The organism is Methylobacterium aquaticum (assembly GCF_001043915.1).
Classification (GTDB): Bacteria; Pseudomonadota; Alphaproteobacteria; order Rhizobiales; family Beijerinckiaceae; genus Methylobacterium; species Methylobacterium aquaticum.
Genome location: NZ_LABX01000237.1, coordinates 1 through 46,324 on the forward strand (window position 1 = coordinate 1; position 46,324 = coordinate 46,324).

General features: G+C 69.7%; 41 protein-coding genes and 3 pseudogenes. 17 read left to right on the top strand and 27 right to left on the bottom strand.

Annotation, left to right across the window (positions count from 1 at the left end; all coding sequences use genetic code 11):
- Both VP06_RS38295 and VP06_RS26475 read right to left on the bottom strand, forming a co-directional pair.
- Window positions 1-251, bottom strand: a pseudogene (locus tag VP06_RS38295) (methanol oxidation system protein MoxJ); the annotation flags it as partial.
- A 70-nt stretch (window positions 252-321) separates the two neighbouring features.
- Window positions 322-2,196: a methanol/ethanol family PQQ-dependent dehydrogenase gene (locus tag VP06_RS26475; RefSeq protein WP_048466832.1), complete on the bottom strand. Its 1,875-nt coding sequence runs from the start codon at window positions 2,194-2,196 to the stop codon at window positions 322-324.
- Between the two features lie 725 nt (window positions 2,197-2,921).
- Between VP06_RS26475 and VP06_RS39080 the strand changes: the two genes are divergently transcribed.
- Together VP06_RS39080 and VP06_RS36700 are read left to right on the top strand one after the other, a co-directional pair.
- Entirely contained in the window at window positions 2,922-3,347 is a 426-nt protein-coding gene (locus VP06_RS39080; RefSeq protein ID WP_156295784.1) for a hypothetical protein, read from the top strand.
- Window positions 3,259-3,841, top strand: a pseudogene (locus VP06_RS36700) (IS5 family transposase); the annotation flags it as partial. The gene VP06_RS39080 and the pseudogene VP06_RS36700, both read left to right, overlap by 89 nt.
- 116 nt (window positions 3,842-3,957) lie before the next feature.
- On the opposite strand, the gene VP06_RS26480 reads toward VP06_RS36700, so the two are convergent.
- The 3 genes from VP06_RS26480 to VP06_RS26490 all read right to left on the bottom strand — a co-directional run bounded on the left by VP06_RS26480 (window position 3,958) and on the right by VP06_RS26490 (window position 5,441).
- Entirely contained in the window at window positions 3,958-4,221 is a 264-nt protein-coding gene (locus VP06_RS26480; RefSeq protein WP_245291324.1) for a hypothetical protein, read from the bottom strand.
- Entirely contained in the window at window positions 4,218-4,466 is a 249-nt protein-coding gene (locus VP06_RS26485) for a hypothetical protein (RefSeq protein ID WP_048466802.1), read from the bottom strand. The genes VP06_RS26480 and VP06_RS26485 overlap by 4 nt, the downstream gene beginning before the upstream one ends.
- 156 nt (window positions 4,467-4,622) lie before the next feature.
- Window positions 4,623-5,441, bottom strand: a complete 819-nt coding sequence (locus VP06_RS26490; protein WP_048466803.1) for a transglutaminase-like domain-containing protein — start codon at window positions 5,439-5,441, stop codon at window positions 4,623-4,625.
- A 346-nt stretch (window positions 5,442-5,787) separates the two neighbouring features.
- On the opposite strand from VP06_RS26490, the gene VP06_RS36705 reads away from it, so the two are divergent.
- The gene (locus tag VP06_RS36705; RefSeq protein ID WP_156295786.1) at window positions 5,788-6,120 is read left to right on the top strand and encodes a hypothetical protein; all 333 of its coding nucleotides are present in this window, start codon (window positions 5,788-5,790) and stop codon (window positions 6,118-6,120) included.
- Window positions 6,121-6,737: 617 nt separating this feature from the next.
- Here VP06_RS36705 and VP06_RS26495 read toward each other — a convergent pair.
- From VP06_RS26495 to VP06_RS36710, 3 genes are all read right to left on the bottom strand, one after another.
- Entirely contained in the window at window positions 6,738-7,070 is a 333-nt protein-coding gene (locus VP06_RS26495; RefSeq protein WP_048466804.1) for a hypothetical protein, read from the bottom strand.
- A 199-nt stretch (window positions 7,071-7,269) separates the two neighbouring features.
- Complete coding sequence (locus tag VP06_RS26500) at window positions 7,270-7,536, bottom strand: hypothetical protein (protein ID WP_053082046.1); 267 nt, start codon at window positions 7,534-7,536, stop codon at window positions 7,270-7,272.
- Window positions 7,537-7,538: 2 nt separating this feature from the next.
- A complete protein-coding gene (locus VP06_RS36710) occupies window positions 7,539-7,997 on the bottom strand; it encodes a hypothetical protein (protein WP_156295787.1) in 459 nt (152 codons plus the stop codon).
- 383 nt (window positions 7,998-8,380) lie between these two features.
- Between VP06_RS36710 and VP06_RS26505 the strand changes: the two genes are divergently transcribed.
- Entirely contained in the window at window positions 8,381-8,626 is a 246-nt protein-coding gene (locus VP06_RS26505; RefSeq protein WP_048466805.1) for a Hint domain-containing protein, read from the top strand.
- Window positions 8,627-8,703: 77 nt separating this feature from the next.
- On the opposite strand, the gene VP06_RS26510 is transcribed toward VP06_RS26505, so the two are convergent.
- On the bottom strand, window positions 8,704-9,888 hold the full coding sequence (locus tag VP06_RS26510) for a cupin domain-containing protein (protein WP_053082047.1): 1,185 nt from the start codon (window positions 9,886-9,888) through the stop codon (window positions 8,704-8,706).
- A gap of 154 nt (window positions 9,889-10,042) precedes the next feature.
- Between VP06_RS26510 and VP06_RS26515 the strand changes: the two genes are divergently transcribed.
- Window positions 10,043-10,465, top strand: coding sequence for an EamA family transporter (locus VP06_RS26515; protein ID WP_048466806.1), 423 nt, complete (start codon window positions 10,043-10,045; stop codon window positions 10,463-10,465).
- A gap of 26 nt (window positions 10,466-10,491) precedes the next feature.
- Here the strand turns inward: VP06_RS26515 and VP06_RS26520 are convergent, their stop codons facing one another.
- Window positions 10,492-11,646: a glycoside hydrolase family 183 protein gene (locus VP06_RS26520; protein ID WP_048466807.1), complete on the bottom strand. Its 1,155-nt coding sequence runs from the start codon at window positions 11,644-11,646 to the stop codon at window positions 10,492-10,494.
- Window positions 11,647-11,745: 99 nt separating this feature from the next.
- Between VP06_RS26520 and VP06_RS26525 the strand changes: the two genes are divergently transcribed.
- The 3 genes and pseudogenes from VP06_RS26525 (at window position 11,746) to der (ending at window position 14,824) form a co-directional block, all read left to right on the top strand.
- A complete protein-coding gene (locus VP06_RS26525; protein ID WP_048466808.1) occupies window positions 11,746-12,339 on the top strand; it encodes an NnrU family protein in 594 nt (197 codons plus the stop codon).
- A gap of 110 nt (window positions 12,340-12,449) precedes the next feature.
- Window positions 12,450-13,151 (top strand): annotated as a pseudogene (locus tag VP06_RS26530) (tetratricopeptide repeat protein); the annotation flags it as partial.
- Between the two features lie 326 nt (window positions 13,152-13,477).
- A complete protein-coding gene (der, locus tag VP06_RS26535) occupies window positions 13,478-14,824 on the top strand; it encodes a ribosome biogenesis GTPase Der (protein ID WP_048466809.1) in 1,347 nt (448 codons plus the stop codon).
- A 3-nt stretch (window positions 14,825-14,827) separates the two neighbouring features.
- Here the strand turns inward: der and VP06_RS37375 are convergent, their stop codons facing one another.
- Together VP06_RS37375 and VP06_RS26540 are read right to left on the bottom strand one after the other, a co-directional pair.
- The gene (locus VP06_RS37375; RefSeq protein ID WP_197093294.1) at window positions 14,828-14,998 is read right to left on the bottom strand and encodes a hypothetical protein; all 171 of its coding nucleotides are present in this window, start codon (window positions 14,996-14,998) and stop codon (window positions 14,828-14,830) included.
- A 209-nt stretch (window positions 14,999-15,207) separates the two neighbouring features.
- Window positions 15,208-16,089 carry a LysR family transcriptional regulator gene (locus VP06_RS26540; protein WP_048466810.1) on the bottom strand — a complete coding sequence of 294 codons (882 nt, stop codon included), beginning with the start codon at window positions 16,087-16,089 and terminating at the stop codon, window positions 15,208-15,210.
- Window positions 16,090-16,192: 103 nt separating this feature from the next.
- On the opposite strand from VP06_RS26540, the gene VP06_RS26545 reads away from it, so the two are divergent.
- Window positions 16,193-17,056, top strand: a complete 864-nt coding sequence (locus VP06_RS26545) for an SDR family oxidoreductase (protein ID WP_048466811.1) — start codon at window positions 16,193-16,195, stop codon at window positions 17,054-17,056.
- A 48-nt stretch (window positions 17,057-17,104) separates the two neighbouring features.
- On the opposite strand, the gene VP06_RS26550 is transcribed toward VP06_RS26545, so the two are convergent.
- The 4 genes from VP06_RS26550 to cdd form a co-directional block, all read right to left on the bottom strand.
- Window positions 17,105-19,063, bottom strand: coding sequence for a YgiQ family radical SAM protein (locus tag VP06_RS26550; protein WP_245291325.1), 1,959 nt, complete (start codon window positions 19,061-19,063; stop codon window positions 17,105-17,107).
- Window positions 19,064-19,266: 203 nt separating this feature from the next.
- Window positions 19,267-20,580 carry a thymidine phosphorylase gene (gene deoA, locus VP06_RS26555; RefSeq protein ID WP_048466813.1) on the bottom strand — a complete coding sequence of 438 codons (1,314 nt, stop codon included), beginning with the start codon at window positions 20,578-20,580 and terminating at the stop codon, window positions 19,267-19,269.
- A 120-nt stretch (window positions 20,581-20,700) separates the two neighbouring features.
- Entirely contained in the window at window positions 20,701-21,534 is an 834-nt protein-coding gene (locus tag VP06_RS26560) for a purine-nucleoside phosphorylase (RefSeq protein ID WP_048466814.1), read from the bottom strand.
- Window positions 21,535-21,557: 23 nt separating this feature from the next.
- Complete coding sequence (gene cdd / locus VP06_RS26565; RefSeq protein WP_048466837.1) at window positions 21,558-21,956, bottom strand: cytidine deaminase; 399 nt, start codon at window positions 21,954-21,956, stop codon at window positions 21,558-21,560.
- A 118-nt stretch (window positions 21,957-22,074) separates the two neighbouring features.
- Between cdd and VP06_RS26570 the strand changes: the two genes are divergently transcribed.
- Window positions 22,075-22,296 carry a DUF2093 domain-containing protein gene (locus VP06_RS26570; protein WP_048466815.1) on the top strand — a complete coding sequence of 74 codons (222 nt, stop codon included), beginning with the start codon at window positions 22,075-22,077 and terminating at the stop codon, window positions 22,294-22,296.
- Here the strand turns inward: VP06_RS26570 and lpxK are convergent.
- The 3 genes from lpxK to VP06_RS26585 are packed head-to-tail and all read right to left on the bottom strand — an operon-like array spanning window position 22,282 to window position 25,285.
- Entirely contained in the window at window positions 22,282-23,253 is a 972-nt protein-coding gene (lpxK, locus tag VP06_RS26575; RefSeq protein WP_048466838.1) for a tetraacyldisaccharide 4'-kinase, read from the bottom strand. The genes VP06_RS26570 and lpxK overlap by 15 nt on opposite strands.
- Window positions 23,253-24,557, bottom strand: coding sequence for a 3-deoxy-D-manno-octulosonic acid transferase (locus VP06_RS26580; protein WP_048466816.1), 1,305 nt, complete (start codon window positions 24,555-24,557; stop codon window positions 23,253-23,255). Before VP06_RS26580 ends, lpxK begins: the two co-directional genes overlap by 1 nt.
- Window positions 24,554-25,285: a lysophospholipid acyltransferase family protein gene (locus tag VP06_RS26585; protein ID WP_048466817.1), complete on the bottom strand. Its 732-nt coding sequence runs from the start codon at window positions 25,283-25,285 to the stop codon at window positions 24,554-24,556. Before VP06_RS26585 ends, VP06_RS26580 begins: the two co-directional genes overlap by 4 nt.
- A 384-nt stretch (window positions 25,286-25,669) precedes the next feature.
- Between VP06_RS26585 and VP06_RS26590 the strand changes: the two genes are divergently transcribed.
- The 6 genes from VP06_RS26590 to VP06_RS26615 all read left to right on the top strand — a co-directional run bounded on the left by VP06_RS26590 (window position 25,670) and on the right by VP06_RS26615 (window position 37,384).
- Complete coding sequence (locus tag VP06_RS26590; protein ID WP_048466818.1) at window positions 25,670-26,338, top strand: haloacid dehalogenase type II; 669 nt, start codon at window positions 25,670-25,672, stop codon at window positions 26,336-26,338.
- Window positions 26,339-26,480: 142 nt separating this feature from the next.
- On the top strand, window positions 26,481-27,941 hold the full coding sequence (locus VP06_RS26595; RefSeq protein ID WP_048466819.1) for an NAD-dependent succinate-semialdehyde dehydrogenase: 1,461 nt from the start codon (window positions 26,481-26,483) through the stop codon (window positions 27,939-27,941).
- A gap of 203 nt (window positions 27,942-28,144) precedes the next feature.
- On the top strand, window positions 28,145-29,011 hold the full coding sequence (locus VP06_RS26600) for a GNAT family N-acetyltransferase (RefSeq protein WP_048466820.1): 867 nt from the start codon (window positions 28,145-28,147) through the stop codon (window positions 29,009-29,011).
- A gap of 835 nt (window positions 29,012-29,846) precedes the next feature.
- Window positions 29,847-31,133 carry an efflux RND transporter periplasmic adaptor subunit gene (locus VP06_RS26605; RefSeq protein WP_053082048.1) on the top strand — a complete coding sequence of 429 codons (1,287 nt, stop codon included), beginning with the start codon at window positions 29,847-29,849 and terminating at the stop codon, window positions 31,131-31,133.
- A gap of 12 nt (window positions 31,134-31,145) precedes the next feature.
- Window positions 31,146-34,304 carry an efflux RND transporter permease subunit gene (locus VP06_RS26610; RefSeq protein WP_048466821.1) on the top strand — a complete coding sequence of 1,053 codons (3,159 nt, stop codon included), beginning with the start codon at window positions 31,146-31,148 and terminating at the stop codon, window positions 34,302-34,304.
- Complete coding sequence (locus VP06_RS26615; RefSeq protein WP_048466822.1) at window positions 34,301-37,384, top strand: efflux RND transporter permease subunit; 3,084 nt, start codon at window positions 34,301-34,303, stop codon at window positions 37,382-37,384. Before VP06_RS26610 ends, VP06_RS26615 begins: the two co-directional genes overlap by 4 nt.
- Window positions 37,385-37,430: 46 nt before the next feature.
- Here the strand turns inward: VP06_RS26615 and VP06_RS26620 are convergent, their stop codons facing one another.
- The 8 genes from VP06_RS26620 to urtA form a co-directional block, all read right to left on the bottom strand.
- Window positions 37,431-38,459, bottom strand: coding sequence for an aliphatic amidase (locus VP06_RS26620; RefSeq protein WP_048466823.1), 1,029 nt, complete (start codon window positions 38,457-38,459; stop codon window positions 37,431-37,433).
- An 80-nt stretch (window positions 38,460-38,539) separates the two neighbouring features.
- Window positions 38,540-38,851: an FmdB family zinc ribbon protein gene (locus VP06_RS26625; protein ID WP_048466824.1), complete on the bottom strand. Its 312-nt coding sequence runs from the start codon at window positions 38,849-38,851 to the stop codon at window positions 38,540-38,542.
- 1 nt (window position 38,852) lies between these two features.
- Window positions 38,853-40,082, bottom strand: coding sequence for a formamidase (gene fmdA / locus VP06_RS26630; RefSeq protein WP_048466825.1), 1,230 nt, complete (start codon window positions 40,080-40,082; stop codon window positions 38,853-38,855).
- Between the two features lie 91 nt (window positions 40,083-40,173).
- Window positions 40,174-40,929, bottom strand: a complete 756-nt coding sequence (urtE, locus tag VP06_RS26635; protein ID WP_048466826.1) for an urea ABC transporter ATP-binding subunit UrtE — start codon at window positions 40,927-40,929, stop codon at window positions 40,174-40,176.
- An 11-nt stretch (window positions 40,930-40,940) separates the two neighbouring features.
- On the bottom strand, window positions 40,941-41,714 hold the full coding sequence (urtD, locus tag VP06_RS26640) for an urea ABC transporter ATP-binding protein UrtD (protein ID WP_048466827.1): 774 nt from the start codon (window positions 41,712-41,714) through the stop codon (window positions 40,941-40,943).
- 11 nt (window positions 41,715-41,725) lie between these two features.
- Entirely contained in the window at window positions 41,726-42,874 is a 1,149-nt protein-coding gene (urtC, locus tag VP06_RS26645) for an urea ABC transporter permease subunit UrtC (protein WP_048466828.1), read from the bottom strand.
- Window positions 42,875-42,886: 12 nt separating this feature from the next.
- Window positions 42,887-43,813, bottom strand: coding sequence for an urea ABC transporter permease subunit UrtB (gene urtB / locus VP06_RS26650; RefSeq protein WP_048466829.1), 927 nt, complete (start codon window positions 43,811-43,813; stop codon window positions 42,887-42,889).
- A gap of 256 nt (window positions 43,814-44,069) precedes the next feature.
- A complete protein-coding gene (gene urtA, locus VP06_RS26655; RefSeq protein WP_048466830.1) occupies window positions 44,070-45,326 on the bottom strand; it encodes an urea ABC transporter substrate-binding protein in 1,257 nt (418 codons plus the stop codon).
- A 222-nt stretch (window positions 45,327-45,548) separates the two neighbouring features.
- Here urtA and VP06_RS26660 point away from each other — a divergent pair.
- Window positions 45,549-46,324, top strand: a 776-nt coding sequence (locus VP06_RS26660; protein WP_048466831.1) for a purine-cytosine permease family protein, incomplete at its 3' end; no start/stop codon positions are given.

A 46,324-nucleotide genomic window follows, 5' to 3' on the forward strand; every position in this document is an offset into this window, starting at 1 on the left:
CGCCCCATCGCCTCGGCGACCGCACTGGCGATGCGGTTTTCAAGGCCGGTGCCATCCTTCAGCGACAGCGGCGGCTGCGTCGCGGCGCAAACCCGCAGGACAGTGTCGTCGGCACGTGCCGGAGCCGGCGCGGCAGGAGCCTGGGTGGGTGGGGCCTGGGTGATCGTCTGCGCGAGAGCCGGGGTGGCGAAGCCGGCGGCGAGTGTCGCACAGAGGAGGGACCGGCGCAGATGTCCGAGCGATCTGACCATGATCGGATCCGTTGTCACGAGAGGCAGCGGGTCGCTCCTCCCCGTCGCGGGGAGGAGCGTAAGTCGAGGCTCAGTTCGCCGAGTACTCGCCGACATTCGGGTCGTCGTAGGGACCCTTGCCGTCGAGCGAGAACACCGTCACGCCGCCGCCCATCTGGGTGTAGTTGGCGAGCTTCTTGAAGGCGCCGACGGCACCGAGGCCGGCGGTCGGATCCTGCAAGTCGAAGACGAGGCCGACGCCGGGCCAGCCACCGACGCCGTAATAGATCGCCACGTATTGCGTGCCCTTGTGGCTGTAGGTGATCGGGTAGCCGATGGCGCCGGACGGCAGCTTCGACTTCCAGAGCAGCTCACCGGTGTCGGAGTTGCGCGCCTTGATGTAGCCGTCCAGCGTTCCGTAGAAGACCAGGTTGCCGGCCGTCGCCATGGTGCCGCCCCAGACCGCGAAGCGCTCCATCTTCTCCCATTTGAACTTCCCGGTGATGGCGTCGTAGGCCTTGATCTGGCCCAGACCCTCGGCGTTCTGCCGATCGCCCTTCGGACCCGGATACATGTTCAGCGTCGCACCGACGAAGAACTGGCCGGCCCGGTAGGGCAGCATGAAGGGCTCCCAATCCATGCAGATGTGGTTGATGCCCATGAAGAAGAGCTTGCGATTCGGATCGTAGGAATCGTGGCCCTGATTGTGATAGCCCATCGCCGAGGGACAGATGTCCTTGGCGAGGTGATCCATCCGGGTGCCGTATTCGGGATCGCGCACCGGCAGGCCGGACTTCAGGTCGACGGTCTTGAAGACGTTGACGGTGTCGTCGATCTTGTGCGCCGAGACGAGATCGCCGTTGGTGCGGTCGAGCGTGTAGACGATGCCGTTGCGGTCCGGGTGGGTCAGGAGCTTGCGCTCCTTGCCGGCGAGGTCCTTCTGGGTCGACAGCATCATCACGTTGACGCCGGCATAGTCCCACTCGTCGTGCGGCGTCTTCTGATAGCCGAACTTGGCTTCACCGGTATCGGCGTCGCGGCCGAAGATCGTCATCGTCCACTTGTTGTCACCCGGCCGCATCGTCTCGTTCCACGGCGCCGGGTTGCCGGTGCCGAAGTAGATCAGGTTGGTGCCCGGGTCGTAGGCGTACCAGCCCCAGTTGGTGCCGCCGCCGATCTTCCAGGCGTCGCCCTCCCAGGTCGAGGTGCCGAGGCCCTTCTGGCCGTAATGGGCGTTGTGGATGTTGAAGTCCTTGGCCAGCAGCAGGTCCGAATCCGGACCCGTCGCGTAGGCGCGCCACTTCTGCTCGCCGGTCTTGACGTCGTAGGCGGTGAGATAGCCGCGCACGCCGAGTTCGGCGCCCGACGAGCCGATGATGACCTTGTCCTTGACCACGTAGGGAGCAATGGTGAGCGTCGAGCCGACCTTGATGTCGGAATTCTCGATCTTCCACACCGTCTCGCCGGTCTGGGCGTTGAGCGCCGCGACGTGGCCGTCGAGCAGGGTCTTGAGGATCAGCGCCGGGGTCTTGCCGTCGCCCGGCCAGTAGGCGAGGCCGCGATTGACAAGGTCGCAGCAGGCCACGGAGCGCGCGGCCGGGTTCTGCTTCGGCTTGTCCTGCCACAGGATCTTGCCCGGATCGTCCAGCCCGAGCGCGAAGGTGTTGTTCGGGAACGACGTGTGGACGAACATCTTGCCGTCGACGACCAGAGGCGCACCCTCGTGGCCGTTGAGCAGACCGGTCGAGAACTGCCAGGAAACCTTGAGGTTCTTGACGTTCTTGTCGTTGATCTGCGTCAGCTTGCTATAGTTGTCGGAGTCGTAGTTCTTCCCCGGCATCACCCAGTTTTCGTCGCTCTTCGACAGCTCGTCGAGCTTGTCGTTGGCGAGTGCGGCGTGCGGCACCGCGAGCGGTGCCAGCGCCAGCAGCGCGGCCACCGAAACGGAATTCACAAACTTGCCCATGCAATCGATGCCCATGCTCTGCGTCTCCGGTCAGCGTTTCACGTCTCTGCGGCGCTCAGGCCGCGAGGCCAAACGTGTTCGCGCGATGAGGAACGGTAAGCTGGCGAAACCATCGTCAAGCTCTCTTAGCTTTGTCTTAGATAGATCTCGCTTCGCTTTCTTATAATGAACTTATTACATTCACTCACCGCAATGACGTTAGCATTCGATGCGCCTGATGTCTTGTACCTATCTCTTTTGCACTTTGGGATGTTTCGGCAATCGAGATGGATATTGTTCTTGTTGCAACCGCGAAGGCAAATATCTTATAAAATCGACATAAGATATTTATTATTCTATCAAGCCCATGATTTCATGACGAGCAGTCGCACCATCATGGTGATTTTTGCATCGCAGCAATGAGGCCCCTGCGACGCCTCGGCGCCACCGATTCACCAAACCGCGATTGCGCAGACTTGAGGGCTATTGACTTGTGAGGCAAACAGCGCGCGTATGACCGGCTGCCCGCTTGGCAGCCGCCCCTCGACCGCGCGTTCGGTCATGGCGGTCATGGCGGTAAAAGCCTTCAGGGTGATCGTGCGAGAGCAGGATCAGGCCGGGGTTCGGGCGTACTGGAACGCTATCGTGATGGCCCGCGGAACGGCCAGGCGGATGGCTCGAGGCGGGGATCGGGCCGCCCGGGAAGACGCGCTCGCACGAGCCCGGTCGAGGGGCGGATCAACCGCGTGACGACGTTGAAGCGGACGCTATGCAGCGACGCGGACGACATCCCGGTCTGGGGCCAATCGGCGGGGAGGCTGGCCAAGCCGGATTGCCTCCGTACCGAGGTAGACCAACCGCTGAAGATGCTGAGGCAGACGGCCGTTGACTCCGCTGGAATTTCCAATGCCAAGCGCGAGCAGCACCCGATCACGTTGCAATCGGGCAGTGATCTAGAGCGCTTCACGATCGCGCTGCAATCGCGAATTTTCTCTATCTCTTTGATATTGCCGCATTTTCTACGACAACCCGGTATCCACTTCGTCGGACAATACTCTAGAACGACTGTCCGAGCGAATACGGTCCGTCTACAACCGCTTCAGCAGGTGGTCGCGTTGCCGCTTCTGGATCCGCATGCTGGAGGCCCCGGCCGAGGCCGGATGGTCGGGTGAAGCTGCCGCTCTCGATGAGACCGACGTCAAAGCTCAACGCGCCGCCCAAGGCGGAAAAGGGCGGCTGCGCGAACAGGCGATCGGCCCCCCGCGGGCGGACTCAGCCACCAGGATTCCACGTCTTTGCCGATGCTGATCGGCCGCCCGGGCGTCGTCCCCCTCACTCCCGGCAACGCCAGCGACGTGAAGACCGCGCCCGCCGTGCTGGAAAAGGCGCCCGGCCGCGTCGCGCACCGCCTCACCGCCTCACCGCCGGCAAGGGCTACGATGCCGACTGGCTGCGCCAGCAGGGCATCAGCATGGTCATTCCCGGCACTCCCCGGCAAGCGCAAAAGATCCGCCTCGAGAGGCGGCGTAATCGCGACCGCTGGCGGATCGAAGAGGTCTTCTACCGCCTTCAAGGACTTCCGACGCATCGCCACGCGCGACGACAAGCTCGCCAGAAACTTTCCTCGGCGCTCGCACTGGCCGCCGTCATCGCCTTCTGGTGCTGATTGAGTCTCAGACTGCCTGGTGGTCGGCCCCTGCCGGTCTGCCCGTGACCTTGCCCCACACGTCACGCCCGCGACGGACGCCAGCGGAAGGGTGGGGTCACGAGATCGTATGGCGATCACATCCCGGGGCTTCCGCGGGTTCTCGCCTGTCGCCATGCCGCGATGGCGGCGCGGCGGACGTCGTAGGCCGTGCGCTGCTGCGTGCCCGGCTCACCCATGCCGAGAGGACCGTAGCCATGCAGCAGGACGCCATCGGGACCGTGGAGGCGCCGAAGTTCGGCCCGCCACACGCGATCGGCCAGGGCGAATTGATGTTCGGTCTCGATCAGGCGCTGCACATCCATCGCGAACCCCGATGCGGTCATTCGCGATGCGGTCATGGTGCCGCCAGCCGCTTCGTGTTTGCCGCTACACGCTCGCGGTAGCGGGCGATTACCGCCTCGGGCGACCCGCCGAACGAGAGCGTCACCATCGCCTCGCCAGCTGCCGAGACTTTCTCCGTCACCATGGATTGAGCCTCGGCCCACCCCTCGCGACCTCCCCAGGCCAGCCGGACCATTCGCAGTTCGACAACCTTCTGGGCTTCGATCGTCAGCATCATCGAGGACAACAACAGGTTGATCATGTCTCGCTCCGCACCGCGGCAGATGCGGCACGGGGTCAACCCGCCGCGATGAGGAATCGATCCGGTGCCGAAACGCAGCGCAGCCCTGCAGGCTGCCACCGTGACCAGGGGGGTCCCACGTGACCCCACGCGCCCGATCGAGAGGTCCGGATCATCTCACGCCGTGAGCGGTGTCGCCTCCTCGGTCGTCACCCGGAAGTTCACGAGGGTGTTCGGCCCGAAGGTGAGCGTCAGGGGCACATCGGCAGCGTCGCGTCCATAGGCGATCAGGATCCTGCCGATGCGCGGGCTGTTGTTGCGCGGATCGAAGGTGTGCCAGCGGCCACCCAGAAAGACCTCCATCCACGCCGCGAAATCGCCCGGAGCATGCGGCAGCGGCAGACCGATGTCGCTGACGTACCCGGTGCAGTAGCGAGCCGGAATGTTGAGGCAGCGGCAGAACGCGATCGCCAGATGGGCGTAGTCGCGACAGACGCCGCGCTGCTCCTCGAATGCCTCCAGCGCTGTGCGCGTGGGCCGGGAATGCTCGTAACCGAAGGTGATGCGATCGTGCACGTAGTCGCAGATCGCCTGCACCCGCGTCCATCCCGGCGGCATGGCTCCGAACAGGTCCCAGGCGGTCTGCGACAGGCGATCGGTCTCGCAGTACCGGCTCCCGAGCAGGTAGAGCAACGTCTCCACGGGCAGGCTGCGCACCTCCTCCTGGCGCGCACCCGTGTCGGTCATGTCCCCGTTGCCATGGTCGCGCACGACCGTGTCGGTCCGGAGCGTGAAACGCCCGGCCGGCGCGACGAGCCGGTTGCACCAGTTCCCGAACGTATCCCGATACCCTTCGAGGGGCACGGCCGGCACCGTCAACACAGTGTCCGGCCGCTCGAGATCGGAGAAACGCGACGCATGGACGTTGAGCATCGTGACGACCGGCGTGTCCTGCACGAAGTCGTAGGTCATTTCACAGCCGACATGGATGCGCATCGTGTGTCTCCAGGGGGACGGCAGAGTCGCGCTCTCCCTGAACGCGGGTCGGGTCGCGTCTCCGGTTCACGTGGCTGCACTCGCGCTATCCATGACATGGATGGGCATTCTGTACACCACGAACCACGAGTTTTTCCGTTCGCCGCGCCGGAACGCGGTGATCCAAGCGACAACCGGCCCCCGACAGGGCAGCGGCCGGTCGCTCCCTTCCGGTGCGGCATTCGCGTTCGTCACGGGCCTTTCGGCGTCGTGGTCCCGACGGGCAGAAACCCACGACAGCATCGGACTCCAGCCGGCACCTTTTCATTTCAAAATATGGTAGAGTGGTTTTTTAGAAGGCCACCCGATGAACCGTCAACATCATGCAGTCGTGTTTCTGGCCACGCTGATCTGCGCGACTTTTCTCTCCAGCACCTGGTCGAGCGCCGGAGCGCGCCCGGCAGGTGCCAGGACCGGCTCTGCGCAATCCGCCGATGACGTCGCTGCCAAGGTCAAATTGGATTCTCGGAAAATAGAAGAGGGCGCGAAAAAAAGAAGGGATGCCGATCGGAAGCGCGACGAGCGCATGAACAAGCTCGGCGCCTCGATTTGCACGGGCTGCGGCGGCCCCATTGTTCCATTCGACCCGACCGGAGGCACACCGGGCATCGGCGCCAGATCGAAAACGCCAAGACGCTGAATGGCAGATCGGGATTCGTCGCCATGCACACGGCCGGGAGCGACATGCGCGGAGACGCTACCGAGACGCCCTCTGCTTCGCCGGCTGCATCGGCACCGGTGATCCCAGGTCACCTGACAAGCTCGAGTGCCGAGCCCTGACTGCGATCGAGGGGCGGGACATTCCTGCCCGCCGATGCACCGGTTTGTGAGCCCGGGGCGCTCCAGTGCAGACACGCATTGGCAGGCCAACGCCTCGTGCGCTTAAACTCTCGTTTTATCGCAGATTTTTGCCGCCGAGCCGGTGACCGCTTCGGCGACATCTGCTTCGGCCGGGCGCCGTGGCGTAGGTCCGGTGTCGCAGCCCAGAGGCCGCGTGGCGGCCGCGCCCGAACCGGCTCGCACACCGCCTCTCGGCAGGCATCGGCCGCCTGTTGCCTCCAGCCGCACCGGGACGATCAGGCGCTCGGCAAGCCGTTCGAACCCGGGCGGGCTACCGTTTCACACCGGGCTTGCCGCTCGGCGCGACCTGGCCCTTCGTGCTCGGTGCAGCTGCGATGACTTTCGGCGTCTCCTTCTTCGGCTTCTTGATTTCACGGTTGCCACGGGTTCGATCGCTACTCATCTGGACTTCTCCGATCAGACGGTGGGAGTTTGCGAGTCGTGCGCCTCGGGCTTGGTCGGCCCCGACAGACGTGCGAAGTCGGACAGCACGGCGGCGACCATGCTCTGCAAGCGTGGATCATCGCAGGAGAGCGTCGCACTGAACCTCTCGAGCAGGTACCGCGCCTTGTCGGCGGCCTCCGGCCAGGTCGCGGCGTCGGCCGCGAAGAGATGGGCTTCGAGGTCGTGCTGGCGCGCGACGAGACCGGCATGTTGCGCTTTCACGCCCGCTCGCCTGCGGCGCACTGTCGTCGCCTTCTGAGCGGCCATGCCCCGCCGTTCGTCCAGCTCGATCGGACGGTCCGTCATTCGGCCAACTCTCCATTCTGCGCTGTTGCGTCGCTGGCTTTCATGGTCGACCTCCGCCGCCTGCCTGCGAAGGACGCCGACCCTGAGGCGCCATCTCGGACGGCGTCTGACGGAACCGGGGAGCGGGCCGTTGCCCCAACGCCTTGATGAGCAGGGCCCCAGAGCGATGAGCGCATCGTTCCGTGGGCGAACCCGTGGATCAGGGGACTGGAGTGGCCATGGCTGTCGGTACCGACGCCAAAGAGGTCTGGTTGCGGATGAAGCTCGTGCCGATCCCGCCGACCAAGCGCTCGATCAGCATCGTCGATTCACTGATCTGGACCGCCGCGCCTTTGATCATCTCGAGGTTGGCTCGGCCAGGCTCGTCGGCACTCCACCAGCGGCCGTTGTCGATAGCTTGAAGCAGGCGACCAATACGCCTGTAATCCTGCTCGATTTGCTCGATAATCTCAGCGCCCTGGGACACGACTATCTCCTGGAATGAAACGACAATGAAATGTGCTGCCAAAGTCGCAGCGTGCGATCATGGGATTTCTGGCCAACAGCATAAGACCGCTCATAATCGCGACGGTTACCTCGCGCGCGGGCGAGTTTCAGCCGGCCGACGATCCTGGCAAGGCGCCGCTCCTCACGTGCAATCTTCGACAAACTATCACGGGCGCGATCGCAAAATATATGCCTGCCTCTGATCGCGCTTGCTTCGGTCACGCTTGGCGATGCGTCCGGGCCTGATCCTTCAAAAGCGCGACGATGCAGTTCGGCCCAGGCATTCAGGTAGTGCAGGAACTTGATATGGTCGCGTTCCTCGAGAGCCTGTTCGATGCGCCAGCCGAGCAGACGCAGACGCAAGCCAACGATGACGAGACGCAGGGTCGACAGACCGTAAGCTTGGGAATGCTGTCGGCGAGAAGGAAGATCGGTGGGCATGGTGCCCTCCGCTGTAGTCCCGGCCCATCGCCACGACACTCATCGGTATATGGCTCGTGATGAGCGGATAGCAACTCAAATCAGAAGATAATCGAGAAAATTGCAGCGCGCTCGATGGAATTGTGAGCTACGGCAATTCCTCGCACCCACTGGGTGTTCGTCATCAAAGCTGAGCAATATGTCCATCGACAATCACACTTCCGCACGTCTCCAGTAAGCCCACGCCGCTGTCGACGAGGCAAGGCGCATTCGATCGCGGGCGGCGGGACGTCGCTCGCCGGCCCGGGCCAGGGGCGGTTCCTCGAAGCCAGCCTGACGGGGGTGAACATTCGGCGAAATCTGCTTAGGGCTTCAACGACGGCTCGGCCGGTGGCGGCGGCGGCATGGTGTTCCAGCTGGATTTCACCAGCAACGCCGCAAGAGGGCCCGTCACCGGTACGCGCCTGCGCACGAGCCGTGGCGAGGTGGCGGTCGCGGCGCTCCGCGTCGGTGACCGGGCGGTCACCGCCTCGGGAGACCTGAGGCCGGTCACCGGGATTGGCCGGCGTCATGCCGGACGCCGCGCACACCCCTCCTCGGCGCTCAGCTCCATGCGGGTGATGGCGATCGCCATCATGCCGCGTTCCTGAACCGACTCGGACGCAACGCCACCGCGCAACCCGACGCCCCCCCCTCACAGGTGATTGGGACCGCTGTGTGCTTTGCTCTACGCCCGCTTCAGCTTCGTGAGCGTCTCACCCGGCACACCCGAAAAATTGTTCGACAGGAGGTAGCGCGGGCTCGACTTGATCCAGGTGTCGAGGTCGATCTCCTCGAACTTGCCGTTGTCCCAGGTCTGGACGATCTCCAGGTCCTCGTCGCCGATGTTCTTGATCGCGTGGCCGAAGCCCATCGGGATGTAGGCGACGTCGCCGGGCTTGAACTCGGCCACCTTGCCGCGCCCGCCCGAGCCGAACAGGGCCACCTGGCCCTTGCCCCTCAGGTAATAGTGCCACTCGTTGGCGTTGACGTTCCAGTGCAGCTTGCGCATCTGCCCCGGCCGGATCGTCATCACGCCGCCCGACATCGTCTTCTGGATCGGCCACTCGTCGACCGTGGCGAGGCGGAAGGTGCCGCCTTCGAACTCACGGACCGCGCGCGGGTCCTTGAGCAGGCGGAACTTGTGGGTCGAGTCCTTCGGCCAGGGGGCGTCGAGGGCGTCCGCGGGCTGAAGCACCGGGCCGGCCTGGATGTAGGCTTCGCCCTTCGGGAAGACGTCGAAGGCATCCTTCGGCAGACCGAAATCGAGGGCCAGCATGTCCTTCGGGGTCACGTCGATCCAGTCGGTGATCGAGAACGTGCCGTGCTCCGAGAAGGCGCCGTTGTCGAAGGACAGGATGAAGTGGCAGGGCTTGTCGCCGATGGTCTGGATCGAATGGCCGTGGCCCTTCGGGAAGTACCAAAGGTCGCCGGGCTCGTAGTTGTTGATCTCGCTGGCGCCGCTCGGATCGAGCACCACGGTCTGGCAGCGGCCGTCGATGACATAGGCCCATTCGGCCGCGATGGCGTGCCAGTGCAACTCGCGCGAGGCGCCCGGCTCCAGGAACATGTGCACGCCCGCGATCCCCTTGCTGATGGGGAACTGGTGCACCGTCGCTTCCTTGGCCCAGCCGCCAGAGGTCACCTTCGGGCGGTTGCCGTCGAGGGAGAAGCGGAAGTCGGGCATCGCCCCGACATCCTGGGGATCGTGGTAGGCGACCTTGGCGCCCGGCGGCAGCGAGCCCGCCTGACGGCCGAAACCGCCGTCGCCCGGGTTGCCGTGATCGTGTTCGAGGGCCTTCGCGCCCGTCGCCATCAAGCCGCCGGCACCAAGCGCCGCCGTGCCCAGAAACAGCCGCCGTGTCTGGTCCATGATGCTTCCCCCTTGAGAGTGACGGACCGGCCTCGGCCGGCCGCTCGGGCCGTGGCGGAGGAAGCTGGGCGAAGCCGGTGCGCGCGTGAAACGCATTGTCGGCATCCGCGCATGGCCGGCATTCATGATGCTCCACGATGAAAGGGGGGAACGGATGTCCTGGCAGATCTGGGCGCTGGTCTCGGCGGTGTTCACCGCGATGACGGCGGTTCTGGCGCGGGCGGGCAGCGCCGGGGCGGAATCGGACGCCGCCGCCTTCATGCGTTCGGTGGTGATCCTGGTGGCGCTCGGGGCGCTCTGCCTCGCCACCGGCCAGTGGCAGGCCCTGCGGACGCTCACCGGGCGCAATCTCGGCCTGCTCAGCCTCTCGGGACTGGCCACTGCGGGATCCTGGGCCTGCTACTTCCGCGCCCTCAAGGTCGGCGGCGCGGCGCAGGTCGCCACCCTCAACAAGCTGTCGGTCGTCCTGGTGGCCCTGTTCGGGGCGACGCTGCTCGGCGAACGGCTGTCGGGGATGAACTGGCTCGGGGTCGGGCTCGTCGCCGTCGGCGCCTACCTGCTCACCTGGCGGGGGTGAGGCGGGCGCCCGCGCCGCCCGAACGCTCACGGCCAGACCTTGATCGTCACCGGCCGCCGCACGAGGTCGCGCTCCGAGGTGACCTCGCAGCCCTTGGTCTTGAGCGTGACGTAGAAGAGTGTCGCCGTGTCGCCCACCGTGTCGAAGTTGCGGCCGGGCGCGGCGGGATCGATGAGGGAAGGGTAGCTGACGAGCTCGCCGCCAGCCTTGCAGGGATCGTCGTAGAGGGTGGATCCGGCGATCAGCAGGCGCGGCGCGTCCCAGGCGAGGAGATCGCGCGACGTGCTCCAGTAGATCCCGGAGCGGGGGAAGACGCCGCCGGCGGCGGCCTGGAACACCGCGATCCACGCCTTGGTACCGCGGTGCCGGCTCACCGAGCCGACCGGGGCCGGGAACGGCGCCACCGGCACGCAGGACCCGACGGGTTTCGCGCCCTTGAGGTAGGGGTTGGGGAAGCGGGCGGTGAAGCCCTTGCCGTCGAAGGCGCGCCAGCGGGCGGGATCGGCCACGTCGTCGCTGCGGAACAGGCAGACGCCGAACGGCTGGCCGGTCCAGCCGGTGGTCGAGGCGTAGAAGTAGCGGTAGTGGCCATCGGAAAAGATGTTCGACGGGTTGAAGAAGCCGCGATGGCGGCCCTGCTCGACCTCCTGGCGGAACGGCGCCGCGGCCACGACCGTGGGCGGCGTCGCGCGGGTGAAGCTTCGCCCGCCGTCGGACGAGCGGGCCGCCAGCACGGCATTGTACCAGCAGGCCAGCATCCCCTTGGTGCGGCAGCGTCCGTGCTCGTCGGCGTGGTATTCCTCGTGCAGCAGCGCCTCGACCCGCCGGCCGTCCTCGGTCCAGGTGGCGGTGATCCAGGTGCGGTCGTCGAAGGCTTCGGGCTCGGGCTTGAAGGCGGAATCGAGCACGATCGTGCAGTCGAGCTTCAGGCTGTCGACGTCGCGGCCGCGCAGGGCCCGGTTGCGATAATGCATCCCGAACAGAACGATCCCGCCATCGGCCTCCCGGAACGCGCGGGCGGGAGCGTCCGGCACGTCGTCGCCGTCGCAGGCGTCGCGCTTGGGCGTGAACACCGTGCGGGGCGGGCCGACCAGGGTCAGGGCCGAGAGAGGAGGCTCGGCGGCGGCCGGCCCCAGCGTGGCCGCGACGCAGAGACACGCGAGGAAGAGGCGGAGGAGCATGGGCCGTCCCTGGACTTGGCCGGCGAGGCTGCCCCAGAGTGCTTGCCGCTTGCTTTCGCCATTCGCCGAATCCGGCCGCTCGCCTGAGGGTTTTCCCCGATGCTCCTCCTGATCGCCGGCCTCGTGCTGTTCCTCGGCACCCATGCCTTCACGATGGCGCGCGGCCCCCGCGCCGCCCTGATCGCGCGGGTGGGCGAGGGTCCCTACAAGATCGGCTATTCCGCCGTGGCGCTGCTCGGCCTGGTGCTGCTGGGCTACGGCTACGGCCAGTACCGGGCGCACGGCTATACCGATCTCTGGTCGCCCCCGGTCTGGACCCGGCACCTCGCCCTGTTGCTCGTGCTCCTCGCCTTCATCTCGTTCGCCGCCGCCTACCTGCCGGGGCGGATCAAGGCGAAGGCGAAGCACCCGATGCTGCTCGGCGTGAAGATCTGGGCGACGGCCCACCTGCTCGCCAACGGCGATCTCGGCTCGATCATCCTGTTCGGGGCGATCCTGGCCTGGGCCGTCATGGCCCGGATCAGCGCCAAACGCCGCGACGAGGTGACATCGCACGGGGGCACCGCCGTGGCGTCCGCGGGCTGGCGCAACGACGCGCTCGCCGTGGTGATCGGCGTCGCCGTCTGGTTCGTCTTCGCCCGGGTGCTGCATCCCTGGCTCATCGGCGTCGCGGTCTGGCCGGGGCAAGCCTGAGCTGATTCGTCGCCGGGCCTGACTTCCCGCCGGGACTGTGCTACGCGACCGGCCCTGTCGCACGGTCGCGGCGAAGAGCCCACCCGTCCGTGGTGGCGGCGAGCCCAGAGATCATGAGCGAGAACGAGTTCATCCGCGAGGTCAACGACGAGTACCGGCGCGACCGCCTGGCCCAGATCTGGTCGCGCTACAGCGGCGTGTTCATCGGTCTCGCGGTGCTGGTGGTGCTGGGTGTCGGCGGCTGGCGCTATTGGCAGCACGCGCAGGCCCAGCAGGCCGAGGCGGCGAGCCTGCGCTTCGAGGAGGCCCTGCGCCGCGCCAAGGACGGCACGCCGGAGGATGCCGAGAAGGCGTTCGCGAGCGTCGTCGCCGATGCGCCGTTCGGCTACCGCCTGCTGGCGCGCCTGCGCGCCGCGGCGGAGGCCGGCAAGACCGATCCGGCCGCGGGCGCCAAGGCCTATGCGGCGATCGCCGACGACACCGCCATCGGCCAGTCCCTGCGCGACCTCGCGCGCCTGCGCGGGGCGCTGCTCCTCGTCGACAAGGACGATGCGGGTGCGCTCAACACGCTCCAGAGCCTCGCCGCGCCGTCGAGCGCCTTCCGCCACACCGCCCGCGAGATGCTGGGGCTCGTGGCGCTCAAGAAGGGCGACTTCGAGGGCGCGGGCCGCTGGTTCGACCAGATCGCCGCCGACCGCGAGAGCCCGCCCGGGCTGCGCCAGCGGCTCGAGATCTATGTCGGCCTGGTGGCCGGCGGCCCGGTGCAGGTGACCGAGGCGGCGCCCGCGGCCCCGGCCGCGCCCCGGCCGCCGACCCTCCTCGGGACGCCTGCGCCCGATCACGACGATCATGAGGACGCGAAAGCGCCCGAGCCCGCTGCGAAAGAGACTCTGGCGAAAGAGGCTCCTGCGCCCGAGGCCCCTGCGCCACAGCCTCCCGCACCCGAGGCTCCTGCGGCAGAAGCCCCTGCGCCCGAGACTCCTGCGCCCGAAACTCCTGCGCCCGAGGCGCCGCCTCCCGCATCGACGCGCTAGAGATCCCCGTAGCGCGGGGCGCTGTCGTCCCGCATCATCACCTCCGACAGGGCGGCGCGCCTCGCGGCGTGCCCGCCCGCTGCTATTTTTTTAGGAAGACCTCCATGTCGATGCCCATCGTCGCGATCGTCGGGCGTCCCAACGTCGGCAAGTCAACGCTGTTCAACCGCCTCGTCGGCCGCAAGCTCGCCCTGGTCGACGACCGGCCGGGCGTGACCCGCGACCGGCGCGAGGGCGACGTGCGCCTGGGCCACCTGCGCTTCCGCATTCTCGACACCGCCGGGCTGGAGGAGGCCGAGGCCGATTCGCTCGCCGGCCGCATGCGCGCCCAGACCGAGGCCGCCATCGCCGAGGCCGACGCGGTCCTGTTCGTGATCGATGCCCGCGCCGGCCTGCTGCCGGCCGACCAGCCCTTCGCCGAGCTGGTCCGGCGCGCCGACAAGCCCGTGATCCTGCTCGCCAACAAGGCCGAGGGCGGTGTCGGCATGGCCGGGGCCTACGAGGCTTTCGCGCTCGGCCTCGGCGATCCGGTGCCGGTCTCGGCCGAGCACGGCGAGGGCCTGGGCGACCTCCTCGACGCGCTCGAAGCGGTGCTGCCGGAGCAGGACGACGAGGACGACGCGGAGGGGGCGGAGGGCAAGCCCCTCAAGGTCGCGATCGTCGGCCGGCCCAATGCCGGCAAGTCGACCCTCATCAACCGGATGCTCGGCGAGGAACGGCTGCTCGTCGGCCCCGAGGCCGGCATCACCCGCGATTCGATCTCGCTGGACTGGGAGTGGCGCGGCCGGCGGATCAAGCTGCACGACACCGCCGGCATGCGCCGCCGCGCCCGGGTCGACGACAAGCTGGAGAAGCTCGCGGTCTCGGACGGGTTACGGGCGGTGCGCTTCGCCGAGGTCGTTGTGGTGCTCCTCGACGCCACGATCCCGTTCGAGAAGCAGGACCTGACCATCGTCGACCTGGTCGAGTCGGAGGGCCGCGCCCTCGTCATGGGCCTCAACAAGTGGGACCTCGTCGCCGACCAGCCGGGCCTTTTGAAGGACCTGAAGGAAAAGGCGACCCGCCTGCTGCCGCAGGTGCGCGGCGCCGCGGTGGTGCCGCTCTCGGGGCTGGCCGGCGAGGGCATCGACCGGCTGATGCACGCCGTGGTCTCGACCGCCGAGGTGTGGAACCGCCGCGTCTCGACCGCCAAGATCAACCAGTGGCTGAGCGAGGCGACGCAGGCCAACCCGCCCCCGGCCGTGTCCGGCCGGCGGATCAAGATCCGCTACGCCACCCAGGTGAAGTCGCGCCCGCCGCACTTCGCCCTGTTCGGCAACCAACTCGACGCGCTGCCGAAATCCTACACCCGCTACCTCGTGAACAGCCTGCGCGAGGCGTTCGATCTGCCGGGCGTGCCGATCCGCCTGTCGCTCCGAACCTCGAAGAACCCGTTCGACAAGGGCGAGTAGGGGTCAGCGCGGTCTCTGGTCGGCGGGGAGGTTGCGGGCGTAGGCTTCGCGCTCCTCCTTCTCACGGATCAGCTTCTCGTAGGCCGCCTTGGCCTCCGGCGACACCGTGAGGGTGCGCGCCTGCGCGGCCTTGCGCTTGGGCGCCCGCTTGAACCGGTCGGTGGATTCGCTCATGGCCTGAATACCCCCGTCTTGACTGGTTGCGGACAGATCTACCGCGTTCCTGGTCGCTTGGCGACTGTCAATGACCGCGCGGCAGGCCAAATCTCGCTGGTCCGAGAGAGCTTTGCCGGCTGAGCCGTGGGCCGGAGTCCTTTGGGACGAGGCCGGGATTGGGATGGGACCGCCCCCTGCGCCGGTCCGGGGCGTGGCGGCACCGCCGGTCATCGGTCCATATAGGCGGCCAGCTCCTCCGGCTCTCCCGTCGGGAAGGTCTCCCGCAGATGCTCCAGGAAGGCCGAGACCCGGGCGCTGAGGAGCCGCCGCGACGGGTAGAGCGCCCACAGGGCGATGTCGGATTCCGCCACGTCGCCCCAGGAGACCAGCCGGCCGGCGGCAAGGTCGTGGGCGACGAGGGAGACCGGCAGGCGCGCGGCGCCGATGCCGGTGCCGACCGCGTTGCGGATCATCACGAGGGACGACAGGGCCAGCACCGGCGTGACGGCGAGCGGCGCCCCGCCCGCCAGGGTCCACACCGCCCGTTCCTCCATCCTGCGCACCACTGCGGGGGCGCGGTCCCCTTGCGCCGGGCGGGCGAGGCCGGGGCTCGCCACCACCACCATCCGGTCGCGCAGGAAGGCCCGCCCGACCAGACTCTCGTCCGGGGCCGGGTTGACCCGGATCACCAGGTCGTAGCCCTCCTCGATCATGTCGACGGCCCGGTCCTCCGTCGTCACGGTGAGACGGACCTCCGGGTATCTCAGCGCGAAATCCGCCGCGACCTTGCCCATGGCGATCTGCGAGAACAGCAGCGGCGCGCTGATCCGCAGCCGGCCCCGGGCCCCGGCCCCGCCCGCGGCGATCGCCGCCGCGGTCTCGTCCAGCTCGGTCAGCAGGGCCCCGGCCCGCTCGTGGAGCGCCCTCCCCTCCTCGGTCAGCGTCAGCACCCGGGCGCCGCGCTCGAACAGGCGCAGATTGAGGCTCGCCTCCAGCTCCGCAACCCGGCGCGACAGCGTCGCCTTCGGCCGGCCGCTCGCGCGGGCGGCGCGCCCGAACCCGCCATGGCGGGCGACGAGGGTGAAATCAGCCAGCGCCAGCAGGTCCATCCGTTCCACTCACGAGACGCCGCGTCCAGATCGGACGCCTATCGGTGCGATCCCGGATCGCCCATCCTGCCGGTGCGTTCAACGACGAACCCGGAGCAAGCCCATGACGATCCTGGTGACCGGCGCCACCGGCACGGTCGGCCGCCACGTGGTGCATCACCTCGCGCAACGCGGCGCCGACACCCGCGCCCTCGTCCGTGATCCCGCCAGGGCGGATCTCCCGGCGGGCGTCGCAATCGCGAAGGGCGATTTCCTCGACATCGACGCGATGCGCGGCGCCTTGTCGGGCGTCTCGACCCTGTTCCTGCTCAACGCGGTGGTGCCCGACGAGGTCACGCAGGCCCTGGTCGCGCTCAACCTCGCCCGCGAGGCCGGGGTCGCCCGGGTGGTCTACCTGTCGGTGATCCACAGCGACCTCTTCGTGAACGTCCCGCATTTCGCCGGCAAGTTCGGCGTCGAGCGGATGATCGAGCGGATGGGGTTCGAGGCCACCATCCTGCGCCCGGCCTATTTCATCGACAACGACCGCATGGTCGCCGACGTGGTGCTGCGGCACGGCGTCTACCCGATGCCGCTCGGCCACAGGGGCCTCGCCATGGTCGACACGCGCGACATCGGCGAGATCGCGGCCCTGGAGCTGATCCGGCGCGACGGCGAAGCCGCCCCCCTCACCCGCCTCAACCTCGTCGGGCCCGAGACGCTGACCGGGCCGGAGGTCGCCGCGATCTGGTCGGAGGTGCTGGGCCGCCCGGTCGCCTATGGGGGCGACGACACCGCCGGGTTCGAGCAGAGCCTGCGGGGCTCCATGCCGCCCTGGATGGCCTTCGACATGCGCCTGATGGCCGAGCGCTTCCTGACCGACGGGATGATCCCGGAGGCGGGCGACCGCGAGCGCCTGACCGCGCTGCTCGGGCGCCCGCTGCACGCCTACCGCGATTTCGCCGCCGCCGTCGCGGCCTCCGCCTGACCGCGATCTCCCGACCGGCGGAGGCCCTCCGCCGGTCGGGGATGCGGATCACTTCCTGAGCGGCACGCCCTTCGTGGTGAAACGCTGCCCGCCGCCGGCGGAACGCGCGGGGCGCGGCGGCTGGCCCCGCCCCTTGCCCGCGCCCAGGCCCGTCCCCGGCGGCTGCGAGAACGGCACGAGCTGGTCCGGCCGCGGCCCGATGAGATCGGCGCGGCCCATCTCCCGCAGCGCCTCGCGCAGCAGCGGCCAGTTCTCGGGATCGTGGTAGCGCAGGAACGCCTTGTGCAGCCGCCGCTGCCGCAGGCCCTTGATCGCCTCGACCGGCTCGCTGCCGCCACGCCGCACGCCGCGCAGCGGGTTGATCTCGGTGTGGTACATCGCCGTGGCGGTCGCCATCGGCGACGGCAGGAAGGTCTGGACCTGGTCGGCGCGGTAGTTGTTCTTCTTGAGCCAGAGCGCGAGGTGCATCATGTCCTCGTCCGTCGTGCCCGGATGCGCCGCGATGAAGTACGGGATCAGGTAGTACTTCTTGCCCGCCTCCTTGGCGGCGGCGTCGAACATCTCCTTGAAGCGGTCGTAGGTGCCGATCCCCGGCTTCATCATCTTGTCGAGGGGCCCGCGCTCGGTATGCTCGGGCGCGATCTTCAGGCGGCCGCCGACATGGTGGGTCACCAGCTCCTTGACGTATTCCGGGCTCCTGACCGCAAGGTCGTAGCGCACGCCCGACGCCACCATCACCTTCTTGACCCCCTTCACCTCGCGGACCTTGCGGTAGAGCCGGATCAGGTCGTCGTGCGAGGTGTTGAGGTTCGGGCAGATGTCCGGAAAGACGCAGGAAGGCAGCCGGCACGCCGCCTCGATCTTCGGGTCCTTGCAGGCCATCCGGTACATGTTGGCGGTCGGCCCGCCGACATCCGAGATCACGCCGGTGAAGCCCGGGGTCTTGTCGCGGATCCGCTCGATCTCGCGCAGGATCGAGCCCTCCGAGCGGTTCTGGATGACGCGGCCCTCATGCTCGGTGATCGAGCAGAAGGTGCAGCCGCCGAAGCAGCCGCGCATGATCGTCACCGAGAACTTGATCATGTCCCAGGCGGGGATCTTGGCGTCGCCGTAGGACGGATGAGGGGCGCGGGCATAGGGCAGGTCGTAGACCGCATCCATCTCGTCGCTGGAGAGCGGGATCGGCGGGGGGTTCACCCACAGGTCGCGGTCGCCGTGGCGCTGGACGAGGGGGCGCGCATTGCCGGGATTGGCCTCCCGGTGCAGCACCCGCGACGCGCGGGCATAAGCCTCCTTGTCGTCCTTGACCTCGTCGTAGGCGGGCAGCCGGATCACGGTGTCGCCGGGCTTACGGGAGGCGGCCTCGTCGGCGGAGTCGAGATCGTCGGCGGGCAGCTCGGTGTAATGCTCGGGCACCCGGCGGAACAGGGCGACGCCCCGGATCGAATCCAGGTCGTGCGGCGCCTCGCCGGCGGCCATCCGGTTCGCCACCTCGACCACCGCCCGCTCGGCATTGCCGTAGATCAAGAGGTCGGCCTTGGCATCCGCCAGGATCGAGCGGCGCACCTTGTCGGACCAGTAATCGTAATGCGCGATGCGGCGCAGCGAGGCTTCGATGCCGCCGAGCACGACCGGCACGTCCTTGTACGCCTCGCGGCAGCGCTGCGTGTAGACGATGGTGCAGCGGTCCGGCCGTTTTCCGCCTTCGCCGCCGGCCGTGTAGGCGTCGTCGTGGCGCAGGCGGCGGTCCGCCGTGTAGCGGTTCACCATCGAATCGAGGTTGCCGCCGGTGACGCCGAAGAACAGCGTCGGCTTGCCGAGCACCTTGAACGGCTCCGCCGACTGCCAGTCGGGCTGCGCGATGATGCCGACCCTATAGCCCTGGGATTCGAGCAGCCGGCCGATGATCGCCATGCCGAAGCTCGGGTGATCGACATAGGCGTCGCCCGTCACCAGCACGATGTCGCAGGCGTCCCACCCGAGCGCGTCCATCTCGGCGCGGCTCATCGGCAGGAACGGCGCCGCCTTTCCGTTGGGCGGCGAGGCACAGGCCAAGGGGGCCACGGAGGGGGCCACGGATCGATCGGCAGAGAGCGGGAGGTCCATGGGGCCGATGCATAGGCCGGCGGGACCGCGAGATCAACGAATCGCGCGATCAAGGAATGGCGAGGCGCCGGCCCCCGCCTTGCCTCAAAGCAGCGGCCACCCCATCACGCGACCCGGCCCAGGATCACGTCACGCTCCGGCACCGCCTCCGCGCCGAGGCGATAGGCGGCCAGGACTTCGGCCTCCGCCCGCGCGGCGGCGGCCTCGCTGCGGGCATGCACCACAGCCAGCGGCCGGTCCGGGCCGACCTCCGCACCGACCGGAGCGAGGTCGGTGAGGCCGACGGCGTGGTCGATGCCGTCCTCCGGCCGGGTGCGGCCACCGCCGAGGCCGATCACCGCGACGCCGATCGCCCGCGTGGCGATGGCGGCGACCCGGCCTGCCTGCGGCGGCACGATCGGGCGGATCACCGGCGCGCCCGGCAGGTGGCGCTCCGGCTGCGCGACGAGATCGGCTGGGCCGCCGAGCGCCGCCACCATACGCGAAAAGGTCTCGGCGGCGCGGCCGGAGGCCAGAGCGTCCTCGAGGCGCGCCGTGGCCGCGGTCGTGTCGGGGCTCAGGCCGCCGAGGACCAGCATCTCGGCGCCGAGCGCCAGGGTGACGGCGTGGAAGCGCGGCTCGCGCCGGCGGCCGGTCAGGTAGGCGATGGCATAGGCCACCTCGGCGGCGTTGCCGGCGACGGAAGCCAGCGGCTGGTCCATGTCGGTGAGGAGGGCACGGGTCGGCAGGCCGGCGCCGTTCGCCACCGTGACCAGGCTCTCGGCGAGGCCGTAAGCGTCCTCCGGGCGGGCCATGAAGGCGCCGGATCCCGCCTTCACGTCCATGACGAGGCCCTGGAGCCCGGCGGCGAGCTTCTTGGCCAGGATCGAGGCGGTGATCAGGTCGAGGGATTCGACCGTGCCGGTGACGTCGCGGATGGCGTAGAGCCGCCGGTCGGCGGGGGCGAGGTCCGGGGTCTGGCCGATCACCGCGCAGCCGACCTCCCGGGTGACGCGCCGAAACAGGTCCACCTCCGGCTGCGAGACGTAGCCCGGGATGCTGTCGAGCTTGTCGAGGGTGCCGCCGGTATGGCCGAGGCCGCGGCCCGCGATCATCGGCACGTAGCCGCCGCAGGCCGCGACCATCGGGGCAAGGGCCAAGCTCACCGTGTCGCCGACGCCGCCGGTCGAGTGCTTGTCGACGACCGGGCCGGGCAGGTCCCAGGTCAGCACCGTGCCCGAGCGCATCATCGCCCGGGTCAGCGCCACCCGCTCCGGCAGCGACAGGCCGCGGAAGAACACCGCCATCGCGAAGGCGGCCGCCTGCCCCTCGGTGACCCGGCCCGCGGTCAGGCCGGCGATGAAACCCTCGATGGCCTCGGGCGGCAGCGCGTGGCCGTCGCGCTTGAGGCGGATCAGTTCCTGCGGCAGCAGCGTCATGGGGTCGTCCCGGGAGGAGAAGTCGGAGCTTGTGCGAGCGGCGAAGACAGCCTCTCGGCCGGCCGTCTCACCCCCACCCGCGACCTCGGGATGAGGTCGCGGGCGGGAGAGGGGTTTTGGTCATCGTCGCAGAGCCTCAAGGAGACCGCCGGAGAGCAGCGCCGTCACCAGGCGTCCGACATCCGCCGCCGCCTGCGCCGCCACCCGCTTGGTGTCGTCGTGATCCGGGGCGCCGATGGCAGCGCCCGGACCCGCCGCGAAGCCCGCCGCGTAGTTCGTGACGAGGGAGAGCGCCGCGACCCTGAGGCCGAAGAAGCGGGCGAGGATCACCTCCGGCACCGTCGACATGCCGACGAGGTCGGCCCCGAGGGTTTTCGCCATGCGGATCTCCGCCGGGGTCTCGAAGCTCGGACCCGAGAACCAGGCATAGACGCCCTCGTGCAGGGGGAGGCCGCGCGCCGCCGCCGCGGCCGTCAGGGCCGCCCGTAAGGCCGGATCGTAGGCATCGGCCATCGGCACGAAGCGGGCATCGGAGGGCTCGCCGACGAGCGGGTTCATCCCCGACAGGTTGATGTGGTCGGTGACGAGCGCGAGGCGTCCGGGGCCGGCCTCGGGCAGGAGCGAGCCCGCCGCGTTGGTGAGCAGGAGCGGCGGCGCCTCCAAAGCCGCCACGACGCCGACCGGCACCCGCATGACGGCGGCGTCGCCGTGCTCGTAGGGATGGGCGCGGCCCTGGAACAGCAGCACGCGCCGCCCGCCGAGGCGCCCCGCCACCAGCCGCCCGGCATGGCCCGAGACGCCGGAGGCCGGGAAATGCGGGATCTCGCCATAGGGCAGGGCGACCGGATCCTCGACCCGGTCGCCCAGGGGCCCGAGCCCGGTGCCGGTGACGAGGGCGAGAGCGAAGGGGCCGTCGAAACCGCGCAGCCGCAGGAAGGCGGCAGACTCGGCCACCCGGGGATCGTCGGGCGTGGCACTCACGCGAGGTTGTCCGGCCCGAACGAGGCCGGCAGCAGCTCGTCCAGGGTGAAGGTGCGCCTCACCCCCGCCGGCCCGGCGACGTGGATCGGCGTGTCCGGGGCGGCGAATTCGCGGATGCGCTGGCGGCAGGCGCCGCAGGGGGTGACCAGCGCCTCGCCGTCGCCGAGAACCAGGATCGCGGCGATGCGCCGGCCGCCGGCCGCGATCATCGCCGCGATGGCGCCCGCCTCGGCGCAGGTGCCGACCGGATAGGCGGCGTTCTCGACGTTGCAGCCGGCATGGACCGCGCCGGTCTCGTCGCGGATCGCCGCGCCGACATGGAAGCGCGAATAGGGAGCGTGGGCCCGGGCCTGGACAGCGCGGGCGGCGGAGAACAGGGTGTCGGTCGCTTCCATCCTCGTCCCGGTGGCCGCCTTCAGGAGAGTCTGGATCATGGCCCGCCGCCGAGCCCGTCGACAAGCCGCGCGGCGCGCCCTAAACCCGTATTCTTTCCACCGAGAAGGAAGTGTGTCGATGCTGGGACGGGTCGACCGTGGCGGGACCGGCGAGGCCGTCGTGGAATATGGCGACAGCAACCTGCGGGTGGTGCGGCCCGGCCGGTTCGTGCGCTGCGCGGTGACCGGGGTCGAAATCCCCCTCGACGCCCTGCGCTACTGGAGCGTCGAGCGCCAGGAAGCCTATGCCGATCCCGACGCCGTGATGGTGCGCCTGCGCGAGCGCTCAAAGACCGCCTAGCAGGGCACGGAACGCCTCCGGCGCGTCGAGGACGAGCCCCACCGGCAGCGTCGCCACCGGCAGCGTCTCCGGCAGGCGCACCCGGTCCTTCTCGGTCGTCACCAGCAGGAGACCCCGGGTGGCAGCCTCCGCCGCGAGGGCGTCGATCTGCGCCGCCGTGAAGGCGTGGTGGTCCGGGAAGGCGCGGGTCCCGTGCAGCTCGGCCCCGATCTCGCGCAGGCTCGCGAAGAATTTGTCCGGCCGGCCGATTCCCGCGAAGGCCAGGACCGGGCGCCCGCGCAACCGCTCCGCCGCCGCCGGGTCCGGCACCAGCCGGCCGCGCAGGGCCGGCAGGCCGCGCTCCCGCGCTTCCGCCAGCACCGCTGCGCCGGCCGCGCCCTCGCCGATCGTCAGGACGGCGTGGACATGGCCCCACTGCGCCTCCGCCGGCGCCCGCAGCGGACCCGCCGGACAGACCCGTCCGTTGCCCAAGCCCACCGCGCCGTCGACCACGGCGATCGCCAGGGTCTTGGCGAGGCTCGGATTCTGCAACCCGTCATCCATCACCACCACGTCGGCGCCGGCCGCGAGGCAGGCCCGCGCCCCCGCCACCCGGTCGCGGGCGACGATCGCCGGGGCGGTGCGGGCGAGCAGCAGCGGCTCGTCGCCGACATCCGCCGCGCCATGCCGCGCGGGATCGACCTGCACGGGGCCGGCCAGGCGCCCGCCATAGCCCCGGCTCAGGAAGGCCGGACGCCGGCCGAGATCGCGCAGAAGGCCCGCCACCGCGAGGGCCGTCGGCGTCTTGCCGGCGCCGCCGAGGGTGAAGTTGCCGATGCAGACGACCGGACAGGCTGCGGTCGCCCCGGCCCGCGCCATCCGGCGGGCGGCGAGCGCCCCGTAGACCGCGCCGATCGGCGCGAGCAGCCGGGCCGCCGGCGCCGGGTCCTCCCGCCACCAGAAGCCCGGTGCCCGGATCACGAGGCGAACCGCCCGGTGATCATCAGCTGGCAGATGAACGGCTCGATCGCCGCCATGGCCCGGTCGGTCGCGCCGCCGGCGGCCGCGATCGCCGCATTCCCCGCCCGGGCCATCGCCTGGCGGGCGGCGGGGTCGGCGAGGAGCTGGCCGATCGCTTCCGTCAGTTCCTGCCCGTCGCGCACGATCCGGGCGCCGCCGGCGCGGTCGAGCACGCCGTAGACCTGGGCGAAGTTGCGCACATGCGGGCCGTACAGGATCGCGGCGCCGAGGCGGGCCGGCTCGATCGGGTTCTGGCCGCCATGGCGGGCGAGCGAGCCGCCAACGAAGACCAGCGGGCAGAGACGGTAGAACAGGCCCAGCTCGCCCACCGTGTCGGCGACGTAGAGATCGACCTTGTCGTGCGGCTGCCCGCCGGCCGAGCGGCGCCCGACCCGGAGACCGGCCGACACCGCGTCGGCGGCGATGCCCGGCCCGCGCTCGGGGTGGCGCGGCACCACGACGGTGAGGAGGTCGGGATAATGGCGCTTGAGCGCCCGGTGGGCCGCGGTGGCGGCGGCCTCCTCGCCCGGATGGGTCGAGGCGGCGAGCCAGACCGGCCGCCCGGCCATCACGCGGGCGAGCTGGCGCAGTTCCTCGGGATCGGCCGGCGGGGGCCCGGCATCGAATTTCAGGTTGCCGCCCAGCTCGACCCGAGGGGCGCCGAGCCCCGCGAAGCGCTCGGCCTCGTCCTGGGTCTGCGCGAGGCAGAGCGCGATGCGCGACAGGAGCGCCCGGGCCACCGCCGGGCTGCGCTGCCAGCCCCGGGCCGAGCGCTCAGACATCCGCCCGTTGACCAGGATCAGCGGCACCTCGCGCTCGTGCAGCGCCAGGATGGTGTTGGGCCAGAGTTCCGACTCGGCGACGAGCGCCAGGTCCGGCCGCCAATGGTCGAGGAACCGGGCGAGGTAGCGCGGCGCGTCGAGGGGCGCGAACTGGTGCAGCGCGCCCCGGGGCAGCCGCCGCGCCAGCAGCTCCGCCGAGGTGCGGGTGCCGGAGGTGACGAGCACCGTGAAGCCGCGCCGGGTCAGGCGCTCGACGAGGCCGAGCAGCGACAACGCCTCCCCGATGCTGGCGCCGTGGGCCCAGACGAGGGGGCCGGGAGGCCGCGGCTTGCCGGGCCGCCCGGTGCGCTCCGGCAGGCGCACCGGATCCTCCTTGCCGCGCCGCCGCCGCCAGGCGAGGAGGCCCGCGAGCGCCGGCTCGCCGGCGATCAGTCCGTAATGATAGGCGCGCAGCAGCGCCGGCACATCCTCGCGCCTCATCGGGCGGACGCCCCTTTCCGCGTATGCACCGGGTCGATCCGGCCGACCTGCGCGAAGGCGCGGGCATGGACGGCGTTGAGGTCGGCCTCGATCCGCAGGCGCGCCGCCTCGATGCCGGCGGCGTCGAGGTCGCGGGGAACGGTGACCGGCTCGCCGAAGGCCATCACCCCGCGGCCGAAGGGCAGGCCGAGGCTCGCCCGGTCCCAGCTGTCGAATTGCAGATGGCGGCTCGTCACCACGGCGGTCGGCACCACCGGCCGGCCGGAGAGGCGCGCCAGCATCACGATGCCCTCGCCGCAGCGCCGCGACACCTTCGGCACGTCGGCGCTGAAGGCCACCGTCTCGCCGTCCTCCAGCGCCTTGAGGCAGCCGCGCAGGGCCGACACCCCACCCTTGGCCCACATCTCGCTCGCACGCCGGGCGCCCGAGCCGCGGATCACCCGCACGCCCATCCGTTCCAGCACCGCGGTGTTCACCCCGCCATCGATCGAGCGCGAGACCATCGTGGCGGCCCGGTCCTGCGGCCGGCGCACGAAAGGCACCATCAGGTGCTGCCCGTGCCACATCGCGATGATGAACGGCCGCAGCGGCGACAGCCAGTCATAGGCGCCCGGCGGATCGAGGCTGAAGCGGTTGGTGCCCCGCACCAGCTTCAGGTAGCTCGCGCCGAGGAGGCCGAGGCTCTCCTGGGCCGCCCGGCTGCGGGCGATGCGGGTGACGAGGCTCATGCGGGCACTTCGCGGACGGGGACGCTCGGGAGAGGGACGCGGCGATTCCGACCCGGCCAGGGTCGGGCGGCCCCTCGCGAATCCGGGCGTCGTCATGCTCCGTTCGGGCTCGCGAGGCAACCGCCGGCAGGTTGCATGAACGGGTGCGACGTGCCGCACGGCGTGCCGCGCGTCGCACCCGGCCCCGGCGCGGCGCGTCCGCGCCGGTGACCGGATCGGAGGCTGGCCGCGCGGCATCCCGCCGAGCGTTCCTCCCGGCACGACATGCCGTCAGCCCGCGGCCAAAGCGCAGGAACACCGGTCCGGAGGGCGGCACATCGGTGTCCGCGCGCCGTCGACGGGCCTTAGGGTTCCACCACGGCTGAACACCGCAGGGAGATCCCAATGACCCGCCTGGCCCCCAAGTTCATCACCTTCGACTGCTACGGCACGCTGATCTACTTCGAGATGGCGCCCGTCGCCCGTCGCCTCTACGCCGACCGGGTGCCGGCGGAGCGCATGGACGCCTTCGTGGACGACTTCTCGGCCTACCGCCTCGACGAGGTGCTGGGCCCCTGGAAGCCCTACAAGGACGTGGTCGCCAACGCGCTGACCCGCACCTGCAAGCTCAACGGCGTGGAATACCGCGACAGCGACGCCGACGCGGTCTACGCCGCGGTGCCGACCTGGGGCCCGCACCCGGACACGGTCGAGGGACTGGCCAAGGTCGCCAAGGAATTCCCCCTGGTGATCCTGTCGAACTCGATGAAGGATCTGATCCCGCATTCGGTCGCCAAGCTCGGCGCGCCGTTCCACGCCGCCTACACGGCGGAAGAGGCCCAGGCGTACAAGCCGCGGATGCAGGCGTTCGAGTACATGTTCGACCAGCTCGGCTGCGGCCCCGAGGACGTGCTGCACTGCTCGTCGAGCTTCCGCTACGACCTGATGACCGCACACGACCTGCACATCACCAACAAGGTCTGGGTCAACCGCGGCCACGAGCCGGCCAACCCCTATTACGGCTACCACGAGATCAAGGACATCCGCGGCCTGCCGGGCCTGCTCGGCCTGTGACGGCCTTGCGCCGCCTCCATGCCGTGATCCCGTCCGGCCTGTCCGCATTCCGGCCCCGGCCGCATCGCGGGCGGGCCGGGCGATCGCGGCGCACGGGCGGCGCCGCCCGATCCTTTCCCCTGTGATGCCCCGAGGACGACCCATGTTCACCAAGGACCGCCTGCGCGATCCCGCGCTCCTGCGCTTCCAGGCCTTCATCGCCGGCGAGTGGCGCGAGTCCGACGCCGGCGGCAGCCTGGCCGTGACCGACCCGGCGACCGGCGAGACGATCGGCACGGTGCCGGATTGCGGCGCCGCCGAGACCCGCGCGGCGATCGCAGCGGCCGAGGCGGCGTTTCCGGCCTGGCGCCGCACGGCGCCGGCGGAGCGCGCCGCGATCCTGGAGCGCTGGAACGCCCTGATCCTCGAGAATGCCGAGGATCTGGCGGCGATCATGACCGCCGAGCAGGGCAAGCCGCTCACGGAAGCCCGCGGCGAGGTCGCCTACGGGGCGAGCTTCGTGAAGTGGTTCGCGGAAGAAGCCCGCCGCATCACCGGCGACGTGTTCACCGCGCCGGTCGGAGACCGCCGGGTGCTGGTGCTCAAGGAACCGGTCGGCGTCTGCGCGGCGATCACGCCGTGGAACTTCCCGATCGCGATGATCACCCGCAAGGTGGCACCGGCCTTCGCCGCCGGCTGCCCGATCGTCGTCAAGCCCGCCGACCTGACGCCGTTCTCGGCCCTCGCCCTCGCGGTACTCGCCGAGCGGGCCGGGGTGCCGAAGGGGGTGTTCAGCGTCGTCACCGGCCAGGCGGCGCCGATCGGCGCCGAGATGACCGGCAGCGAGACCGTGCGCAAGCTGTCCTTCACCGGCTCGACCGCAATCGGGCGGCTGCTGATGGCCCAGTCGGCCCCGACCATCAAGCGGCTCAGCCTGGAACTCGGCGGCAACGCGCCGTTCATCGTGTTCGACGACGCCGATCTCGACCAGGCGATCGCGGGCGTCATGGCGTCGAAGTTCCGCAATGCCGGCCAGACCTGCGTCTGCGCCAACCGCATCCTGGTGCAGGACGGCATCCACGACCGTTTCGCCGCCCGCCTCGCCGAGGCCGTGGGCCGGCTCCAGGTCGGCAACGGCTTCGAGGCGGGCGTCACCATCGGCCCGCTGATCAACGACGCCGCTGCCGCCAAGGTGACGGCGCATCTCGACGACGCCCTCGCCCGGGGCGCCCGCCTGGTGGCGGGTGATCCGGAGGCGGTGCGGGGCCGCTTCGTGCCGCCGTTGGTGCTGACCGGGGCCGAGACGGGCATGCGGCTTTCCGTCGAGGAGACCTTCGGGCCGCTCGCGCCCTTGATGCGCTTCTCCCGCGAGGAGGAGGCGATCGCCATCGCCAACGCCACGCCGTTCGGACTCGCCTCGTATTTCTACACGTCCGACATCCGCCGGGCCTGGCGGGTCGGCGAGGCGCTCGAATTCGGCATGGTCGGGCTCAATACCGGAACCGTCTCGATGGAGGCGGCGCCGTTCGGCGGCGTGAAGCAATCGGGCCTCGGCCGCGAGGGCTCGGCCTACGGCATCGACGAGTACCTGGAACTGAAGTCGTTCCACATGGGCGGCCTCTAAAACAGCAGCGACCGAGACGGTCGCCCTCCAGAGTGCATCGGCCGCCCATGCTCGCGAACGCGGCTGCTCGCGACCGTGGCGAACCGGTGCAGCCGTCGCGGCGCCTGTCGATGTGGACGGCCGCCGCCCCTTCTCCACCATCCCTGCGCCCCGGCCCTCGTCGCAGAGCCGGGGCTCCAAACCAGGCCCCGAGACCCGACGCCATGACGATCCCGGACACGATCCTCCCAACGGATACCCCCCTGACGATCCGCCCGATGACCGAGGCCGATATCGAGGCGGTGCACGGCCTCTCGGTCGAGGCGCGCTGGCCGCACCGGGCCGAGGATTGGCGCCTGATGCTGGCGCTCGGCCACGGCCTCGTCGCCTGCGACGGGGAGGGCCGGGTCACCGGCTCGGCGATGTGGTGGCCCTTCGGCGAGGGTCTCGCCACCATCGGCATGGTGATCGTCTCGCCCCGGATGCAGGCCCGGGGCACCGGGCGGCGGCTGATGCGGGACCTCTTCTCGGCGGCCGGGACGCGCACGATCCGCCTCACCGCGACGGAGGCGGGCCGGCGGCTCTACGAATCCGAGGGGTTCCGCGTCACCGGCAGCAACACGCAATACCAGGGCATCGCGGAGGCGGGCGCGGTGACCGCCGATCCACGGGTGCGGCCCGCCGCCGAGGCCGACTGGCCGGCCATCGCGGCCCTCGACCGTGAGGCGGCCGGCGACGACAGGAGCCGGATGCTCGACGCCCTGCACCGGCTCGGGGAGACTTTCGTCCTGGAGGAGGCGGGGCGGATCGTCGGCTTCTCGGTCTGCCGGGCTTTCGGGCGTGGCCATATCGTCGGCCCGATCGTCGCTGCGGACGCCGTGGATGCTGTCGCTCTCGCCGGGCCGCATGTGCGGGCCCATGCCGGCGGGTTCCTGCGCCTCGACACGCCGGAGCGCGATGGTGCGCTCGTCGCCTTCGTGGAGGCGAGCGGTCTTGCCAATGTCGACCTGTCGGTGACGATGACCCGGGGCGTGCCGCCCCGGACCGGGCCGGCCCGGATCTTCGCCCTCGCCAACCAGGCCCTGGGATAGCGGCCCCGTCCGCCAAGGAGCACGTGCTCGAAATCCGCCGGGACGGTCCCGCGGCACACGGGAGCCCAACGGACCGGGCGTCCGTCGGGAAAGCCCCGCGGCATACTCAATCTGGTGCCCAATAATACCAACGGCCGAAGATGCTGACGCATCGATTCGATCTCGGGCAGGCCCGAGATCGACGCGGCCGTTGACTTCATCTCGAATTGTCGATGCCAAGCCAAGAGACTTGGCGAAAATTCGCGAACGGAGCCAAAGGTCGCTTTCAACGACCGTTGGTATAAGATGAAGCTTTCTTATTTTGCGCTGCACTTGAGCGAAGCTGCAAAATTTATCACGTCTGGGAGATCGAAACGGAATCTTCGCGGGCCAAGACTCGGCGGGCCAAGACTCCGCGGGTCGGGCATCGGCGTCGCAATGGCGGCGCCCGGGCACCGCCGGCTGACGGCGATGCGCGATCCCGAACCGTCATGGCCGTGCGCCGCGTGGGCCGCGTCCGCTGGCGTGCACGGCCGGCTCTGTCGGCCAGGGCGAGACGACCGGACGCCCGACAACACGGGTGGCGGGTGAGCGCCGGGAGGCCCTGCGGAGGGCGCCCCCAATGGCGAGCCGCGGATCGGCGACCCGTCCAGGGTCGCTCACGCAACCACACCGGACGCCAGCACCCATCATCCAAAATTCCCCCGAGGCTCGACTTGCGGACGACAAAGTTCCGACGTAGTCTGCCGTAAGGATATAGAAATCATTCGGAAACAATTCTCCGTAGCGCTGCGAAGCATTGTGATTGCAGCCGGATGTCGACAGATCCAGGCCAATTGCATTTCAGGATCAGACGATGCGCGGTTTCGCCTGGGGTCTCGGTGCCGGCCTGACCGTCGCGGCGGGCACGCTCGTCGCGTGGCCGCAGGCGGGCTCGGTCCTCGCGTCGGCCCAAGGTCCGCTTCAGACGCAGGTGCAGGAGCAATGGGCCGCGTTGCGGTCCTGGCTCGGCAGCCCGGCCTCCGGGCCCGGGGCGGAGCCGCGATCGACGCCCGCCGCCCTCGTCCCGCTCGCTCCCGCCCGCGTCGCGGCCGAGGCGGCGCAGAGCGCCGACGTGCCGATCACCCTGTCGGGCATCGGCACCGTCCAGGCTTACAACACCGTCAACGTGCGCTCGCGCATCGACGGCGAGATCACCCGGATCCTGTTCCGCGAGGGCCAGGACGTGAAGGCCGGCGATCCCCTCGCCCTCATCGATCCGCGTCCGCTCCAGGCTCAAGCCGACCAGCAGGAGGCCGCCCGCCTCCGGGACCAGGCCCTGCTCGACGGCGCCCTGCTTGATCTCCAGCGCTACGAGGCCCTCGTCCTCAAGGATTTCGCCAGCCAGCAGCAGGTCGACCGGCAGCGGGCGCTGGTCGCCCAGTACCGGGCCCAGATCAAGAGCGACGAGGCGCAAGTCGCCTATGCGCGCACCCAGCTCGCCTACACCACCATCGCGGCGCCCTTCGCCGGGCGTACCGGCCTGCGCCTCGTCGACCAGGGCAACTACGTCCGCGCCGGCGACGCCTCGGCGATCGTCGTGGTGACCCAGCTCCAGCCGATCTCCGTCGTCTTCACGCTCCCCGCCTCCGCCGTCGCGAGGAGCCGCCTGACCCTCGGCGAGGTCTCGGCGCCGGTCCGGGTCTTCGGGGCCGACGAGCGCACCCTGCTCGATACCGGCACGGTCGAGCTCGTCGACAACCAGGTCGATCCGGCCACCGGCACCATCAAGCTCAAGGCGAGCTTCCCCAATGCCAAGCTGACGCTCTGGCCCGGCACCTTCGTCAACGGCCGCATCACCGTCGACATCCGCTCCCAGGGCGTCACCATCCCGCTGACCGCGCTCCGCCACGGCCCGCGGGGCGATTTCGTCTTCGTGGTCCAGGAGGGAAGCAAGGACGGCAGCAAGAGCGGGTTCCACGTCGCGACCCGGACCGTCACCCCGGGCCAAGCGAGCGGTGGCCGCCTCCTGATCGAGAAGGGGCTGAAGGCCGGGGAGCGCGTCGTCACCGAAGGGCATTACCGCCTGGAGACCGGCACCCCGGTCACGATCATCGAGAAGCCGGAGCCGCACCCCGCGCCCTCGCCCCGCCCACCGAGCTGACGGCCCACCACCATGTCGGCTCCCTTCATCCTGCGCCCGATCGCGACGGCGCTCCTCACCCTCGCGCTGATCCTGCTCGGCGTCATCGGCTACTGGGCCCTGCCGGTCTCCGCCCTGCCGGCGGTGGACTTCCCGACTATCCAGGTCACCACCACCTATCCGGGCGCCTCGCCCCAGGTGATCGAGACCGCGGTCACCGCGCCCTTGGAGCATTATCTCGGCCAGATCGCCGGCCTGACCCGGATGAACTCGACCAGCGCCGCCGGCACCAGCCAGATCACCCTGCAATTCGATCTCGCCCGCCCGATCGCCGTCGCCGCCCAGGATGTCCAGGCCCAGATCAACGCGGCGTCCGGCTGGATGCCGGTCGCCCTGCTGCCCGGCCCGCCGACCTACCGCCTCGTCAACCCGGCCGACGCGCCGGTGCTGATCCTGGCGCTGACCTCCGACATCCTCCCGCTGCACGAGGTCAGCGACTATGCCCAGACCGAGGTGATCCAGAAGCTGTCGCAGGTGCCCGGCGTCGGCGCCGTGACGGTCGAGGGCGACCAGACCCGCGCCGTGCGCCTCGCCGTCGATCCCGCCCGCATCGCCGGGCTCGGCCTGTCGCTGGAGGACGTCCGGCGGGCGGTGGCGGCCTCGACCCTCAACCTGCCGAAGGGCAGCCTCGACGGGCCACGCCAAGCCTTTCAGGTCGGCGCCAACGACCAGCTCCTGGACTCCGAGGCGTTTCGCGACGTGGTGATCGCCTACCGCAACGGCGCGCCGGTCCATCTGCACGACATCGGCACCGCCCGCGACGGGGTCGAGAACACAGACCTTGCCGCCTGGTTCGACGGCCGGCCCGCCATCCTCCTCGACGTGCAGCGCCAGCCCGGCGCCAACACGCTGGAGGTGGTCGATGCGATTCACGCCCTGCTGCCGAAGCTCCGCGCCGCCCTGCCGCCCGCGCTCAAGATCGCCGTCGTCACCGACCGCACGGTCTCGATCCGGGCCGCCATCGCCGACGTGCAGGTCACCCTGGTCCTCACCGTCGCACTCGTCGTGCTGGTGGTGTTCCTGTTCCTGCGCAAGCTCTGGGCGACGGTGATCCCGAGCGTCGCGCTCCCCGTCTCGCTGGTCGCGACCTTCGGGGCGATGGCGCTGCTCGGCTACTCCCTCGACAACCTCTCGCTGATGGCGCTCACGATCGCGTCGGGCTTCGTCGTCGACGACGCCATCGTGATGATCGAGAACATCGTGCGCCACATCGAGGCCGGCGAGGCGCCGCTGCCCGCGGCGCTCGAGGGCGCGCGCCAGATCGGCTTCACGGTGGTCTCGCTCACCGTCTCGCTGGTGGCGGTGTTCATTCCGCTGCTGCTGATGGGCGGCCTCGTCGGGCGGCTGTTCCGTGAATTCGCCGTCACCCTGTCGCTCGCGGTGGTGATCTCAGGGATCGTCTCCCTGACCCTGACGCCGATGATGTGCGCGCGCCTCCTTGCCCCCGAGCCGCCGGACCACAGGCCCGGCCGGCTCTATCGCTGGAGCGAGGCCGGGTTCGAGGCGCTGACGCGGCTCTACATGCGCGGCGTCGACGGCGTGCTGGCGCATCGCCGCACGACGCTGGCGGTGTTCGCCCTGACGGTGGCGGCGACCGCCTGGTGCTCCGCGGCGATCCCGAAGGGCTTCATCCCCGAGCAGGATACCGGCCTTCTCGTCGGCACCACCGATGCGGGCGCGGACATCGCCTTCCCGGCCATGGCCGAGCGCCAGGGCCGCATCGCCGACATCGTGGCGCAAGACCCGGCGGTGCGGGCGGTGTCGAGCTTCGTCGGCGCCGGCACCGTCAACCCGACCCTCAATACCGGCCGGCTCTACATCGATATCGGCCCGGCCGACCGGCGCGACCCGGCCCCTCGCGTCATCGAGCGCCTGCGCCGGGCGGTCGAGGGGGTGCCGGGCATCGCCCTCCACCTCCAGGCGGCGCAGGACCTCACGATCGAGACGCGGTCCGCCCGCACGCAATACCAGTACACGCTCCAGGCTCTCGACGGCGACAGCTTGCGCCTGTGGAGCCGGCGGCTCCTCGCGGCCCTGCGCGACGAGCCGGCCTTGGCCGACGTGGCGAGCGACCAGCAGGACGAGGGGCTGCAACTGGCGCTCACCATCGACCGCAAGGTGGCGGCCCGCTACGGCATCACCGTCGATGCCCTCGACCAGATCCTCTACGATGCGTTCGGCCAGCGCCAGATCGCGACCGTGTACGGCGCCCTCACCCAGTACCGGGTGGTGCTCGGCGTCGATCCGGCGGTGAGGGACGCGCCCGACCTCCTCGACCGGATCTATGTCACCCCCGGCACCTCGCGGGCGCTGACCGCCGGGGACGCCGCCAACGGGGTCGGCGCCGGCTACCGCGAGGCCGCGGCGGCGGTGCCGCTCTCCGCCTTCGTGCAGGTCGAGCGCCGCACGGCGCCGCTCTCAATCACCCATCAGGGCCTGTTTCCGGCCGTGACCCTGTCGTTCAACGTCGCGCCCGGCTCCTCCCTCGGGGCGGCCCTCGACGCCTTGAGCCGGGCGGAGCGGCGGATCGGCCTGCCCGACACGGTGACGACCGGCCTGTCGGGCGCGGCGGCCGAGTTCGCCGCCTCGCTGCGCAGCACCGGGATCCTGATCCTGGCCGCCATCGTCACGGTCTACATCGTGCTCGGCGTGCTCTACGAGAGCGTGATCCACCCGCTGACGATTCTCTCGACGCTGCCCTCGGCGGGCCTCGGCGCGCTCGTCGCCCTGATGCTCGCCGGCATGCCGTTCGACCTGATCGCGCTGATCGGCATCATCCTGCTGATCGGCATCGTGAAGAAGAACGCCATCATGATGGTCGACTTCGCCCTGGAGGCGCAGCGCGAGCGCGGGCTCACGCCCGAGGCGGCGATCCGCGACGCCTGCGCGCTCCGCTTCCGCCCGATCATGATGACCACCTTCGCGGCGCTCCTCGGCGCCTTGCCGCTGGCGCTCGGCGACGGGATCGGGGCGGAGCTGCGCCGGCCGCTCGGCGTCGCGATCGTCGGCGGCCTGGTGGTGAGCCAGGTGCTCACCCTCTACACCACGCCGGTGATCTACCTCGCCTTCGACGCGCTGACGCGCCGCCGCAGCCGGCAGCCCGCCGCCCTGGCGGCGGAGCAGGCTTCGTGATCCTCGCCGCCCCCTTCGTCGCGCGGCCCGTCGGCACCGCGCTCGTCGCTCTCGGGCTCCTGCTGATCGGCCTCGTCGCGCTCGCCCGGCTGCCGATCGCCTCGCTGCCCAATGTCGAGCGGCCGACCATCGTGGTCCAGGCGGCCCTGCCCGGCGCCAGCGCCGACACCGTCGCCTCGTCCCTGGCCCAGCCACTGGAGGACCGCCTCGGCCTGATCGCCGGCCTGACCGAGATGAGCGCCAACAGCACGTCGGGCGGCACCCAGATCGTGCTGCAATTCGCGCTGTCGAAGGACATCAACGCGGCGGCCGGCGACGTGCTGGCGGCGATCAACGCCGCGAGCCCCGACCTGCCCAAGGACCTGCCGCGCCCGCCAGTCTACTACAAGGCCAACCCCTCGAACATCGCCGCGGTGGTCCTGGCGCTGACCTCCGACATCCTGCCGCCGAGCGAGGTCTACGAACTCGCCGACAGCGTCGTGGCCGCCCGGCTCTCGGCCCTTCCCGGCGTCGCCCAGGTCTTCGTCTCGGGAGCGGAGCGGCGGGCGGTGCGGATCCGGGTCTCGCCGCGGCGGATGGCGACGATGCAGCTCTCCCTGGAGGAGGTGCGCGCGGCGCTCCGCGACGCCAACCAGAACCTGCCGAAGGGCGTGGTGACGATCGCCGACCAGACCTGGACGCTCACCGCCGACGACCAGCTGATCCGGGCCGAGGACTGGGCCGAGGTGATCGTCGCCTTCCGGAACGGCCGGCCGATCCGCCTCGGCGACGTCGCCGAGGTCAGCGACAGCGTCATCAACACCCGCCTCGCCGGCTGGTTCAACGGCGAGCGCGGCGTGGTCGTCTACGTCCGCAAGCAGCCCGACGCCAACGTGGTCGAGACGGTGGACGCCGTGAAGGCAGCCCTGCCCGAGATCGCCCGCTGGCTGCCGCCCTCGCTCAAGGTCCACACGCTCTACGACCGCACGGTGCTGATCCGCGAATCGGTGGCGGAGGTCACCCGCACCATCGCGATCGCGATCGGCCTCGTGATGGTCGTGGTCGCCCTGTTCCTGCGCCGGCTCGCCGCCACCCTGGTGCCGGTCATGAGCATCCCGGTGGCCCTCGCGCTCACCCTGGCGGCCATGGCGCTCGTCGGCTATTCCCTCGACAACCTGTCGTTGATGGCGCTCACCATCGCGGTCGGCTTCGTGGTCGACGACGCGGTGATCGTGGTCGAGGCGGTGGTGCGCCTGATGGAGGAGGGCCGCTCCGCGCGGGCGGCCGCCCTCGAGGCGGCGCGGCGGATGGGCGCCACCATCGTGGCGATCTCGGCCGCCCTCGCGGCGGCCCTCCTGCCGGTGCTGCTGATGCCCGACGTGGTCGGGCGCTACTTCCGCGAGTTCGGGCTGACGCTGGTGGCGGCGATCGTCGCCTCGGCGCTGGTCTCGCTCACCCTGGTGCCGATGCTGTGCGCGCGGCTGCCGCGGCGGAGCGGTGGCGAGCGCCCGCGTCCCCCGTCCCGGACGGCCCGCGCCTACCGGGCGAGCCTCGCCTGGTGCCTGCGCCACCCGGGGCCCGCGCTCCTCGTCCTGGCGGCCAGCACCGCGGGCTCGGCCGGGCTCTACGCCGCCCTGCCGAAGGCGTTCATGCCGACCCAGGATACCGGGATCCTGCAAGTCCGCACGATCACCGCCGCCAACGTCTCCTTTACCGCCATGGAGCGGTTGCAGCGCCAGGTCGCGCAAGCCATCCTGGAGGACCCGTCGGTGGCGGCGTTGAGCTCCTTCATCGGCGGCGACGGCGCGGTGCTCAGCAACGGCACCCTCTCGGTCGGCCTGAAACCCCTGGCGGAGCGGCCCGGCATCGAGGCGGTGGTGAACCGCCTGCGCGAGCGCCTCGCCCCCGTACCGGGGGTGCGGACCTTCTTCACGCCGCAGCAGGACCTGAGCCTCGGCGGAACGGGCGGCGCCGCGCGCTACCACTACGCCCTGGTCGGCCCCGACCCGGACGCCCTCTGGACCGCCTCGGAGGCGATGCGCAAGCGCATGCTGGCGATGCCCGAATTGACCGACATCGTGTCGAGCGCCGAGCGCGCCGGGCTGGAGGCCGGCGTGGTCATCGACCGTCAGCGGGCGGCGCAGTTCGGGGTGACGCCGCTCGCCATCGACAACACCCTCTACGACGCCTTCGGCCAGCGCCAGATCGACACGATCTACCTGCCGTCGAACTATGCCCGGGTGGTGCTGGAGGTGGAGCCCGCGGCCCAGGGCAGCCCGTCCTCGCTCGCAGGCCTCTACGTGCCGGGGGCGAGCCCGGACCGGCCGCAGGTGCCGCTCTCCGAGCTGATGCGGCCGAAGCGGGGCCATGCCGCGATGTGGCTGCGCCACCTCGACGGGATGCCGAGCGTGACACTCTCGTTCAACACGAAGCCCGGGGTGGTGATCGGCGATGCGCTGGCGGCGATCCGGGCGGCGGAGCCGGCCCTGCACCTGCCCGACGAGATCAAGACGAGCTTCCGCGGCGAGGCGGCGGAGGCCGGCAAGTCCGGGACGCGCCAGCTTCTGCTGTTCCTCGGCGCCGTCTTGGCGATCTACGTCGTGCTCGGCGTGCTCTACGAGAGCCTGATCCACCCGCTGACCATCCTGTCGACCTTGCCCTCGGCGGTGGTCGGCGGCCTCCTGGCGCTCCATCTCACCGGCACGCCGCTGACGCTGGTGGCCTCGATCGCCTGCGTGCTGCTGGTCGGGATCGTGATGAAGAACGCCATCCTGATGGTCGACGTCGCCCTCGCGCTCCAGCGCGAGCAGGGGATGAGCCCCCGCGACGCGATCCTGGAGGCGGCGCTGACCCGGGCGCGGCCGATCCTGATGACGACGCTGGTGGCGGCCTTGAGCGCGGTGCCGCTGGCGCTCGGCACCGGGCCGGGGCACGAGCTGCGCCAGCCGCTCGGGATCACGGCAGTGGGCGGGCTCGTCGTGTCGCAGCTGCTGACGCTGTATTCAACGCCGGTGGTGTTCGCGGTCCTGGCCGGGATGGCGCGCGGGCGTGAGGGGGCCGGCCGCCGGCGGGATCGGGCGCCGGTGGCCGTGGGTCGGTGAGGAACGCGGGCCTCGACGGCCCCGCCGCCGCGCTCGGAGCGCCCGCCTATGCCGGATCCGCCGGGATCCCGTCGATCGGGCATTCGGGCGTCCCCACCGCGGGGCGGGTGATCGCCCGGACGGCGTCGCGGGTGGCGTCGGGATCCTCGATCCAGCGGCGGTAGAAGTCGTAGGGGCAGGCCGACATCCCGTGCCGGTTCTCGCGCGAGTTGATCATCCCGGTATAGCCGCGATGGAGCAGCTTGAAGAGGTGGTTCTCCGACTGGCCGTGCCGGCGGGCGTCGCGGATCAGGAACTTCGACAGCACCGCGTACTGGATGCCGTTCTCCTCCTCGCCGCATTCGCCGAGCGTCCGCCCGTCGAAGCCGATCAGCGCCGAGTGGCCGAAATAGCTGTAGACCCCGTCGAAGCCGGCCGCGTTCGCCACCGCGACGTAGGAATTGTTGGCGAAGGCCATCGCCTTCGACATCAGGATCTGCTGCTCCTTGGCCGGGTACATGTAGCCCTGGCAGCGGATGATCAGCTCGGCCCCGCGCATCGCGCAGTCGCGCCAGATCTCCGGGTAATTGCCGTCGTCGCAGATGATCAGGCTGATCTTGAGGCCCTTGGGGCCGTCGGAGACGTAGGTGCAGTCGCCCGGGTACCAGCCCTCGATCGGCACCCAGGGCATGATCTTGCGGTACGTCTGGACGATCTCGCCCTGGTCGTTCATCAGGATGAGCGTGTTGTAGGGCGCCTTGTGCGGGTGCTCCTCGTGGCGCTCGCCGGTGAGCGAGAACACGCCCCAGACCTTGGCCCGGCGGCAGGCCGCGGCGAAGATCGCGGTCTCCTCGCCCGGCACCGTCGCGGCGTTCTCCATCATCTCGGCGGCGTCGTACATGATGCCGTGCGTCGAGTATTCGGGGAAGATCACCAGGTCCATGCCCGGCAGGCCGGCCTTCATGCCGACGATCATGTCGGCGATCTTGTGGCAATTGGCCAGGATGTCGGCCTTGGTGTGCAGGCGCGGCATCTTGTAGTTGACGACGGCCACGCCGACGCCGTCGTTGCTGCTCGAGATGTCACCGTGATGCATGGCGGGGGTCTCCTCCGTCGATCAGGGGCATGGGCCGGCAGGGCGCCCTCCCCGCACCGCGCGGGGAGGGCCGATGAGCGTCAGTGGCTGATCATCCACGGCCGCGCGGCCGGGAAGCCTTTGGCGGCCGCCGGCGCGGCGGCGGCCTTCTTCGGCGCGCAGCAGCCGCAGCCGGGGCCGTGGCTGCGCCGCGGCGCGTGGCGGCTGCGCTCGTTGGTGGCGTGGGCGGCCCTCACGCCCGCCTCCATGCCCGACAGGCGCGGCGCGGTGAGGAAGGCGCGCTCGCATGCCACGCCGCAATCCGGGCAGTCATGGGGATCGCGGAACTGCGCCATCGGGCGGAGAACCGTGAACGGGCCGCAGGACTCGCAGGAATAATCGTAGACCGGCATGCTACTTGTCCGGTGAGATCGGCATCTGGATCGCGCCGTCGAGGTATTGCGTCGGCCCGGCGGCGCTCGGGTTGATGTCGAACTCGAAGATGCCGGTCGGCAGCCACAGGGTCGCGCAGGCATTCGGCACGTCGACGACGCCGGAGATGTGGCCCTGCACCGGCGCGGTGCCGAGGATCGAGTAGGCCTGGGCGCCGGAATAGCCGAACTTCTTCAGGTACTCGATCGCGTTGAGGCACGCTTGGCGGTAGGCGACGGTCACGTCGAGGTAGTGCTGGCCGCCGCTCTCGTCGACCGAGATGCCCTCGAAGATGAGATGGTCGTCGAAGCGCGGGACGATCGGCGACGGCTTGAAGATCGGGTTCTTGATCCCGTACTTCGCCATGCCGTCCTTGATGACATCGACCTTGAGATGGACCCAGCCGGCCATCTCGATCGCGCCGCAGAAGGTGATCTCGCCGTCGCCCTGGCTGAAATGCAGGTCGCCCATCGAGAGCCCAGCGCCCGGGACGTAGACCGGGAAGTAGATCTTCGAGCCGCGCGACAGGTCCTTGATGTCGCAATTGCCGCCGTGCTCGCGCGGCGGGACGGTGCGGGCGCCCTCGGCCGCGGCCTTGTCCTTCGCCTCGCCGGAGAGCCGCCCCATATGGGCGGTCGGGCCGAAGGGCGGGTTGGCGAGCCCCGGCACCCGGGTCGGATTGGTGGCGATCAGCGCCGTCTCGCGCTCGTTCCAGGTCGCCAAAAGCTTCGGATCGGGCAGGCAGCCGATCAGGCCGGGATGGATCAGCCCGGGAAAGCGCACGCCCGGCACGTGGCGCGACTTCGTGAACATCCCCTCGAAGTCCCAGATCGACTTCTGGGCCAGCGGGAAGTGGTCGGTGAGGAAGCCGCCACCGTTCTGCTTCGAGAAGAAGCCGTTGAAGCCCCATTGCGAGTCCGGCTTGGCACCGATGTCGAGGAGATCGACGACCAGGAGGTCGCCCGGCTCGGCGCCCTCGACCCCGATCGGGCCGGACAGGAAGTGCACGATCGACAGGTCGATGTCGCGCACGTCGTCGGCCGAATCGTCGTTCTTGATGAACCCGCCGGTCCAGTCGTAGGTCTCGACGATGAAGTCCTGGCCGGGCTTCACGTAGGCCACCATCGGGATGTCCGGGTGCCAGCGGTTGTGCACCATGTCGTTCTCGTAGGCCGACTGGGTCAGGTCGACCTTGATCAACGTCTCGGGCATGCGTTTCCCTTTCCCCTGGAGCGGGTGGTGTCCCGGCTGTCGGCCGGGATCTTCGGCGCGAGGGCGCAAAACGCCCTCGCCATGTTCGGAACTAAACCGACAGGTAGCGGGCGACCGTCGCCTCATCGACGTCGGCGCGGGCATCCTCGTGGACGATGGCGCCGTTCTCGATCACCAGCACCCGGTCGGCGATGTCGAGGGCGAAGCTGAGCACCTGCTCGGAGACGACGATCGACAGGCCGCGCTCGTCGCGGATCTTCTTCAGCGTCCGGCCCATCTCGCGGATGATCGAGGGCTGGATGCCCTCGGTCGGCTCGTCGAGGAGCAGGACCGTCGGCCGGCTGGCGAGCGCCCGGGCGATGGCGAGCTGCTGCTGCTGACCGCCCGACAGGTTGCCGCCGCGCCGCGCCTTCATCTCGAGCAGGACCGGGAACATCGCGTAGAGGTCGGGCGGGACCTTGCTCTCGCGGGTGACGGTGAGTCCGGTCTCGATGTTCTCCTGCACCGTCATGGTGGAGAAGATCATCCGGCCCTGCGGCACGTAGGCGAGGCCGGCGGCGACGCGCTGGTGGCTCTTGAGCCCGGTCACGTCGCGGCCCGCGACCCGGATCGTGCCGCTCTTTGCCGGCAGGATGCCCATCAGGGTCCGCATCAGGGTCGACTTGCCCATGCCGTTGCGGCCCATCACGGCGACGATCTCGCCGGGCGCCACGGTGAGGTCGAGGCCGTGCAGCACCTCGCTCTGGCCATAGGCGGCATGGAGGCCCGTGATGGCGAGGGCCGGGGTGGCGCCGGGCGCCGGGATCGGGCCGGCATGGGGCACGGCGGCGGGGACGGTCTGGAGCATGGCGGTCCCCCTCAATGGCCGAGATAGACGTCGACGACCTTCGGATCGTTCTTGACGCGCTCCATCGAGCCCTCCGACAAGACTTTGCCCTGGTGCAACACCGTGACCCGATGGGCGATGTCCTCGACGAACTTCATGTCGTGCTCGATCACCAGCACCGAGCGGCCCTTGATGATCTGGTGCAGCAATTCGGCAGTCTTCTTGCGCTCGGCGACGCTCATCCCCGCGACCGGCTCGTCGAGCATCAGGAGCTCCGGGTCCTGGATCAGCAGCATGCCGATCTCCAGCCATTGCTTCTGGCCGTGGCTGAGGAACTCCGCCCGCTTGGTCAGGTGATCCTTGAGGAAGATCATCTCGGCGACCTCGTGGATGCGGTCGCGCACCGCGGCATCGCGCTTGAACGTCAGGGCGCCCCAGACGCTGCGGCCGCGCGGATACGAGATCTCCAGATTCTCGAACACGGTGAGGTCGTCGTAGATCGACGGGGTCTGGAACTTGCGGCCGACGCCGGCCTGGACGATCGCGCTCTCGGAGAGCTTGGTCAGTTCGCTGCCCTTGTACTTGATCGAGCCCGAAGTGGCGCGGGTGCGGCCGCAGATCAGGTCGAGCACCGTGGTCTTGCCGGCGCCGTTGGGGCCGATGATGACCCGGATCTCGTCGGGATCGACGTAGAACGAGACGTCGTTCACCGCCTTGAAGCCGTCGAACGAGACGGTCAGGGCCTCGACCGCGAGGAGGAACTCTGGTTGGCCGGCACTCGCGCCGGGGAGGATGGCGGCGTTCATGGATCAGGTCCTCACTCGGCGGGGGCGCCCTTGGGGAGCGGGCCGGCGCCCTGCGGCAACGCGGCGGCCTTGGGGCGGCGGGTCAGGAGCGGCGCCACGTGCTGGCGCCAGAGGCCGGCGAGGCCATCCGGGAAGGCGAGGACGACGGCGATGAACAGGGCGCCGAGTCCGAACAGCCAGAGTTCGGGGAAGGATTCCGAGAAGGTGGTCTTGGCCCAGTTGACGAGCAGCGTGCCGTAGATCGCCCCGAACAGGGACAGCCGTCCGCCGATCGCCGCGTAGATCACCATCTCGATCGACGGCACGATGCCGACGAAGGACGGCGACATGAAGCCGACCTGGAGGGTGAACATCGCCCCCCCGATCGCCGCGAAGGCGGCGGCGAGGCAGAAGGCGAAGATCTTGAAGCTCGCCACGCTGTAGCCCGAGAACCGGACGCGGTCCTCCTTGTCGCGCATCGCCACCAGGATGCGGCCGAGCTTCGAGCGCTTGACGAATTGCGCCGCCAGCACGCAGGCGACGAGGAGCCCGCCATTGACGAAGTAGAGCAGGGTCTTGGCCGAATCGGTGCGGATGTCCCAGCCGTGGAGCGTGCGCAGGTCGGTGATGCCGTTGATGCCGCCGGTATAGCCCTGCTGCCCGACGATCAGGATGGTCAGGATCGCGGCGATCGCCTGGGTGATGATCGCGAAATAGGTGCCGCCGACCCGGCGCTTGAACATCGCCGCCCCGATGATGAAGGCGAACAGCGTCGGCACCAGCACCACCGCGACGAGCGTCAGCGGCAGGCTCTTGAACGGCGTCCAGAACCACGGCAGCGCCGTGACCTGGTTCCAGTCCATGAAGTCCGGGATGCCCGGCGTCGACTGGATCTTGGTGTTCTCGACCGACGACGCCTCGAGCTTGAGGTACATCGCCATGCAGTAGCCGCCGAGGCCGAAGAACACGCCCTGGCCGAGGGACAGGATGCCGCAGGTGCCCCAGCAGATGACGAGGCCGAGGGCGACGAAGGCGTAGGTGAGGTACTTGCCCACGAGGTTGAGGCGGAAGCCGTCGAGGGCGAGCGGCAGCACTCCGAAGATCAAGGCGCAGAGGATGGCGAGGTAGGCCCATTCCATCGGCGTCATGAACGGGTTGTCGGTGCGGGTCGGGGATCTCATGCGGGTCGCTCCTCAGCGCCGGACCTTGAGGGTGAAGAGGCCCTGGGGCCGCAGCATCAGGATCGCCACGACGGCGAGCAGGGTGATGACCTTCGCGGTCGAGCCGGAGAGGAAGAATTCCAGGGTCGACTGGGTCTGCGAGATCGAGAAGGCCGAGGCGATGGTGCCGAGCAGGCTCGCGGCGCCGCCGAAGACCACGATCAGGAAGGTGTCGACGATGTAGAGCTGGCCCGATGTCGGCCCGGTCGAGCCGATCATCGTGAAGGCCGCACCGGCGACGCCGGCGATGCCGCAGCCGAGGCCGAAGGTGAGTCGGTCGACCCGTCCGGTGTCGATGCCCACGGCACCGGCCATCACCCGGTTCTGCATCACCGCGCGGACCTGCTTGCCGTATCGCGACGCGAACAGAAGCCCGGCGACCATCAGGGTGATGAGCACGGTGATTGCCATCACGAACAGGCCGTTGATCGGGATCTCGATCGTGCCGGTCGCCTGGATCGAGCCCATCATCCAGGACGGCAGCTCGACGCCGACCTCGCGGGCCCCGAAGATCGACCGGTAGGCCTGCTGGAGGATCAGCGACAGGCCCCAGGTGGCGAGCAGGGTGTCGAGAGGGCGCTTGTAGAGGTGGCGGATCAGCGCCCACTCGACCAGCATCCCGAGCGCCCCGGAAGCCAGGAAGGCCATCGCCATCGCGACAAAGAAATAGGCCGGGAACAGTCCGGGCAGGTGCGCCTGGAAGAAACCCGAGCACAGATAGGTCATGTAGGCGCCGAGGATCATGAACTCGCCATGCGCCATGTTGATGACGCCCATCTGGCCGAAGATGATCGCGAGGCCGAGCGCCATCAGCACATAGACGGAGAACAGAATGAGGCCGGCGAAGCCCTGCATGGCGAAGATCGCGCCGAGGTCGCCGAGCGAGTAGTCACCGAACATGGGTGGGCTCCGGCTGTGGTATTGTGGGATGTGTTGTGTGGCGCGCCATATCCCTCCCCGCTCTGCGGGGGAGCGTGCCCGGCGGCGCGTGCGCAGCACTCGTGCGCCGGGCGGGAGAGAGGACGCTGCTTCCGGAGAGGTCGCGACGGAAGTGACGGGCGCGACCTCGAACAGCGTCGCGCTGCCCCTTTCCCGGCCCCTGCTGACACAGGGTCCGCCCTCCCCCGCAGAAGGAGGGAGGGTTGGACCCTGCGCCCTACTGGTACCCCTTCGGGAACGGGTTCGGCTCGATCAGGTCGGCGCTCTCGTAGACGACCTCGAACTGGCCGTTCGGCAGCGCCCGGCCGACGCGGGTCTTCGACCACAGATGGTGGTTGGGGTGGATGCGGACATAGCCTTCCGGCGCGCCCTTGAACTCGATGCCGTCCGAGGCCGCCGCAACCTTGTCGACGTCGAACGAGCCGGCCTTCTCGACGGTCAGCTTCCACAGGTACGGGCCGAGATAGGCCGCCTGCGTCACGTCGCCGATCACCGTCTTCTCGCCCCACATCTTCTTGAAGGCGGCGACGAACTTTTCGTTGTTCGGGTTCTTCAGCGACTGGAAGTACTTCATGCAGGCATAGGCCCCGGCGATGTTCTCGCCGCCGATGCCGTCGATCTCGTCCTCGGTGACCGAGATCGTCATCAGCACCTGCTTCGACAGGTCGATGCCGGCCGCCTTCAGCTGCTTGTAGAACGCCACGTTCGAGCCGCCGACCACGTCGGTGAAGATCACGTTCGGCTTCGTCAGCTTGATCTTGTTGATGACGGAGTTGAACTGGGTGTGGCCGAGCGGGAAATATTCCTCACCGACGACCTTGCCCTTCAGCACGTTCTCGACGTGCTTGCGGGCGATCTTGTTCGAGGTGCGCGGCCAGATATAGTCCGAGCCGATAAAGAAGAAGGTCTTGGCGTCCTTCTCCTTCGCCACCCAGTCGAGGCTGGCGAGAATCTGCTGCGTCGCCTCCTGGCCAGTATAGATGACGTTCTTCGACTGCTCCAGGCCCTCGTAGAAGGTCGGGTAGTAGAGCATGCCGTTATATTGCTCGAAGACCGGCAGCACCGCCTTGCGCGAGGCCGAGGTCCAGCAGCCCATGACGGCGGCGCACTTGTCGTTGACGAGGAGCTTCTTGGCCTTCTCGGCGAAGGTCGGCCAGTCGGAGGCGCCGTCCTCCTGGATCACCTTGATCTTGCGGCCGAGCACGCCGCCGGTGGCGTTGATCTCCTCGATCGCGAGCTTCTCGGCCTGCTGCGCGCCGGTCTCGGAGATCGCCATCGTGCCGGTGACGGAATGCAGGATGCCGACGGTGACCTCGGTGTCGGTCACCGCGAGGCCGGTCGTGTTGACGGCGGCGGTCGGCGGGGCGGCGGCGAGGGCGAGGCGGGGCAGACAAGCCGCGGCCGGCACCACCGCGAGCCCCATCAGCAGCCGGCGCCGCAAAGCCGATTCGAGGCCCAGATCGTTCTCAGCCATCACCCTCTCCTGTCGGTCCCGCCCGGGCGCCCTTTCCGGGTCGCTCCCGCCGCGTTCGGATGTCAGGCTAGGTGGCGTTTTGCGCCGCAGCATATACGCGTTTTTGCGTATTCCGCGCCGGGCGGAAGCCAGACAGGATCATGCGCTCCCGTGTGGCGCGCGACGGGATGCCGGGAAAGGATTCCCGGATCTTGCGCCGCAGCGGAGGCGCCAGGGAGGCCCATGCCCGGACGACAGCGCATCATCCCGGTCCGCCGCGAATACAACCAATGGGTCGCGAACGAGACCCTGGAGGACTTCGCCCTGCGCTTCACCGCCAAGCGCGCCCGGCGCTGGTCGGGCTGGCGGGTCGCCCAGACGGCGCTCGGCTCGGTCGCCTTCCTGGCGCTGGAGGCGATCGGCGGCACCCTGATCCTGTCGAGCGGCTTCACCAACACGCTGTGGGCCGTGCTCACGGTCGGGCTGGTGATCTTCCTCACCGGCGTGCCGGTGAGCGCCTACGCCGCGCGCTACGGGCTCGACGTCGACCTGCTCACCCGGGGCGCGGGCTTCGGCTATATCGGCTCGACGATCACCTCCCTCATCTACGCGAGCTTCACCTACCTGTTCTTCGCCATCGAGGCCGCGATCCTGGCGCTCGCCCTCGAACTCGGCTTCGGGCTGCCGCTCGCGGTCGGCTACCTCGTCAGCGCGCTGGCGGTGATCCCGCTGGTGACCTATGGCATCGCGCTGATCAGCCGGTTCCAACTCGTGACGCAGCCGGTCTGGCTCGCGCTGAACCTCCTGCCCATCGCCTGCATCGCGGCCTATGCGGATGCCCCGCTCGACGCCTGGATGACGCATGCCGGGCTCGCGGGCGGGGGGGCCGAGGGCTTCGATCTCCTGCTCTTCGGCTCGGCCTGCGGGATCCTGTTCGCGCTGATCGCCCAGATCGGCGAGCAGGTGGATTTCCTGCGCTTCGTGCCGCCGCAGGCCCCGGGCCGGGGCTGGCGCTGGTG

Excerpts from the sequence above, each read along its gene's own strand:
- VP06_RS26600 (WP_048466820.1), top strand. The coding sequence starts at position 28,145 with ATGACGATCCCGGACACGATCCTCCCAACGGATACCCCCCTGACGATC.
- fmdA (WP_048466825.1), bottom strand. The coding sequence starts at position 40,082 with ATGCCCGAGACGTTGATCAAGGTCGACCTGACCCAGTCGGCCTACGAG.
- urtB (WP_048466829.1), bottom strand. The coding sequence starts at position 43,813 with ATGTTCGGTGACTACTCGCTCGGCGACCTCGGCGCGATCTTCGCCATG.
- VP06_RS26620 (WP_048466823.1), bottom strand. The coding sequence starts at position 38,459 with ATGCATCACGGTGACATCTCGAGCAGCAACGACGGCGTCGGCGTGGCC.
- VP06_RS26490 (WP_048466803.1), bottom strand. The coding sequence starts at position 5,441 with ATGCGCATCCATGTCGGCTGTGAAATGACCTACGACTTCGTGCAGGAC.
- VP06_RS26475 (WP_048466832.1), bottom strand. The coding sequence starts at position 2,196 with ATGGGCAAGTTTGTGAATTCCGTTTCGGTGGCCGCGCTGCTGGCGCTG.
- VP06_RS26570 (WP_048466815.1), top strand. The coding sequence starts at position 22,075 with ATGCTGGGACGGGTCGACCGTGGCGGGACCGGCGAGGCCGTCGTGGAA.
- deoA (WP_048466813.1), bottom strand. The coding sequence starts at position 20,580 with ATGACGCTGCTGCCGCAGGAACTGATCCGCCTCAAGCGCGACGGCCAC.
- VP06_RS36705 (WP_156295786.1), top strand. The coding sequence starts at position 5,788 with ATGAACCGTCAACATCATGCAGTCGTGTTTCTGGCCACGCTGATCTGC.
- VP06_RS26610 (WP_048466821.1), top strand. The coding sequence starts at position 31,146 with ATGTCGGCTCCCTTCATCCTGCGCCCGATCGCGACGGCGCTCCTCACC.
- VP06_RS26625 (WP_048466824.1), bottom strand. The coding sequence starts at position 38,851 with ATGCCGGTCTACGATTATTCCTGCGAGTCCTGCGGCCCGTTCACGGTT.
- VP06_RS26590 (WP_048466818.1), top strand. The coding sequence starts at position 25,670 with ATGACCCGCCTGGCCCCCAAGTTCATCACCTTCGACTGCTACGGCACG.
- VP06_RS26595 (WP_048466819.1), top strand. The coding sequence starts at position 26,481 with ATGTTCACCAAGGACCGCCTGCGCGATCCCGCGCTCCTGCGCTTCCAG.
- VP06_RS26580 (WP_048466816.1), bottom strand. The coding sequence starts at position 24,557 with ATGAGGCGCGAGGATGTGCCGGCGCTGCTGCGCGCCTATCATTACGGA.
- VP06_RS26485 (WP_048466802.1), bottom strand. The coding sequence starts at position 4,466 with ATGATCAACCTGTTGTTGTCCTCGATGATGCTGACGATCGAAGCCCAG.
- der (WP_048466809.1), top strand. The coding sequence starts at position 13,478 with ATGTCGATGCCCATCGTCGCGATCGTCGGGCGTCCCAACGTCGGCAAG.
- VP06_RS26550 (WP_245291325.1), bottom strand. The coding sequence starts at position 19,063 with ATGAGCCGCGCCGAGATGGACGCGCTCGGGTGGGACGCCTGCGACATC.
- urtA (WP_048466830.1), bottom strand. The coding sequence starts at position 45,326 with ATGGCTGAGAACGATCTGGGCCTCGAATCGGCTTTGCGGCGCCGGCTG.
- VP06_RS37375 (WP_197093294.1), bottom strand. The coding sequence starts at position 14,998 with ATGAGCGAATCCACCGACCGGTTCAAGCGGGCGCCCAAGCGCAAGGCC.
- urtD (WP_048466827.1), bottom strand. The coding sequence starts at position 41,714 with ATGAACGCCGCCATCCTCCCCGGCGCGAGTGCCGGCCAACCAGAGTTC.
- VP06_RS26480 (WP_245291324.1), bottom strand. The coding sequence starts at position 4,221 with ATGACCGCATCGCGAATGACCGCATCGGGGTTCGCGATGGATGTGCAG.
- VP06_RS26495 (WP_048466804.1), bottom strand. The coding sequence starts at position 7,070 with ATGACGGACCGTCCGATCGAGCTGGACGAACGGCGGGGCATGGCCGCT.
- VP06_RS26605 (WP_053082048.1), top strand. The coding sequence starts at position 29,847 with ATGCGCGGTTTCGCCTGGGGTCTCGGTGCCGGCCTGACCGTCGCGGCG.
- VP06_RS26505 (WP_048466805.1), top strand. The coding sequence starts at position 8,381 with ATGGTGTTCCAGCTGGATTTCACCAGCAACGCCGCAAGAGGGCCCGTC.
- VP06_RS26525 (WP_048466808.1), top strand. The coding sequence starts at position 11,746 with ATGCTCCTCCTGATCGCCGGCCTCGTGCTGTTCCTCGGCACCCATGCC.
- VP06_RS26515 (WP_048466806.1), top strand. The coding sequence starts at position 10,043 with ATGTCCTGGCAGATCTGGGCGCTGGTCTCGGCGGTGTTCACCGCGATG.
- VP06_RS36710 (WP_156295787.1), bottom strand. The coding sequence starts at position 7,997 with ATGCCCACCGATCTTCCTTCTCGCCGACAGCATTCCCAAGCTTACGGT.
- urtC (WP_048466828.1), bottom strand. The coding sequence starts at position 42,874 with ATGAGATCCCCGACCCGCACCGACAACCCGTTCATGACGCCGATGGAA.
- VP06_RS26585 (WP_048466817.1), bottom strand. The coding sequence starts at position 25,285 with ATGAGCCTCGTCACCCGCATCGCCCGCAGCCGGGCGGCCCAGGAGAGC.
- VP06_RS26510 (WP_053082047.1), bottom strand. The coding sequence starts at position 9,888 with ATGGACCAGACACGGCGGCTGTTTCTGGGCACGGCGGCGCTTGGTGCC.
- VP06_RS26520 (WP_048466807.1), bottom strand. The coding sequence starts at position 11,646 with ATGCTCCTCCGCCTCTTCCTCGCGTGTCTCTGCGTCGCGGCCACGCTG.
- VP06_RS26540 (WP_048466810.1), bottom strand. The coding sequence starts at position 16,089 with ATGGACCTGCTGGCGCTGGCTGATTTCACCCTCGTCGCCCGCCATGGC.
- urtE (WP_048466826.1), bottom strand. The coding sequence starts at position 40,929 with ATGCTCCAGACCGTCCCCGCCGCCGTGCCCCATGCCGGCCCGATCCCG.
- cdd (WP_048466837.1), bottom strand. The coding sequence starts at position 21,956 with ATGGAAGCGACCGACACCCTGTTCTCCGCCGCCCGCGCTGTCCAGGCC.
- VP06_RS26545 (WP_048466811.1), top strand. The coding sequence starts at position 16,193 with ATGACGATCCTGGTGACCGGCGCCACCGGCACGGTCGGCCGCCACGTG.